Raw genomic sequence first — 57,232 nt, 5'->3', positions numbered from 1 at the left:
ATCCGCGAGGACTCCGGATCCTCGTCATTCACACCGGTGTTGCCCACATGCGGAGCCGTCATCACCACGACCTGCCGGTGATACGAGGGATCGGTCAGCGTCTCCTGGTAGCCGGTCATGCCGGTGGAGAACACCGCCTCGCCGAAGGTCTCCCCCACGGCGCCATAAGAACGGCCGCGGAAAACTCGCCCGTCCTCCAGGACGAGAACAGCAGTCGAACCACTCATCTCAGACCACCCCATTGACGAGCGTCATGTAGAGGGCCACGCCACCGCCGATGGAAAGCAGCGAGTTGTCCGTCTTCCAGTAAAGGACGGCCGCGACCACCAGGGAGACGAGTGTCGGCAGGCCATAGGGATAGACGGTGACGTTCAGGTCCTTGATGGTGTAGGCCACCAGGAGAACCATCACGCCGGTCGGCATCTTCTCGCCTATGTACCGGAGATAGCCGTTCACTTGGCCGTCCGAGTCCGGCTTTCCGAGGACGAAGAAGGGGGCCACGCGCAGGGCGATGGTCACCACGGAGATGACGGCGATGACGGCGAATGCGTGCAGGTCGGAAATCATGCCGACTTCACCTGGCCCTTCTCGTTCTTTTCCTTCTGGTACATACAGCTGATGGCCACCATGTAGAGGAGCAGGCTCACGACGAGGAAGGACTCCTCGATCACGTACTGGTCCACGAAGTAGCCGATGACTCCGGCGCCCAGCGCGAGGAAGACCAGGCGGGCGCTGCGGCTGGTGCGGACCGCGTTGACCGCGAGGGTCAGGAACATCGTGGTGAGCGCGAACTCGAAGCCCTTGACGCTCTCCGGGATCACCTGGCCGATCAGCGCACCGAGCAGTGCCCCGAGGACCCACCAGACGTGGCTGACCACTTGCAGAATGGTGATCTGGCGGCCGTTGAGGTGCATTCCGGGGCCGGCCGAAGTGATGCCGTACGTCTCATCGGTGAGGGCGAAGACGCCATACGTCTTCTGTGCCCGGCCGCGAAGGCGGTCGATCGGGAACGACAGCCCGTAGAAGATATGGCGGAAGTTCACGATCAGCGAGGTGAACGCGACCTGATAGAGCGGGAGTCCGGCCACCATGAATCCGACGGCGAGGAATTCGATGGAGCCCGCATAGATCAGGAGCGTGGATATCGGAGCCCAGTACCAGGAGATTCCGCTCGCGGTCAGCAGGACTCCGAACGCCACCCCCAGCGGGATGTAGGCCATGGCCACGGGAATGGTGAGCCGGACGGCTTCCGCCGTGCCTGACTCGTTCCGTCGGCCGGCCATCCGTTCTTGTGGGGGTGGCGTGGTGTGCATGCTGGCTCCTGCGTGACTCGTGATCGTGGTCGTGTCCCGGTCGGCCGGGGTGGGCACGGTAGTTGAGCGTTAGACGGTCCGGGGCGCGGATTTCACCCAGTAAGACGGGGCCTCGGCATCCCAACTGCGGGTCAGCGGGTCACGGGTGACCCTGGCCAGGAGGCCGACGGGGGTGACGACCAGGTAGTAGACGAGGGCCAGGAGTGCGGCGCGCATGGCTTTCAATTCCCTTCGATTGGTGGTGAGTTGATTTGGTGGTGAGTTGATTTCGTGGTGCGGCGGTGTCAGTCGAGCGGGATCTCGTCCCGCCAGTCCGTCTCCTCCTGCCACTCGGGCTGGTCCTCCTTGCGCAGCAGGAAGTTGCCGACGGCCAGGAGATCGATGTTGGTGCGCATGAAGCACGCGTACGCCTCGGCCGGGCTGGCCACGATCGGCTCTCCGCGGACGTTGAAGGAGGTGTTGACCAGGACCGGGCAGCCGGTCTGCTCCTTGAACTCGGTGAGCAGGCGGTGGTACGGGGCGTTGCGCTCGGCGGTGACGGTCTGCACCCGGGCCGAGTGGTCGACGTGCGTGACCGCCGGGATGGTGGAGCGCTGCACCTTCAGGAGGTCGAGACCGCTCGCGCCGCCGTCGCCGTCCTCGTGCTCGATCCGCTGGGCGGGCGCGACACCGGTGACCACCAGCATGTACGGGCTCTCCTGGTGGAGTTCGAAGTAGTCCTTCGCGTCCTCGGCGAGCACCGAGGGCGCGAACGGACGGAAGGACTCCCGGAACTTGATCTTGAGGTTCATCGTGGACTGCATCACCGGGTCACGCGGGTCACCGATGATCGAGCGGGCGCCCAGCGCACGCGGCCCGAACTCCATACGCCCCTGGAACCAGCCGGCGATCTTTCCCTGACCGAGCTCGGCGGCCACCTCGCGGGCGAGTTCCTCCTTCGTCAGACGCGTGTACGGGATGTTCTCGCCGTCCAGGTACGCGGCGATCTCCTCGTCGCTGAACTCCGGGCCGAGCAGCGAGCCGGACATGCCGTCGGTCCCGTTGCCCAGGTGGGTGCGCTGCGCCCCGCGGTCCGAGGCGACGGCGAGCGCCGCGCCGAGCGCACCGCCGGCGTCGCCGGCCGCGGGCTGGACCCACACCTCGTCGAAGATGCCGGCGTTGATGACCTTGCCGTTGGAGACGCAGTTGAGGGCGACACCGCCCGCCATCACGAGGTGGCGCTCGCCGGTGACCTTCCGGGCGTGCGCGGCGAGCAGCAGCACCACGTCCTCGGTGACCTTCTGTACGGAGGCCGCGAGGTCGAACTCCCGGTTGGTGAGCGGGCTTTCGGGCAGCCGGCGCGGGCCGTCGAAGAGCTCCTCGAAGCCGCGCCCGGTCATGACCTGGCCGCGCAGGTACTCGAAGTACTTCATGTCCAGGCGGAAGGAGCCGTCGGGCTTGACGTCGATCAGCTTCTCGCGGATCAGGTCGGCGTAGCGCGGCTTGCCGTAGGGCGCGAGGCCCATCAGCTTGTACTCGCCGGAGTCCACCTTGAAGCCGCAGAAGTACGTGAACGCCGAGTACAGCAGCCCGAGCGAGTGCGGGAAGCGGATCTCGGAGACGGCGTCGAGCTGCGTACCGCGACCGTGCCAGAGCGTGGTGGTGGCCCATTCGCCGACGCCGTCGATGCAGAGCACGGCGGCCGACTCGTACGGGCTCGGGTAGAAGGCCGAGGCGGCGTGCGTCTCGTGGTGGCGGCGGATGTGCAGCTCGGGGACGCGGCCCAGGCCCAGGTCCGCGAGCTCGCGGCGGACCACGTCGATGGTGTCGCGCTTCCACTTCAGCCACTCGGGCAGGGTGTCGCGGAAGGAGGCGAAACCGGCCGGGGCCGCACCCGCGAAGGTGGTCTTGACCCGCTCGTACTTGAGCTTCGGGTCCTCGTAGTACGCGACGGCGGAGACGTCGTCGAGCGTGATGCCGGCTTCTTCGAGGCAGTACTTGATGGCGAGCGCCGGGAAGGCCGAGTCGTGCCGGATACGGCTGAAGCGCTCCTCCTGGGCCGCGGCCACGGGGACGCCGTCGGCCACCAGGGCGGCCGCGCTGTCGTGGTAGTAGGCGGACAGGCCGAGGACGTAATCGGTCATGGGGGTCAACTCCAGGGTTCTGCAAGCTTTTTGGGGACGAGCGGGGACGAGCGGGGACGAGAAGGAGGCGGGGTCAGCGGCCCTTGGTCGCATTGCGCGCGGCCCGGCGGGCGGCCTGACGGGCGCGGAAGCCCGACGGCGGGTTGAGCGAGCGGTAGCCGGTGCGGACGCGCTGCCAGGCGGCGTCGAGTGCGCCGGCGCCCTGGGAGGCCGTGATCGAGGAGAGATACGTGTCGATGGCGTCGGCGGCCCAGGCCGAGTGGCCGGTCGCGACGTTGTCCACGGTGTTGTGGATATCGACGAAGCGGGTGCTGAACCCGTACTTCTTCAGGGCCAGGCGCGCCCTGCGGTAGGTGCCGCCCACGCCGGACAGCTCCATCGCCAGGTTCAGGCCGAGCACCTCCGGCATGAAGGTCTGCGGGAAGCGGCCGATGCTCAGCCAGTACACCGGCAGTTCGAAGGACCCGTCGCGGAAGCCGTCGTACGCGGCGAACGCGCGGGAGGCGGTCGGCGGCAGGTCGAAGCCCATCTCGAGGAGGACCTCGCGGTAGATGAGCGGGTGGTTGAGGTCCGCCTGGCCGTTGCCGAGCTCGTCCCAGTACGTGTCGAAGAGCGAGTGCCCGATCTCGGACGAGGCGTGCTCGTAGTCGGTGAAGCCCTTGATCCAGGCTCCGTCGATCAGGGTCAGCGGGGCGAGCTGGACGGTGGAGTCGATGAGCTCGTCGCGGCTGGGCAGCTCCTGCTCGGCGCCCTGCTCGAAGGCCTCGCTGTGCTGGTCGTGCATGTCCACGAGCCAGGGGCGCAGCCCCCGCGGGGTCCATTGCTCGGGCAGGGCCATGGAGGAGTCGTCGATGCCGTGGCGCGAGCGGCCGAGCCAGCTGTGCACATACTCCCGTGCGTACGCGCGCACCGCCGGGGTGTCCGTGCGGTTGAGGAGCAGGTGGTAGGCCTCGCGCACATCGGCGGGCGGCTTGCCGCCGTCTTCGGGACGCCAGGCGCTCAGGGCGAGCGGACGGGCGGGGGCGAGCGGGGCGCCGGCCTCGGGGGTGCCTTCGGCCGGTCCTGACAGGGAGCCGATCCAGCGGCGTACGACGCCGAGGTCCTCGGGCGAGAACACCCGGAACATCCGGCCCTTCTCGCCTACGAGTCCGGTCACCAGCATGCTCTGCTCGGGAGCGCCCGGGCGGACCAGGCGGCTGCGGGACAGGGCCGCGAGCATGGGCCGGGGATCGGTCTGGCACTCCTTGAGCCAGTCCGACAACTGCCGCCCCTCCAGGGCGTAGTCGTGGTGGTAGACCGAGCCCTCGCGGGCCCGCAGGCGCATCAGCTCGGCCATCTCGAAGACCGGGTCGCAGGCCTCGGTGAGCTCGGTGTGCAGCCGGGCGCTCCACTCCCGCAGGGTGGCGAGCGCCCAGCGGAAGCCGGTGGTGATCCGGGTCCGGGCTTCCTCGCCGTCGCGGGCGATGACGGCCTCAACGGCGCTCCCCGCGAGGTCGGTGCCGGTGCGGCCCTCGCCCCGGGCCGTCGCGGGGTCGACCACGTCCCAGCGGGTGGCGGTCGGCTTCTGAGCCCGTACGAGAGTGAGTGCGGGCAGCAGACCGACGGACCGCAGACACAGGTCGGCGCCCAGGATCTCCGGCAGGAAGTCGTCGGGGCGGCGGCTCATCGCGAGCAGCAGGGCCGGCAGGCGGAAGTGGCCGTCGTCGATGCGCTGGTCCGCGGTCAGCCGGCGGGCGGGCACCGCGTTCTCGGAGATGTCCAGCTGCCGCAGGACCGGCAGATAGGCGTCGCCGCGCGAGGCGCGCGGGGCGCCGACGCCCAGGTCGGAGGCGTACAGGGCGAGGACGGCGAGGACCGCCGGGTCGTCCCCGTTGCCGGGCGAGCTCAGCCACTGCAGCCAGGCCCCGGACATCAGGGACAGCGGCGCGCAGGCCAGCGCGGTGCGCCGGACGAGTACGTCCCGGGTCTCCTGCGGGAGCCCTTCGCGCAGCTCCTGGTACTGCAGCCTCTCCGCCGCCGACCAGTCGGCCGCCCGCCGCCGCAGCTCGTCGAGGCCCGCTTCGGGGTCCAGGGAGCCTTCGAGCTCGGTGCGTATCTCGGTCAGGAGCCGGCCCGACGGCAGAGCCGCTTCGGGGTCGACCACCCTTCCGTAGACGGTGCGCGCCGCTTCGGCGGCGGTGGACGGTGTACGGGTGGCGCGGGACGGTGCTGCAGCGACGGTGGGCGCTGACACTTCAAGCCTCTTTCCGGTTCTCCAGCGGGGGACGGGCGCTGGTGGTGGATGGGGGTGGGGAGACGGGGGTTGGGGAGACGGGGGATGGGGAGCGGGGTCCGCTCAGAACATCGGGTAGATGGAGGCGTCGTTCTTCGGCTTCGGCTTGCGGCCGAGCAGCTTGTTGATCAGGTTGCGCAGGACGGTCATCTGGCTGTGCCTTTCGAGGAGTTGAGGACGTCGATACGTGGGGGCCTTGAGCGGGTCAGGAGAGCTCGAGCTCCTTGGCGAGCAGTCCCGCGACCAGGTCGTGGCCCTCGTCGGTGAAGTGGATGCGGTCGACGAACAGCCAGTCGTCCTTGCCGATCGCGTCGGCGATGACCGGGTTGATGTCGAGGTAGCGCACGCCCATGCGCTCGCAGCCCGCCTGGAGTTCCTTGGAGTAGGTCTCGCGGGCCGACATGGACGAGATGTCGCCGTAGACCTCGCCGAAGTTGGAGATCTCGTCGAGCTCGTCGAAGATCAGCTTCTCCTGGGGGGCCGGCGTCTCACGGACCCAGGTGGCAAGGGGCTGCAGGACGAAGGTCAGCTTCGCGCCCATGCCCTCGGCGAGCAGCTTCCAGGAGTCGAGGTGGCGCAGGGTCAGCTCGGAGGCCAGGTCGATCTGCTCGGCGAGCTCGGGCACCCGCAGATCCACGGGCTCGGCGGCGGCTTCCTTCTTGCGGCCGCCGAACAGGCCGCGGCCCGCCGACGCCTTGCGGTTGCGGGCGCGCAGCTCCTCCATCTGCCCGGAGAAGTCATTGCAGTTGAAGAAGGCGCCGCTGTCGCCGCGCACGGAGGACGGCAGCCGGCTCAGGCCCAGGTTGTTGAAGCCGGAGAAGAGCACGATCTCGTCGACCTGGGGCAGCAGGTGGCGGTAGAGGGTGAAGAGCAGCAGTTCCTGGGTGGAGTTGTGGCTGCGGCCGCCGAAGTTCAGCCAGGGCAGCGACGGTGCGTGCTTCTTCCACAGGTACGAGGACAGCGTGTCGCCGTCGGTGCTCGCGCCGATGCCGAAGGCCGTGGAGCTGCCCGCGAGCAGCCGCACCGGGCCGTCGGGGAGCGGGCCGCCGACCGCGGCCTTCTGGCCGTCCGGACCCTCGGAGACGCGGAAGCCGAGCCGGTCGGTGTTGACCACGTCGGAGGTGTGGCCCGCGGCGTGGAAGTACATCAGATACGGCATCCAGCGGATGTCACCGCGGTCGTCGAACTTCTCGGCGTACTGCAGCATCTGCGGGGTGAGCGTGGCGCGGTGGGACATGGGTGGGTAACTCCTGCTGAGGAAAGGTGAGTTGGGAGAGAGGGAGGATGCTGATCAGCTGCCGAGTGCCTGGGCGAAGTCCGCCTTCAGGTCGTCGAGGTGCTCGAGGCCGACGGCGATACGGACCGTGCCCTCGGTGATGCCGATGGCCCTGAGCCCTGCGGCGTCCATGGAGCGGTGCGAAGTGGCGGACGGCTGCTGGACGAGCGTCTTGAAACCGCCGAGGGAGACGGCGCGGTCGACGAGCTGAAGGCGCCGGGTGAATTCGAGGGTCTCCTTGCGGCCCCCGGCCACGTCGATGGCGAGGACGCCGCCGTAGCCGTTCGGCAGCAGCCGTTTGGCCAGCTCGTACGCGGGGTGGTCGGGCAGTCCCGGCCAGTGCACCTTCTCGATGCCGGGGTGCTGGGACAGGAAGTGCGCGAGACCGTCGGCGTTCTCGTGGTGGCGCTGCATCCGCAGCCCCAACGTGGCCAGACCGCGCAGGGTCAGCCAGGCGGCGAACGGGTCGGCGATCGTGCCGGTCTCCAGGGAGCGCGACCAGACCTTGCGGTGGAGATCGGCGTCGGCGAAGGACGCGATGCCGCCGAGTACGTCGCAGTGCCCGGACAGGAACTTGGTGGAGGAGTGGACGACCACGTCCGCGCCCATCGACAGCGGGCGGCAACCGAGCGGCGAGGCGAAGGTGTTGTCCACGATGCCGACGAGACCGGCGGCCCGGCCCGCGGCGAAGAACGCCGGCAGATCGGTGACCTGCGCGGTCGGGTTCGAGAGCGTCTCCAGATAGAGCACCTTGGTCGTCGGGCGCAGGGCCTCGGTGACCTCGGCCGCGTCCCGGCCCTCGATGTAGGTGACCTCGACGCCGTAGCGGGCGGCGAGATCCTTCAGGAGGGCGAACGTGCCTCCGTAGAGGTGCTTCTGGACGATGATGTGGTCGCCGCTGCCGAGCAGCGTGTGCAGCACGGTGTGGATGGCGCCCATGCCGCTGGAGGTGGCGAGGCTGGCCGCCGCGCCCTCCAGGGCGGAGAGCGCGTCCTCCAGGGTCCGCACCGTGGGGTTGGAGTTGCGGAGGTAGGCGAACGACTCGGGGCGGTTGATGGCCTCGGCCAGTTCCTCCGGGTTGTCGTAGCCGAAGTTGGCGGTCTGGTAGAGCGGCGTGTTCAACGGGCGCGCTCCGCCGAGATCCGGGACCCCTACGTGGATCGCCCGGGTCTCCGGGTGCAGCTGGTTCGGCACGTCATTCCTCTCGCGGATCCGGCCCCGGACCAGGTGTCGGGGGCGGTGTGGTGGGTGGCGACGTGATCCAGACTCACCTGCCGTCAGCGGCTTGTCACCGGTAAACGGGTGCCATGAAACGGCCCGGCACGGGTGTGCCAGCGCGGGGTGCCGGATTCAAAGAAACGCCAGGTCACCTGGGGTTCTTGGCACCTGTGTGCCGGTGCACATCCATGCCGCCCGCCACGCGGGACAGCCCTCAGTCGCGCGGTGCAGGATGGCCGCCCGTCGCATCCGTATGCCGAGGAGGGCCGCAGGCCGATGAACAACCCCGTACCGCTGAACGATCAGGCTCCGATACGGCAGTTGGTGGTGGTCGACGCCCGCAGGGAGGCCGAGGGGGTCCTGGCGCTCACGCTGGCGGACCCGGCCGGCGCACCGCTGCCCGCGTGGGAGCCGGGTGCGCATGTCGATGTCGTCCTGCCGTCGGGCCTGGTCCGCTCGTACTCGCTGTGCGGCAGCCCGCAGGACCGCAGCACGTACCGCATCGCGGTCCTGCTGACCTCGGACAGCCGGGGCGGTTCGGCCGAGGTGCACCAAGTGGGCGTCGTGGGCCAGGACTTGAGCGTGCGCGCACCGCGCAACCACTTCCCGCTGGTGCCGGCCCCCGCGTACCTGTTCCTCGCGGGCGGTATCGGCATCACCCCGCTGCTCCCCATGCTGCGGCAGCTCGCCGCCGATCCCGCCGCGCCCCGCTGGTCGCTCCTGTACGGGGGCAGGACGCTGGAGAGCATGGCGTTCCGTGACGAACTCACCGCCCTGCCCGGGGGCGAGGTGACCCTGTGGCCGCAGGACACCCACGGGCTGCCCGATCCGGACCGGCTGCTGGCCGAGCTGCCCGCGTCGGCCGCCGTCTACTGCTGTGGTCCCGAAGGGCTGCTGCAGGCGGTGCAGACCTCCGCCGAGGGCCGGCTGCCGGCGGGGGCGCTGCATACGGAGCGGTTCAGGGCAGCCGTCGTCGAGGAAGCCCCGGTGACCGGCGGCGCGTTCGAGGTGGAGCTCCGGCGCACCGGCGTCAGCCTGCGCGTTCCCGCCGACCGCACCCTGCTCGACGTGGTGCGCGAGGCGGTGCCGGGTGTGCCGTTCTCCTGCGAGGAGGGCATGTGCGGCACCTGCGAGACCAAGGTGCTCGACGGAACGCCTGACCACCGGGACATGCTCCTGAGCGACGCCGAGCGTGCGGCGGGCAGCACGATGATGATCTGCGTGGGGCGCTCGGTGACGCCCCGTCTCGCGCTGGATCTGTAGGCGTTCAGGCGGTTTTGCGGGCGTTCACGAGGCGTACGGCCGCGGGCCCTCAGCCCTCTCAGGTTCCTCCCCCAGGTCCGGTAATGCCCGAGTAACAGGCGCTCCTTAGCGTCCGGGCTCCCCCGTACCGTCCCTGGAGGAGCGCCTCAAATGCACCTGCCAAGACCGTCCTGGCGCAGTCGTGCCACATGGACGGCGGTCTCGCTGTCGTCGGCGGCCGCCCTGTTGTTCAGCCCCCTGCCCGCCCTGGCCGACGACGCGAGGTCCGTGGACAGCGCCAAGGTCGACGCCGCGCTGGCGAGCGCCGTGCGGGAGGGCGGTGAGGCCGCCTTCTTCGTCGTACTCGAGGATCGGGCCGATCTGTCCGCCGCGCGCGGCAAGAAGGCGCACGGTGCGCGGGCGAAGGCCGCGTACGGCGCGCTGCGCGAGCACGCACGGGTCAACCAGCGGTCCCTGACCGCCTTCCTCGACGACGAGAAGGTGGGGCACCAGGACTTCTGGATCGCCGATGTCGTACGGGTCGAGGGCGACGCGGAGCTCGTGGCGAAGCTCGCCGCGCGATCCGATGTCGCCGAGCTCGTCAAGGAGCGGCAGTACGAGCTCGACGAGATCGAGCAGGCGGGACCCGCCGGCACCGTCGCGACGGCCGAGGACACCGCTCCCGAGTGGGGCATCGCGGACGTCAAGGCGGACCAGGTCTGGGAGCAGTACGACAACCGCGGCGAGGGCATCGTCATCGCGAACGTCGACTCCGGTGTGCAGTTCGACCACCCGGATCTGGTCTCCAACTACCGCGGCAACAAGGGTGACGGGACCTTCAGCCACGACTACAACTGGTTCGACGCGACCGGCGAGTGCCCCACGAGCGGTGTCCCCTGTGACAACAACGGGCACGGCACGCACACCATGGGCACCATGGCCGGCGCGAACGGGATCGGTGTCGCGCCGAAGGCGAAGTGGATCGCCGCCAAGGGGTGCGAGACGGACCAGTGCACCGACAGCTTCCTGCTCGCGGCCGGACAGTGGATCCTCGCGCCGACCGACGGCGACGGGCTGAACCCGAAGCCCGAGCTGGCGCCGAACATCGTCAACAACTCCTGGGGCGGCGGCCACACGACCTTCTACCAGGACATCGTCGAGGCCTGGAACGCCGCCGGGATCTTCGAGGCGTTCGCCGCGGGCAACAAGGGCAACGGCACGGCCTGCTCCACCAGTGAGGCCCCTGGCTCACAGGCGCCCTCCTACGGAGTGGGTGCCTACGACAGCAACGGGAAGATCGCGAACTTCTCCGGGTTCGGCCCGTCCCGGGTCGACGGCTCGATGAAGCCGAACATCGCCGCGCCCGGTGTCAGCATCCGTTCCACCTGGCCCGGTTCGGCGTACAACACCATCAACGGTACGTCGATGGCCACCCCGCACGTCGCCGGCGCCACCGCCCTGCTGTGGTCGGCGGCCCCGTCGCTGATCGGTGACATCGATGCCACCCGCGCGTTCCTGAACCAGGGCGCCCGCAACGTCGAGGACACCCGCTGCGGCGGCACCGCCGAGGCCAACAACATCTGGGGCGAGGGCAAGCTCGACATCCTCGCCTCCGTCGACAAGGCCCCGCACACCGCCGTCACCGTGTCCGGCAAGGTCACCGACAAGGCGACCGGCGCCGCGCTGCCCGGCATCAGCATCAAGGTCACCGGCGCCACGACCGGCACCCGTATCGTCAGCACCGGCTCCGACGGCTCGTACCGGGTGCCGATGGACCCGGGCACGTACGACTTCGCGCTCAGCGGTTACGGCTACGCGCCCGAGCAGCTCACCGGGGTCGAACTGGCCGCCGGGCAGCCGCTGGTGCAGGACATCGCCCTGGACGCCGTGGCGAGCCACCCCGTCACCGGCACCGTGCTCGACGTGACCGGCAAGCCCCTCGCGAAGGCGACCGTCGAGGTCACCGGGGTCCCCGTGGACGCGGTCCGCACGGGCACGGGCGGCACGTTCACGCTGCCGAAGGTCGCCGAGGGCGGCTACACGCTGACCGTGACGCCCACCGAGCCGGTGCTCTGCAACGGCATCTCGCGCACGTCCCTGACGGTCGACGGCACCGAGACCCGTACGGTCCGGCTGCCCGCGCGCACCGACCGGTACGGCAACAGCTGCACCCCGGCCACGTACTCCTGGATCAAGGGCGCCAACTCCGTCCCGCTGAGCGGGGACGAGGACGCGAAGACGGTCCAACTGCCCTTCCCCGTACGCCTGTACGGCGTCGCGTACTCCGGCGCGTCCGTCACCACCAACGGCCTGGTCAACTTCCTCCAACCGCGCCTCGGCGACTACACCAACACCGCGCTGCCGGCGGCCGGGCAGCCCAACGGCATCGTCGCCCCGTTCTGGGACGACCTGACCCTGGACCGCAGGTCGAGCGTGCAGACGGCCACGACCGGGAAGGCCGGCGGCCGCAAGTTCGCGATCGTCTGGAACCAGGCCGTGCTCGTGTCCGACAACAGCCGCGTCACCTTCGAGGCCGTCTTCGACGAGGCCACCGGTGACATGACCTTCCAGTACCAGTCCGTGCCGGGCAACGGTGCCTCGGCCACCGTCGGCATCGAGGACCAGAGCGGTTCCGACGCCCTCCAGTACTCGTTCGACGAGGCCGTACTCGGCAACGGTTCGGCGATCCGTATCGCGCAGGGAGCCAAGTGATGACCGGAACACCCACCTCACGGCGCGGTTTGCGCCTGGCCTCCGGGCTCATAGCGGCGGGCCTCACCCTCACCGCCGCGCCGTACGCCCTGGCCGCCGAGGCCGACGACACCTCGGTGATGAAGCTGACGAGCGCCGAGGCAGAGAAGCTCGCCGACCGCATCGGTGTCGATGTGTACGGCGACGCGTCGGCGGCCGCCGACTCCACCACCCCGGAAGACGCGGCCGCCGACTCCACCACCCCTGAGGAAGCGGCCGCCGACTCCACCATCCCTGAGGCGGGGACGGCCGCCGAAGCCGCGGCCGACGGCCCCGTCACCTTCAGCGCCAAGTCCGCTCTTGAAGGCGTACGCGGCATCGGCGCCACCGTGCCGGCCGCCGGCGGCCAGTACTTCACCGTCCACAGCCTGGGGAACGTCCAGCTGCACCGGGCCGACGGCTCCACCGCCTGGGCCCGCACCAACACCTCGCTGTATGCGGACTGGCAGGTCAAGCCGCTGCGGCCCTGGCAGCAGGAGCCGTATCCGGCGCGGATCATGATGGGCTACAACGCCGTCAGCCCGTTCGCGCCCTACTCCGACCAGGGTTACGACACCGGGGACCTGACCGGCGACGGCACGCCGGACCTCGTCTTCTCGGCGGCTGTCGGCGACTCGCCCTACCGGCCGTTCAGCTCGCCTGGCTCCTCGCTCTCCAGCGGCACGTTCGTGACGGTGCTCGACGGCCGGACCGGCAAGACGCTGTGGTCGAAGCTCTACGCGTACGCCTCGATGGTGAAGATCGTCGACGGGACCCTGCTCGTCGCCGACTCGCCGCGCCTGAACAACGGCGGCGCGCCGGCCACCGAGACCGCCAAGCTGCGCGGCATCCGATTCGGTTACACGGACGGCAAGTTGACCCCGTCGAAGACCTGGACGCACGACACCGGGGTGGCGGGGCCCGCCACCTGGGGCGCGCTGGCGGACCTGGGCGGCGGAAAGGCCGCCGTCTCCTGGAACCTGCGCAAGACCGAGGGCGTCGCCGCGCACGGCACCACGCTGGTGCTCGACACCGCCGACGGTTCGGTGCGGTGGTCCACGGGCAGCGACCTGTACGGCCGCCAACTCCACCTGGACGCCGCCCGGGACCGCGTGGTCGCCCTGGAGCAGGCCGACACCATGGACGCCATTACGTACGAGATCGTCGCCTACGACCTGACGGGCGGCGCGCGCACCACCCTGGACACCAGGGTCAACGCGCTGGCCACCGCCATGACGGTCGGCGACGTGAGCGACGGTGCGGGCACGGAGTACGCGGTCGCCGAGTCCGCGCTCAGCCCCTCGTACAACGTGAACGCCGCCACGATCCGTGTCCTGCGGGGCAAGGACGGTTCGACCGTCGAGTGGACGCACACGGTCAAGCGGGACGCGGAGAACCACGGGAACGGGCCCAGCTTCTGGGATCTGCACGCCGTGGACGGCCGGCTGGTGGCCACCGCACAGGACGATCGCGACAGCGCACGCGCCGAGAATCCGAGCGGCCAGCTCTACGGCGCGCTCACCGTGTTCACCGGCAACGGCAAAGTGGCCTGGCGTCAGCAGGGTCTGGCCGCCTCGCCGCTGCACCACGAGGTGTTCCGCGCGGGCGGTGACACCTTCGTGCGGGACATCGACCCGTCGCAGAACATTCGTACGTACAAGGTCGGCAGCGGCAAGGTGAAACAACTCACCGCGCTGCAAGGTGACTTGAACTACGCGCAGGCCGCCGACCTGGACGGCGACAAGAAGCAGGACGTCGTCGCGGGCGGCTCGTCGAACGGCGTGTGGGCCTGGTCCGGTCCCTCGCTGGTCAAGGGCGAGCCGAAGCAGCTGTGGAAGGCCCAGGTGCCGGGCACCGTACGGAACATCGCGACCGGTGATGTCGACGGAGACGGAGAGCCCGAGGTCGTCGTCGCCGCGGACACCGCGACCGTTGTACTCGACGGCGCCACCGGCAAGGTGCGGACCACGATCGACGGCGCGGGCGAGTACGTCCGTTCGGTGACCGTGGACGACGTGAACGGCGACGGCAAGGACGAGATCCTCGTCCCGACCGACGCGCTGCGGGTCCACGACGGCAGTGGTGCGGTCCTGTGGACGTACTCCGCGCCGACCGACCGTACCGACGTGGTCTTCTCCGACACGGTGGTCTCCGAAGGCCGGGTGCACACGCAGTACTCGACCGAGAACGCGCTCTTCGCGGGCGACGCAGTCGTGGGCGGCGCGGCCCTGGACGGCGCGACCGGCAAGGTGGTGTGGAACGCCGAACCCAAGGCGCCGGCCCGGGCCGCGGACGGCAAGCTGCACGGTGCGGTCCTCGACCACGGGGTCTTCGCCTCGCCGAAGATCCCGTACGCGGACGGGCATGCCGTCGTGCACACCTGGATCGTGCTGGCCGACCCGACCGTCGCCGGTGACCTGAGCACCGCGTCCCCGAAGGTCATCGTCGAGATCCGCGACGGCCGCACCGGTGAGCTGCTGCACCAGGACGCCACCGGCAGCCCGTGGTCGCACGGCAACTTCTTCATCGACGACGCGAGCGAGGCCGCACAGGAACCGCTGTACGCGCTCAGCTTCGGCACGTTCCGCGGTTACGGCGCCGGCGGCAACAACACCCGCAGCTCCGTGATCGCCAGCCTGCGCACGGCCGACTTCGCCGACGGGCCCGGCGGCCGCAGGATCGTGCTCGGCGGCACCGAGGCCGGCTTGGCCGCGTACGACCCGTCGCAGCTGAACAGCGGCGACTCCTTCCAGTCGAGCCGCGGTGGCGTCACCCTCATGGGTTCGCGCGCGTATCTCGCCGCCGATCTCGACGGCAACGGTGTCGACGACGTGGTCTCGCTCAACTTCGACCACTTCGGGGTCAACCGCGCGGCCGCGCTGCTCGGCGGCGGGGTGCTCTCCCCGAACAACGGCATCCACCAGATGACGACGTACACGCTGTCGTGATCTCTGCCTGACAGGACCCCCTGGGCTCGCCCCAGGGGGTCCTCGGCACGCTCGGTTAACCTGGCGCCCTCATGGACGCACGGCAGACAACGGGCAGCAGCGACACCGCTCCTGTGCTGCTTCTGCACCTCATGGGTGGCTTTCGCGCCATACGCGAAGAAGGTCCGGCCGCTCCCGAACGGTGGCCGCGGCCCAGCGCCCAGGCCCTGGTCAAACTGCTCGCCGTCACACCCGGACACCGCCTGCACCGCGAGCAGGCGATGGCGCTGTGCTGGCCCGAGGCCGACCAGCAGTCCGCGACCGGCAGCCTCCGGGTCGCGCTGCACGCCGCGCGGCACGCGCTCGAACCGGAACTCGCCCCGCGCGCGGCCTCCTCGTATCTGATCTCCGACGGCGTCTTCCTGCAGCTCGACCCGGCCACCGTGCAGATCGACGCCGACCGGATCGAGCACGCGGCGCGTTCCGCGCTCGGCTCCGGGCGGATCGGCGAACTCGGCGCGGTCCTCGAGGAGTTCACCGGCGAACTGCTCCCCGAGGACCGCTACGCGAACTGGGCCCGCGCCCGCCGTGACCAGCTGGCCGCCCTGCGCGAGGAGGTGCTGCTCGCGCTCGCCGCGGCGCACATGGCGCAGGGCTCCCCGGCCGAGGCGATCGGCGCGGCCGAGCAGGTGCTCGCCACCAGCCCGGCCGAGGAGCTGGCCCACCGGGTGCTCATCGACGCGTACGTACGTCAGGGTCTGCGCCGCCGGGCCGTGCACCAGTACCACATGTGCCGCGAGGCGCTGGACACGGAGCTGGGGGTGCGCCCCGGTCCTGAGACGGAGCGGCTGCACCGTGCGGCGCTCGCGTCGCCGCCCGCGCTTTCGCCCGCGATCCGGCCCACGCTGCCGGCCCCGCTGCGGGGTATCCGTACGACACCGCTGCACGGCCGCGGCGAAGAGCTGAGCCGGCTGCTCGCCGACGAAGGGCCGCCGGTGCGGCTGCTCACGGGCGAGGCGGGCGTCGGCAAGACCCGGCTCGCGGGCGAGGCGGCCCGCCGGGCGGTCGCTGCGGGCACCGTGGTGCTGTGGGGTGCCGGGCACGACGCGGAGGGGCACACGCCGTACGGGGTGTTCGCGGAGGCGCTCGACGGGTGGCTGGCCGAGCGAAGCGTGGCCGAGCGGGCGCGAGTCGGCGCGGAGTACCCCGAACTCGCGGCGTTTTTGCCGTCGTTGGGGCAGGTGCCTGCGGTCGGCGAGCGCAGCCCCGAGGAGGAGCGCGACCGGCTGTTCCGAGCGACGGCCGGGCTGCTCGGTGAACTGGCCGCCCAGCAGCCGGTGGTGCTCGTACTCGATGATCTGCACGCCGCCGACACCGGCTCGTACCAGCTGCTCAGCCATCTGGCGCGGCGCAGCGGTGGCGGCGATCCCGGGGCGCGGTTCCTCGTCACGTATCGCGAGGAGGAGCTGCCGGAGAGCGATCCGCGCCGCGCGGACCTGGCGGCCCTGGTGCGCCAGCGGCTGGCCGGCGTCGAGCCCGTACACCGTCTCGGCCGGGACGCCTGTCTCGCGGTGGCGCGCGATGCGGTGGCGCGTTTCGCGGGTGGGGAGGGTGCGGGTGGGGAGGGTGCGGGTGGCGCGGACCCCGGGCGGTTGCAGCGGGTGTGGGAGCTGTCGCTCGGGAATCCGCTGTTCGCGCTGGAGTTGGCGCGGGGGCCGGTGGGGGCCGGTGCGGTGCTGGATGGTGCGGTGCTGGGTGGTGCGGTGCTGGGTGGTGCGGTGCTGGGTGGTGCGGTGCTGGGTGGTGCGGTGTCTGGCGCGGCGGTGGGGGCCGGCGCGGTGGAGGGCGTGGCGACCCGGGCCGGCCAGGGGGGTGGCGGGCCGGCGGGTGGCGGGCCGGTGAGGGCTGACCTGGCGGGTGGTGGACCGGCGGATGGTGTGGCGATCGGGGTCGGGCCGGCGGATGGTGTGACGGTCGGGGGCGGACCGGCGGATGGCGTGGCGATCGGGGCCGGGCCGGCGGATGGCGTGGCGCCCGAAGGCGTACGGCAGTTGGTGGCCGAGCGGCTCGCGCGGCTCGACCTCGACACCCGGCGGATCGTGGAGGCGCTCTCCGCGGCGGGCGCCGAGACGGCCACGTCCGAACTGCTCGACGTCGCCGAGCACGGACTGCACCCGCCGGTACGGGGCGCCGCCGCGACCGAGGCGCTCGAGCGGGCCATCGGTGCCGCGCTGATCGAGGAGCGGCCCGTGGTGGTCTCGGGACGGCAGGAGCCCGGGCTCGCCTTCCGCCATCCGCTCGTCCGGCTCACCTGTTACGAGGGCCTCTCGGCGGTCCGCAGACGGCAGTTGCACGGTGCGTTCGCGCAGACCGTGCAGCGGCGCAGGCCCGACGCCGTGGACACCCTGGCCACCCACTTCGCCCGCGCCGACGACCCGCGCGCGGCCGACTATCTGCGCCGGGCGGCCGAACGGGCCGCCGCCCTCTACGCCAACGACACCGCCGACCGCTACTACCGCGACCTGGTCGCCCGCCTCGACGTGGACGCGGCCCGCGCCCGGCTCGCGCACGCCCATGTCCTGCGCAGAATGGGCCACTTCGAGCAGGCGGCCGAGGCGCTGCGCCTTGCCCTCGCGGAGTTCGAACACCGTCAGGCGCACGACGACGCGGTGCTGGCGGCGGCGGTACTCGCCGAGACCTTGGTCAAGACGAGCGGCACGGGGGCGGGGTCGGGCTCGAGCGCGGGGTCCGGGGCGGGCATGAGCTCGGGGTCCGGGGCGGGCATGAGCTCGGGGTCCGGGGCGGGCGCGGTGGTGGGATCCGGGTCGGCCATGGGATCGGGGCCTGACTCGGGCGCGGTGGCGGGGCCCGGGGCGGGCACAGACTCGGGCACGGTGGCGGGATCCGGGGCCGGCACAGGATCGGGGCCCGGCACGGGCACGGTAGTGGGGCCCGGCACGGACTCGGGCACGGGACCCGGCACGGGCACAGACTCGGGCGCGGAAACCGGCTCGGGCACCGACTCGGGCACGATGGCGGGATCCGGGTCCGGCACGGGATCGGGGCCCGGCACGGACTCGGGCGCGGGACCCGGCTCGGGCATGGGCACGGGCGCGGCATCCAGCTCGGGCATGGGCTCGGGCACGGCATCCAGCTCGGGCACGGAATCCGGCACCGGCACCGGCTCCGGCTCCGGCTCCGGCTCCGGCTCCGGCTCCGGCTCCGGCAAGTCGAGCGCCAGCGCCGTCGGCCGACGGCTGCTGCGCGACCACCCCGTGACCGCGGACACCGCGGCGGAACCGGCCGCGTGCCATTTCCTCGCCCTGTCCGTGATCCGCTGCGTCCAGGGCCGCTATACGGACGGCGCCGAGGCGGCCCGGCAGGCGCTCGCGGCCGCACGCAAGGTGCCGGGTGCGCCGGGTCAGGGCCTGGCCGCCCGGGCGTACGCCATGCAGGCCGTCAACCTGGGACTCAACGGCCGGTTCGACGAAGCGCGCGAGGCCGGCGACCAAGCGCTCGCCCCGGCCGAGGCGTACGGAGATCCGACGCTGCTCGGCTCCGTGCTCTCCACCCTGCGCGAGAACGCGCGGCGGGCCGGCCGCCTTCAGGAGGCGGTCGAGACCGGCACCCGCGCGCTCGGTCTCGCCGAGCGTTCCGGTGATCCGACCGCGGCCGCCTTCGAGCAGGCGAACCTCGCGGAGCTGCACCTGCTCCTCGAAGAACCGGAACCGGCCCGCGTCCTGGCCGAACAGGCGGTGGCCGGTGCGGAGGCCTACGACGCGGGCGCCCTCCCCTCCCCCCACGTGACGCTGGCCGTGGTACACGTGCGCCTGGCCGCGCCGGCACGGGCGGCCGCCCTCCTGGACCGCGCCGCTGCCGTGGCCACCACGCTCGGCGACCGGCAGGCCGAACACGAAGTGCGCACGGCACGCGCCGAACTCGCCCTGCGCACCCACCGCCCCGCCGACGCCCTGAGCGCCCTGGACGGACACACGGCCGACGCCCCCGTATCGACGGCATGGGCCGAACTCCTCGTGGGCCGGCCCGAGTCGGCGCGACGTCTCGCGCGCGCCGAGGTGTCCCGGGCCGAACGCACCGGGGAGAAACTGGCCGAGGTGGAGGCACGCATCGCACTGGGTGCGTCTCTCACGCTGCTGGCGCGGGAGGGCGCGGGGGCGCGTACCGACGCACCGGGACAGGACCGGGACCGCAACGGCGCCACCGAACCGGACCAGGACCGGAACCAGGACCAGTACGGTGCCGACGAGTTGGCCCGGGGCGCATCGCTGGCCGGGGCGCTGCCCTATCCGGCAGGGACGCGGCGGGTGGCGTGGGCTCGGGAGGTCCTCGGCGAAGGAGGCCAGGGGGAGTCCGGCCAAGAGGGCCGGAGGCAGCCCATACGGAGGAAGCCCGGCGGGACCGCCAAGTGATCACCAGGTGTCGGTGGCTCCCCCGCTGACGGCGATCACCTCACCCACGGTGAAGCCGGAGTCCGCCTCCGAGGCCGGATGGACGGACACGGCAGCGCCGAGCTCCCGAGGAGCCCGGCGCGGTGCGGACGGCGGCCTCCCGGCCTCCGCCCGGTTGTCAGTCGTCAGGCGTCACGGCCCGACTCAGGAGCGTCAGCCGTCCTGGCCGTCGCGGTCATCGGCGTCGTCGCGGTCATCCGTGTCGTTGCGGTCATCCGCGTCGTTGCGGTCGTCACGGTCGTCCGCGCGGTCATCGGCGTCATCCCGGTCGTCACGGTCGTCACGGTCCTCGGTGATACGGGAGGACTTCGTGTCCACGTTCCAGTCCCGCTCCTTGCCCTTGGCGTCCGTGGTCTCCACGTCCCAGGTGCGGGCGCCGCGGTCGTCGTCATCGTCGCCGTCCAGGTCGACCGAGGTGACGAAGCCCTTCGCGGAGGCGATCTCCGCGGCCTGCTTGGCGGAGACCGTGGAGCCCTTCAGGGCCGCGCGGGCCTCGCGGGCGTCGGCGGCGTCGTCATCGTCGCGCTCCGTCTCCTTGCCGAGGATCTTGCCGGTCTTCGCGTCGACCTTGACCTCGTACCAGGTGGAGCCCGAGCCGAGGATGTCGACCTGCCAGTCACGGTCGTCGTCGTCCTCGAGGTCCGCGGAGACCGCCGTACCCGGCTGGGCCTTCAGGGCCGCGTCGATCGCCTGGGCAGCGGTCAGGCGGGAGGCCTCGGATGCCGAGGAGTCCGAGGAGTCGGAGCCCTTCGAAACGGTCGACGTCCCGGAGCCGCGGCGGTCGTCGTCGCGGCTGTCGTTCCCGTCGGAGGAAGCGGCCGAGGACGAGGAGGCGCCGCCGGTGCTCGCTTCCGTACCCGTGGCGAAGGCGTAGGCGCTGCCGCCCGCGACCAGGGTGGCGACGGCGACGCCTGCGATGACGATGTTGCTGCGCTTCATGAGCTCGGATCCTCCGTGGCTGAGGGGCGGTGCTGCCTGTCGTGCGTTGCGATGACCCAAAGGTGCCTGGACGAGGCTGAAGAGAAGCTGAAACGACCTGAAAGGTTCTTCAGGGAGCGCTTCGCAACGGTTCCCTACGACACGCGCCCTATGGGCAGTTTTGCCGCACTCGCACCGCCAGGATGAGCGCCGTCGGAGATCTACTCGACGGCCAGGTCAGGAGTGTGGAATGCGGTTCACGATGCGCAGACGTCCAGGTCGGACGTACGGCGTGCTGGGTCTTGTCGCCGTGCTGGCGTTCGGGGCGCTCGGCCCCGCGGGCGCCCGCGCCGAGGAGCGGCGGGAGCGGCCGGCGCGGGCGGGGGATGTGGTGAGCGCCGAACCCGCGGGGTTCGGGCTGCTGCCCGGCCTGCTGACGCAGAAGACCGACGGCTGGCGGATCACCTACCGCTCGACCGGCGCCACCGGCAAGGCGAACGTGGTGTCCGGGGCGGTGATCGTCCCCAAGGACGGCCGCAAGGGTCCCCGCCCGCTCGTGGTCTTCGCACCGGGCACGGTGGGCCTCGCGGACAAGTGCGCCTCGTCGAAGGGGCGCCTGTCGGCCGTATCGCTGCTCTTCGACCGCGGGCTGCGGCGCGGCTGGGGCTTCGTGATGACGGATTACGAGGGTCTGGGGACGAAGGGCGACCACACCTATCTCGTCGGACGGTCCGCGGGCCAGTCCGTGCTCGATGCGGTACGGGCGGCCCAACGGCTGCCCCAGGCAAGGAAGTCGGGCCTGACCGAGCGCTCCGACGTGGGCATCGTCGGCTACTCCCAGGGCGGGCACGCCGCCGCCTGGGCCGCCGAGCTGCACCACACCTACGCGCCCGAACTGAAGGTCCGCGGCACGGCGGCCGGCGGGGTGCCGGCCGATCTGGAGAACGCCTTCGCGTTCAACGACGGCAAGGGCGGCGCGGGCTTCGCGATGATGGCCGCGGTCGGGCACGACGCCGCGTATCCCGGTCTCGGCCTGGAGCGCAGCCTCACCAAGGAGGGCCGTCGTCTGGCCGACCTGGCCCGCACCAGCTGCTCCGGCGACATCCTCGCCGCGATGAAGGGGCGGCGGATGCACACGCTGGTCGACCCGAAGGCCGCGCCGGGCGGCCGGCTCTTCGAGCGCGCCGACTGGCACGCCAAGCTGACCGCGTCCGATCTGGGCCGTGCGGTGCCGGATCACCCCGTGATGCTGTTCCAGGGCACGGCCGATGAACTGATCCCGTACGAGGACGTCGTACGACTGCATCGCACGTGGTCGCGGACGAACCCCGATGTGACCTTCAAGAAGGTGCCGTTCGGGACGCACGCGTCGACGGTGCTGTTCGCGGTCGGGCCGGTGATGAGGTGGAGGACCGGGCGCCGCGGCGGAGCAAAGGCCGGACCACCGCCTGAACACGGCGGAGGGGGCGGGGTGCGCGCGAGCACCCCGCCCCTTCCGCTGCCGTCTACCGCGTCAACTCGCGCAGCGCCACGTTGAGTTCGAGCACATTCACCCGCGGCTCCCCCATGAACCCCAGGGTCCGGCCCTCCGTGTGCTCCGCGACGAGCCGCTCGACCTTGCCGACCGGCAACCCGTTCTTCTCGGCGACCCGGTGCACCTGCAGCTGCGCGTACGCCGGGGAGATGTGCGGGTCGAGACCCGAGCCGGAGGAGGTGACGGCGTCGGCCGGTACGTCCTTGACCGTGTAGCCGGGAACGGAGTTGTCCTTGACGACGGCCGCCTTGGCGGCGAGGACCTGGGCGCAGAGGGTGCCCTCTTCGGGCTCGGCCGGGCAGTGGGCCCTGCCGGTCTCCGGGTCGTGCTCGGCCCCGTCCTCGCCGGAGCGGTTGGTCGCGCCGGAGAGGATCAGCTTGTACTGGGTGTTCACCGAGTTGGCGCCCAGACCGTTGGACGGGCGCGGCTGGAACCACTTGAGGTCCGGGGCGGGGGTCTCCTCGCCCTTCTTCAGCGGCAGGTTGTACGTCTGGCCGATCAACGAGGAGCCGACCACCTTGCCGGTGGAGTCCTTGAGCTCCGAGCCGTTCGCCTGGTGCGAGAAGAGTCCCTGGGCGACGCCCGTCACGGCGAGCGGGTAGAGCACGCCGGTGATGACGGTCAGGACGAGCAGGGCGCGGAGTGCGGCGCCCAGCAACCGGGCGGTGTTTCCAACGGAGTTGTTCATGACTAACGCCCGATTCCGGGGAGGAGGGAGAGCAGCAGGTCGATCAGCTTGATGCCGATGAAGGGCGCGATCAGACCGCCGAGCCCGTAGATCCCGAGGTTGCGGCGGAGCATCTTGTCGGCGCTGGTCGGCTTGTACTGAACGCCCTTCAGGGCGAGCGGCACGAGCGCGATGATGATCAGCGCGTTGAAGATGACGGCGGACAGGATCGCCGACTCCGGTGAGGTCAGCCGCATGATGTTGAGCGCGTCGAGCTGCGGATAGGCCACCGCGAACATCGCGGGGATGATCGCGAAGTACTTCGCCACGTCGTTGGCGATCGAGAAGGTCGTCAACGCACCCCGGGTGATGAGGAGTTGCTTGCCGATCTCCACGATCTCGATCAGCTTCGTCGGGTTGGAGTCGAGATCGACCATGTTCCCGGCTTCCTTGGCGGCGGACGTGCCGGTGTTCATGGCCACACCGACATCGGCCTGCGCGAGCGCGGGCGCGTCGTTCGTCCCGTCGCCCGTCATCGCGACCAGCTTGCCGCCGGCCTGCTCGCGCTTGATGAGCGCCATCTTGTCCTCGGGCGTCGCCTCCGCGAGGAAGTCGTCGACGCCCGCCTCCTCGGCGATGGCCTTGGCGGTCAGCGGGTTGTCACCCGTGATCATGACCGTCTTGATGCCCATCCTGCGCAGCTCGTCGAAGCGTTCGCGCATGCCCTCCTTGACGACGTCCTTGAGGTGGATGACGCCCACCACCCGGGCGCCTTCGGCGTCTTCGACCGCGACGAGGAGCGGCGTACCGCCGGATGCGGAGATCGTGTACGAGAGGTCGGAGGCGTCGTCCGCGACCGTGCCGCCGCGTTCGGCGACCCAGGCGAGGACCGAACCGGTCGCGCCCTTGCGGACCTTGCGGCCGTCCACGTCCACACCCGACATCCGGGTCTGTGCGGTGAAGGGCACCCACTCGGCGCTCGCCAGCTCGCCCTGGTGGCGCTCGCGCAGCCCGTACTTCTCCTCGGCGAGGACCACGATCGAACGGCCCTCGGGGGTCTCGTCCGCGAGGGACGAGAGCTGCGCGGCGTCGGCCACCTCGGCCGCCGTCGTACCGCGCACCGGCACGAACTCGGCGGCCTGGCGGTTGCCGAGCGTGATGGTGCCGGTCTTGTCCAGGAGCAGCGTCGACACGTCACCGGCGGCCTCGACCGCCCTGCCCGACATGGCGAGTACGTTGCGCTGCACCAGCCGGTCCATACCCGCGATACCGATCGCCGAGAGCAGCGCGCCGATCGTCGTCGGGATGAGGCAGACGAGGAGTGCGGTGAGCACGATCATCGAGGTCTGCCGGTCGGCGCCCGCGTAGATCGCGAAGGGCTTCAGGGTGACGACGGCGAGCAGGAAGACGACGGTCAGCGAGGCGAGCAGGATGTTGAGCGCGATCTCGTTGGGAGTCTTCTGCCGGGCCGCGCCCTCGACCAGGTTGATCATGCGGTCGATGAAGGTCTCGCCCGGCTTCGTCGTGATCTTGATGACGATGCGGTCGGAGAGCACCTTCGTACCGCCGGTGACCGCGCTGCGGTCGCCGCCGGACTCGCGGATCACGGGAGCGGACTCTCCGGTGATGGCGGACTCGTCCACGGAGGCCACCCCCTCGATGACGTCACCGTCGCCGGGGATGATGTCGCCGGCCTCGCAGACCACCAGGTCACCGATCTTCAGCTCGGTGCCCGGCACCAGCTCCTCGTCGGTGCCGGTGACGCGACGCGCGACCGTGTCCGTCTTGGCCTTGCGCAGGGTGTCCGCCTGCGCCTTGCCGCGGCCCTCGGCGACGGCCTCCGCGAGGTTGGCGAAGACGACGGTGAGCCAGAGCCAGGCCGTGATGACCCAGCCGAACCAGTCGCCGGGGTTCGTGACCGCGAGCGCGGTGGTGACCAGCGAGCCGATCAACACCACGAACATCACCGGGGACTTGACCATCACCCGCGGGTGCAGTTTGCGCGCCGCGTCCGGCAGCGACCTGAGCAGCTGCTTCGGGTCGAAAAGGCCCCCGCCGACCTTCCCCGCCGGCTCCTTGGGAGCGGGCGGCGGGGTGTGGGGTGCGCGGGTCGGGAGCGTGTGGTCGATCGTCATGACGCCAGTCCTTCGGCGAGCGGGCCAAGGGCCAGGGCCGGGAAGTAGGTGAGGCCGGTGATGATCAGGATCGTGCCGATCAACAGGCCGGTGAACAGCGGCTTTTCGGTACGCAGAGTGCCCGCGGAGGCCGGTACGGGCTTCTGCTCGGCGAGCGAGCCCGCCAGGGCCAGGACGAACACCATCGGCAGGAAGCGGCCGAGCAGCATCGCGAGACCGGTCGTGGTGTTGAACCACTGGGTGTCCGCGTTGAGGCCGGCGAAGGCCGAGCCGTTGTTGTTCCCGGCCGAGGTGAACGCGTACAGGATCTCGGAGAAGCCGTGCGCGCCCGAGTTGGTCATCGAGTGGCCGGGAGTGGACAGGGCCATCGAGGCGGCGGTGAAGCCGAGCACGAGCGCCGGGGTGACGAGGATGTAGCAGGCCGCGAACTTGATCTCGCGGGTGCCGATCTTCTTGCCCAGGTACTCCGGGGTGCGGCCGACCATCAGGCCCGCGATGAACACGGCGATGATCGCCATGATCAGCATGCCGTAGAGCCCGGAGCCCACACCGCCCGGTGCGATCTCGCCGAGCTGCATGCCCAGCATGTTGATGCCGCCGCCGAAGCCGGTGTTGGAGGAGTGGAAGGAGTCGACCGCGCCGGTCGAGGTGAGCGTGGTCGACACCGAGAAGAGCGCCGAGCCCGCGATGCCGAAGCGGGTCTCCTTGCCCTCCATCGCGCCGCCGGCGAGGTCGAAGGCCGGTCCGTGGCCCGCGTACTCGGTCCACATCATCAGGCCGATGAAGGCCAGCCAGATGGCGGCCATGGTGCCGAGGAGCGCGTAGCCCTGCTTGACCGAGCCGACCATGCGGCCGAAGGTGCGCGTCAGCGAGAACGGGATGAGGAGGATCAGGAAGATCTCGAAGAGGTTCGAGAAGGCACCCGGGTTCTCGAAGGGGTGGGCGGAGTTGGCGTTGAAGTAGCCGCCGCCGTTGGTGCCCAGCTCCTTGATCACCTCCTGGGAGGCGACCGCGCCGCCGTTGAACTGCTGGTGGCCGCCCATGAACTGACCCACCTCGTGGATCCCCGAGAAGTTCTGGATCGCACCGCACGCGACGAGAACGATCGCGCCGATCACGGAGAGCGGGATCAGGATGCGGACGGTGCCACGCACCAAGTCGGCCCAGAAGTTTCCGAGTTCACCGGTGCGGGAGCGGGCGAAGCCCCGTACGAGCGCCACCGCCACGGCGATCCCCACGGCCGCCGAGACGAAGTTCTGCACCGCGAGGCCGCCGGTCTGCACGACGTGGCCCATGGCCTGCTCGCCGTAGTACGACTGCCAGTTGGTGTTGGAGACGAAGGACGCGGCCGTGTTGAAGGCCTGGTCGGGGTCGATCGACTTGAACCCGAGGGAGCCGGGGAGGCCGCCCTGGAGCCGCTGCAGCAGGTACAGGAAGAGGACGCCGACCGCGGAGAAGGCGAGAACGCCGCGGAGGTACGCCATCCAGCGCATCTCCGTGTCGGGGTTGGCGCCGATGGCCTTGTAGATCCACTTCTCGACGCGCAGATGCTTGTCCGAGGAGTAGACCCTGGCCATGTAGTCGCCGAGGGGCCGGTAGGCGAGCGCCAGTGCCGCGATGAGCGCGAGCAGCTGGAGCAGGCCGGCGAGTGCGGGACTCATATCCGTACCTAGAACCTCTCCGGCTTGATGAGGGCGAGGATCAGGTATCCCAGGAGGGCGACGGCGACGATCAGGCCGACGATGTTCTCGGCGCTCACAGCTTTGCCACCCCCTTGGCTATGAGGGCCACCAGCGCGAAGACCGCGAGTGTGGTGACGACGAAGGCCACGTCGGCCATCGCAAGCTCCAGGTTCAGTAGTGATCGGACTCTTCGAGGAAAGCTCTGTTTCCGGCGGCCGCGTTCTTCGTTGACGGCTCTCATACGCGGCGGGGCGCGGCCTTGATGTGTCGTTGACAGGCCTTGACGCGGCACTGACGCGGCCGGGACTATTTCCCGTCCTGACCTGCGGAAAGCCGGAAACGCAGCCGGCAGACGACCGCATCGGTCTCTTTGCGTACGGCATGGGCGATGACCGCTCCGCGCTGGTTTTGGAGCATGCGCTGCCAGAGCCTGGCGGGCTCCACCTCGGGGATCAGCACGGTGACGCGCGTGCCCGGGTGGTACGCGTGGATCTTCCGTACGTACGAGGCGACCGGGCGGCCCACCGTGCGGTGCTCCGCCGTCAGCTCGACCAGTTCGACGCCCGGGTTCCACCGCTCCCAGTCGCGGCGCAGCCGTGCGGCCGCCTCGCGGTCCTCGGGTTCCAGGTGCGTGACGGTCACGGCGCGCACGTCGTCGCCGAGCGAGACGGCGGCGTTCAGGGCCTCGCCCGTGAGCTTCGACAGCCCGCCCACCGGCACGATCACCAGAGAGCGGTCGCGGTGCGGGGCCGCGGGGACCTGGCCGAGCCCGAGCCGCTCGCCGATCCTGCCGTACGCCCGCTGGACCGTCTCGAAGCCGAGCACGAGCAGCGGCAGGGCGAGGACGATCAGCCAGGCGCCGTCGTGGAACTTCATGGCGGTCACGACGAGCGCGGCGGCCCCGGTGAGCAGGGCGCCGAGCCCGTTGAGCAGAGCCTTCGCCCACTGCCCTGCCGCGCGCCAGTGCAGCACCATCCCGGTCTGGGCCAGGGTGAAGCCGACGAAGACGCCGATCGCGAAGAGCGGTACGAGCGTGTTGGTGTGCCCGCCGGAGAGGACGAGCAGCGCGGCCGCCACGAGAGCGAGCGCGAGCACACCGTGGCGGTGCACCTGGCGGTCGGCCTTCAGCGCGAACACATGCGGCAGATAGTTGTCCCGGGCCAGCAGCTTGAGGAGCACCGGCAGGCCGCCGAAGGAGGTGTTCGCGGAGAGCGCCAGAAGGATCATGGTCGCGAACTGGATCACATAGAAGGCCCCGTTGTGCCCGAACGAGGCGTCCGCGAGCTGCGCGAGGACGGTGACACCCTCGACCGGCTGCAGACCGAAGCGGGAGATCAGGACGGACAGGCCGATCAGCATGGTGCCCAGGAGCGCGCCCAGGGCGAACTCCGCGTACTGGGCGCGCTTGGCGCGGGGTTCACGGAACGAGGGCACGGCGTTCGCGATGGCTTCGACTCCGGTGAGGGCGGAGCAGCCGGAGGCGAAGGCCTTCAGGAGGAGCAGGGCGCCGACGGTGGTCGCGTCGTCCGCGAGCACGGCGGCGTGGCCCTCGGCGGTCGCGGTGGAGACGGGGCCCGCACGGAAGAGGCCGACGGCGATCAGCGTGAGGATCGCGAGGACGAAGACGGCCGTGGGCGCGATGAAGACGCGGGCGGACTCGACGATGCCGCGCAGGTTCACCGCGGTGATCAGGACGAGGACGCCCAGACCGATCGGGAGCCGCTGGTCGTACAGCCCCGGGAAGGCGGAGGTGAGGGCGGCCACTCCGGCCGTGACGGCGACGGCGACGTTGAGCACGTAGTCGAGGACGAGGGAGGCCGCGGCGACCAGGCCGGCGCGGCGCCCGAGATACCTCTCCGCGACGGCGTAGGACCCGCCGCCGTCCGGAAAGGCGGCGATCACCTGGCGGTACGAAGCCACGAGTACGGCGAGCAGACCGGCGATCGCGAGGGTCACGGGAAGCGTGAAGCCCAGCCCGTGGCCGCCGGCCGCGGCCAGCACGAGCACGATCGCCTCGGGGCCGTACGCCACGGAGGCCATCGCGTCGAGGGAGAGGGCGGCGAGTCCGGACAGCGCGGTGAGGCGGTGGCGTTCGCCGTGCGTATCCGGGGGTTCCTCGGCGGCCGGGCTCGCCTTGCTGGTCAGGACGGTCATCTGCGGAACTCCTGGCGGGTTCGGGGGTGTTCGGGCCCGCTCAGGTTCGGTCCGGCCGCGGCCTTCCCCGCGCGCTCCTTGCGCGGTCTTGTCGCCGTACGCGGAGGTGTTGACGTCCCTCTTACGGCGCGGGCGGGGTCGCCGCGTCTTCCGGATTCGGGGCTGCGGTAGTCAGACTGCGTCGCCCCTGCGCGTAGCACTCGAACCAGACCGTCTTGCCCCGGCCGCCTGGGTCCGGATCCGTTCCCCAGCGGTCCGTGACGGAGCCGACGAGGAGCAGGCCCCGGTTGCTCTCGGTGAGTTCGTCGTACGCGGGGGCGGGCCGCGGCAGGCGCGGGCAGTCGTCGGCGACCTCGACGCGGACGCCGTGCTCGCGGCGCAGGAGTCTGATCGTGCAGTGCGCACCGGGCGCGTGCCGCACCACGTTCGACACCAGCTCGGTGAGCGCGAGCTCCGCCGCGTCCGCGAGCCCCTCGAGCTGCCAGGCCTTCAGGTGCAGGCGCAGGATGTGACGCAGGGGGCGGGCGGAGTGGGCGCCGACGGTGAGGGTCATGCGGTAGGCGGGGCCAAGGGGCGCTGTTTGTGGGGGAGTTGCTTGATTCATGGCTCCAGGCTGGAGCGGAATGGTTACTCTGAGCTACGGATTGAAAGCAACGCCGTGCACCGTTGAGCCTGGGGGTGACCGTCCCATGGTCCGCATCAACGACCTCGATCCCGGCGCCTCGCCCCTGGACTACTACGGCTGGGAACTCCGCCGCCTGCGCGAGGCGGCCGAACTGAGTCAGAGCCAGCTCGGCGAGTGCATCTTCTGCACCGGCTCCCTCGTCGGCCAGATCGAGACGGCGAAGAAGGTGCCGACCCGGGACTTCTCGGAGCGTGTGGACGCGGCACTGGGGACCGACGGGGCATTCACGCGGCTGCTGGGGCTGGTGCTGCGGAGCCAGCTGCCGCACTGGTTCCAGGCGTATGCGGAGATGGAGGCGCAGGCCTCGTACATCTCCACGTATCAGTGCCAGTTGGTCCATGGGCTTCTGCAGACGGAGGCATACGCACGAGCACTCCTGACCGTCGACCATGAGCGCCGCGCGGACGAACTCGTGGCAGCGCGGCTGGAGCGGCAGCGCATCCTCGTCCGGGAGAATCCGCCGGTCCTGTGGGTGGTGCTGGCGGAGGGTGTGCTGCATCAAGAGGTGGGTGGGCGCGCCGTGATGGGAGACCAACTGCGCCACTTGTTGGATTTCCGGACGCACCCCTGGGTGCAGCTTCAGGTGATCCCGTTCTCCGTGGGTCAGCACACGGGGATGATGGGCTCCTTCACGCTCCTGCGCTTCGACGACGACCCGGATCTGTTCTACTCGGAGAGTTACGACATGGGTCACATGACCGCCAACTCGCAAGTGATCAAGGAGCGTTCGGTCGGCTACGCTCGACTGCAAGCCAACGCCCTCTCGCCAGAGGATTCGGCGGTACTGATCACGCGCGTGATGGAGGAACGCTATGGGCACCAGGCAGATCCCGACGAACGCACAGTGGCGTAAGTCCTCGTACAGCGGGACCAGCGGTGGCGAATGCGTCGAGGTAGCCGACCTCACCCCCCACATCGCCATCCGCGACAGCAAGACCCCCGACGGCCCCGTCCTCACCCTCCCCGCCGACAGCTTCGCGCGGTTCGTCGACGCTGCCGTGCGCGGAGAGATCTAGGCGGCCACGGAGGCATGCGCTTCCTGAGACGCGTACGCCAGGACCTGTCCAGTGGCCGGAACCTGGAGATCTACACCACCGCGCTGCTCTCCATAACCCTCGCCGTTCTGGGGGCACTTGACCTCGCGAGCGGCAAGGTGCTCGCCGCCGCGACCCTCGCCACGCTCGCCCTCCTTGCGGGCGGACTGCTCGGCAGCCGCAGGCAGGTGGACGATCTCGCCGAGCAGGTGCGTTCCCGTCTCGCGGGGGATCTGGGCGCGCAGGAGTTCTTCGCGCGCGACAAGCCCGAGCTGGTGGACCAACTCCGGCAGGCGCGGGACATCGCCATCGTGGGAGTCACGCTGTCGCGCACGCTGCGCAACACGGTGTCCGAGCTGCAGCGGCGGGCGGGCGCCGGGGCGCGGATCAGGATCGCGTTGATCGACCCGACGAGCTCGGCGCCGGCCGAAGCGACCCGGCGCAGCACCCTGACCGAGCGGCCCGAGGTGTTCGACAACCGGCTGCGCCCGTCCCTCGACCTGCTGCGCGAACTCGCCGACGACCGGACGCGGGCGGATGCCTCATCGGGCCGGGTCGACGTGCGGTTCGTGCCGTTCGTCCCGGCCTTCGGCCTGGTGATGATCGATACGCGGCAGCCGGGCGGCCTCATCCACGTCGACATCTACTCGCACAGCTCCGCCACCGGGGACGCCGTCTTCACCCTCCTCCCGGGCCGCGACGGGCCGTGGTTCGAGCACTTCGAGGCGGAGTTCGAACGGATCTGGGCCGTGGCCCGCCCGGCCGGCCCCTCGGACGGCTTCCCGGCGGCGCCGGCTTCGGGGGCCTAGCGGGCCGCGACCACGCGGACGTACACCGATCCGGGACAGTCCTCCCCGACGATCTGCCGCTCTGACCGTGCCGCGTCGGCCAGGTCGGACCGCGTCAACGTGTCGCGCCAAGCGGGGTTTCCGCTCTCGGCCGAGCCGGTCGCGTCCGTGGGGGAGCAGGCGGGACCATCAGCGGATGCAGCAGCTCTTCGTTCTCGTGCACAGTCCCGCCGTAGGACCGTCGACCTGGCGAGCCGTCGCCGAGGAGCTGACCGCGGCCGGACACCAGGCGGTGGTTCCGTCCCTGCTGCGCATCGGTGATGGTGCGCCGCCGTTCTGGCCCCGCGTCGTCGCCGCCGTACGTGACGGCCTCCGGCACGTGCCGGCCGGCCGGGCCGTGACGTTGGTGGCGCACAGCAACGCGGGGTTGTTCCTGCCGGCGATCAGCTCGGGCCTCGGCCGGCCGGTGACCGGCTCGGTCTTCGTCGATGCCGCACTGCCCGCACGGACCGGACCGACCCCGGTCGCCCCGCCCGAAGTGCTCGGGGCCCTGCGCCCGATGGCCGTCGGCGGGAGGCTGCCCCGCTGGACCGACTGGTGGGACGAAGCGGACCTGGCTCCCCTGTTCCCCGACCCACAGGTGCGCCAGACGGTCGTCGACGAACAGCCCGCCCTGCCGTTGGCGTACTACGAGCAGCACATCCCCGTCCCCGCCGACTGGGACGACCACCCTTGCTCCTACCTGCGGTTCAGCCCTGCGTACGACGACCTCGCCACCGAAGCACGCACACGCGGCTGGACCGTGGCACACCTGCCCGGCGCGCACCTGCACCAGACCGTCGACCCGGCCGGCACGGCCCGCCACCTCGTGGCCCTTGCCACGGCGACCTGACCCATTCCGCCTCGGTCGCAACTCCCGTACCACTGGCCCCGCCCGTCGAGTCGATCTCACCCGCACGAAGGAATGCGCGAAGGGTGACGGCGAAATTACCGTAGACGTATGGCTTTTCCGCGTCTGCCCGGTACGTCCGGTCTGTGCCGCCACCGTGGGCGGCGCGGCCGGCAGTTCGCCGTGCGGGCCGGGGTGTCGGTGTGGCTGGGCGTGCTGCTTGTGGTCGGCGGTACGCAGCCCGCCGAGGCCGTACGGGCGGACGTGCAGGCCGCCGACGGAAGCGGGCTGTCCGTTCCCGAGCCGACGGGGCGGGGCTGTGGACCGGCGGAGCGGACACCGGTCGAGGGGCCGGTGACACCTTCGATGCCCACGGTGCGGGGCGGGCGCGCGGAAACCCCTTGGGCAGTCGGGTGCGCGAGCACCGTTTCCGGCTCCCGTACCGCCGTGGCGGCGACGACCGAGGTCGCGGCTCCCTTACCAACACCCCTTTCCCACCCGGACCTTGCCGCCGAACGGGCCCGGCACACGGCGCTGCGCTGCTGAGGAGACGCATCCCCCGCGCCCCTCCCACCCCTTCACCCGCAGCAAAGGCGGCCTCGCCATGCCCATCGACCCCCATCGCGCCCTCTCGGCCTACCTCCGCGCCCAGTCGTACACCGTTCCCCCGCAGCGTCCCCGCCGTCCGGCCCCGGAGATCCGGGAGGACTATCCGGGCGCGGCGCCCGCAGCGCCTCCGCCCACCGCGGACCGGACGGAGCCGGCTCCGGTCCGCCGGGCCCCTGCCCCTGCCCCTGCCCCTGCCCCCACGCTGCCGCCCGCCCGTAATCCGGGCCTCGTCGTGCGCGTCCTGAGGCTGTGGCGAAGAGGGCTAGCTCCGCGGTGAGCCCGGGCTCCCCCGTATCCACCCCTGGTCCCGCCGCCGCGCCTGGGTAGGCTCGCAGGCATGTCGGGAGAGATGTCACCCACGGGGAAGCACACCGGCCCACCGCCCGAGGTGCGGGCCTCTCACGCGGACCGGGACCGGGTGGTGGATGTGCTGCGCATCGCCGCGGGCGACGGGCTGCTGACCTCGGACGAGCTGGACGAGCGCCTCGAAGCCGCCCTGTCCGCGCGCACCCTGGGCGAACTGGCCCCGCTCACCGCGGACTTGCCCGCACAGACCGGTGAGCGCGGGCCCGAAGCCAAGGACCTGGTGCGGATCGAGCAGATCCACAGCTCACCGATCGAGCGCGTGGGGCGCTGGGTCGTACCGCGCAGGATGGAGCTCGCGGTGATGTACTGCAAGGTCACGCTGGACTTCACCGACGCCGTGATCACCCACGACACCCTGAGCATCGATCTGGCCGGCGCGGGCAAGACCCTCACCCTCATCACCAGGCCGGGCGTGGTGGTCGACACCGACGGTCTGCAGCTGGTGCACTGCAAGCTCAAGCACCGTACGGATCCGGCGGATCCCGATACGCCGGTCGTCCTGCGGGTGGAACTGGCCGGCCAGAAGGCACACGGCCGCATCGTGGTGCGGCCGGCCCGCCGCACGTTCGGCCAGTGGCTGCTGCGCAGGCCCGCCACCTGAACAGCACGTGCGCCCGCTCTGTACGAGGAGTTGAAGGCCCCGCAGGCCCAACGCCTCAGGGCTTCGGCTCCCCGGGTGCCGGGCGCCCGGGATGCGTCTCTCCGGGATGCGCGTCCTGCCAAGCCGCCATCGACCGGTTCCAGTCCTCCCCCGAAAGCGCCGTGAGCGACGCCGGGAACAGGCCGTCCTCCTCCTTGGCGATGTGCTGGTGCAGTTCGTCGATCGCCTCGCGCAGCGTGCGCACATCGGCCGCGTCGGTCAGATCGAGCGACGGCAGCAGGGCGGCGAGCTCGCGGTGCTCCCGTACGAGGTCGTCGATGTAGTCCGCGTACTCGGGGTCGTCCCGCATCACCGCGAACAGCCCGTTCTCCTCACCCGCCCAGTGCGCGGCGAGCTCGCGCGCCATCACGGCGACCAGCTCGCGTGCCCGCTCCACGTCCCCCGCGTCCAGCGCGCGGGCCGCGTCGCCCGCCGCGTCCGTGACGCGCTCGTGCTCGGCGATGAACTCCTTGATCAGCGGGATGTCCCGGCATCCGCAGTAGTGGCACATGGTCACTGTGTACGCGGTGGAGGGCCCCGGAGCCGTCAGCGACAGGCGGTCCCCTCAAGGGTCCGGGTGGAAACGACAGGCCGGTTGTCAGTGGGTCGGCCTATCGTTCCAGGCATGACCCCCGCACTGATCGGGCGCGAGCACCCCGCACGCGTGCTGCGTACGGAGATCACGCGGACCGCCGAGAGCCATGGCGGTCTGCTCCTCGTCACGGGCGAACCCGGGATCGGCAAGACCACCCTCGTCACCGAGGCCGCGCAGGAGGCGCGCGAGCTCGGTGCCCTCGTGCTCACCGGAGCCTGCTGGGATTCGGGGAGCGCCCCGGGCTACTGGCCGTGGGTGCAGATCGTGCGCGCGCTGCGCCGCTGGGCCACGCCCGAGGAGGTCGCCCGGGCCGAGGAGGCCGCGGGCGGCGGGCTCGGGGTGCTGCTCGGCGAGGTGCGGGCGCGGGCCGGGGCGGGCCCTGGCGCGGGGGACGATCCGGACGCGTTCGCGCTGCACGACGCCGTGACCAGTGCGCTGGTCGCCGTATCGCAGGAGCGGCCCGTGCTGCTCGTGCTCGACGATCTGCACTGGGCCGATCCGGCCACCCTCAAGCTGCTCGAATTCGCCGCGGGGCACGCCTGGTTCGAGCGTCTGGTCCTGGTGGGTACCTACCGGGACGCCGAGGTGGAGACGGCCGGGCATCCGCTGCGGGAGCTGATGCTGCCGCTGGTCGCGAAGGCCACCACGGTCACCCTCACCGGGTTCGACCGGGCCGAGACCCGCGCGCTGATGACGCGTACCGCCGGACGCGAGCCGTCGGACGAACTGGTCACGGAGGTGCACCGGCGCACGGGCGGCAATCCGTTCTTCGTCGAGCAGACCGCGCGGCTGTGGGCGAGCGGCGCGTCCGTGGACGCCATCGCGCCCGGGGTGCGCGAGATGGTGCGACGGCGGCTCGGGCTGCTGCCGGACGCGGTGTCCGCGCTGCTCTCCACGGGCGCCGTGCTCGGGCGCGAGTTCCACCGGCAGGTGCTCGCGGCCGTGGCAGGGGCGCCGGCCGCGCATGTGGACCGGCTGCTCGACCAGGCGGTGACCGCACGGCTCGTCACCTCGCACGGCGGCGGACGCTTCGGGTTCGTGCACGATCTCGTCCGGGAGACGCTCCACGACGCCCTGGACGAGGGCGAGTTGAGGCAGCGGCATGCCGCGTTCGTACGGGCCTGGGAGCAGGTGCCCGCGGTCGCGGCGCAGGTGCTGCCGGGCGAGCTGGCCCAGCACGCGTATGCGGCGGGCGATGCCGTGCCCGCGCAGACGGTGGTGCGGCTGCTGCGGGATGCCGCACAGGACGCGGGGTCGCGGCTGGCCACCGAGGAAGGCCTGGGGCATCTGCGGCGGGCCGTCGAGCGCGCCGCGGAGGTGCCGGAGCCGGGGCTGCAGGTGATCACCCGGCTCGCGCTCGCCGACTCGCTGCGGCACGGCGCGGCGCCGCATGAGGCACGCCGTGAGTTCGAGGCGGCCGTGGACGAGGCCCGCGCGCTCGGCTCGGCGGAGCTGATGGCGCGGGTCGCGCTGTCGCTGCACGGGCACTTCCATCCGCTGCCGCCGCTGCGGCAGGGCACCGCCGAGGAGCTCCTTCGCGAGGCGCACTCCGCGCTCGGCGGCCGGCGTTCCGCCGAGCTCACGGCGGAGGAGCTCGCCCAGGAGCTGAGCATCCGCACCGCGGTGCTCGCGCGGCGGCACGGGGACGACGACGCGCTCGGCTTCAGCCTGTGGGCCCGCCATCACGCCATCTGGGGACCGGGCACCGCTGCCGAACGGGTCGCGCTGGTCGAGGAGTTGACCGCGCTGACCCGGCGGATGGGCGATGTGGAGGGCGAGCACTTCGCCCGCGCGCTGACCTGGGTGGGCCTTGTCGAGCTCGCCGATCCCCGCTATCTCACCGAGTTCCAGACGTATGTCTCCATGGCCGAGCAGGCGGATCTGCCGCGGCTCGACATCGGTGCCGCCGTCGACCAGGCGATCATCACGGCGCTCGCCGGGCGGTTCGCCGAGTCCGAGGCACACACCACGGAGGCGGCCGGGCTCGCGGAGCGCGACCGGCACGGCGGCGACTACATGATCCCGCTCCTCGACCACCACCGCTGGGCCCTCGCCATGCTGCAGGGCCGCCATGACGTGGCGCCGAAGCCGCTGCCGTGGATCGAGCGGATCGTCGCGGGGATCACGGCGGTGGAGCGGTCGGAGATGCGCGGGGGCGGGGCCGGGGCGGCTGACGGGCCCGGCGCCATGGGTGGGCCCGGTGCCTGGGATGGCCCCGGCGCCGTGGGTGGGCCCGGTACCGGGAACGGCCCTGGCACCACGGGTGGGCCCGAACTTCCCTCCGCCGGCCCCGGATTCGACCCCGAGCTGGCCGCGGCCATCGCCCTCACCCGCGACCTGCTCGACCGCGGCGCCGAGAGCGACCAGGGCTTTCTGCCGCTGCGGCTGCGCCTCCAGGCCCAGGCCGCCGCGGCCTCCGGCGAACCCGGACTGTGCGCACGCGCCCGCGAGGCGCTTCTCCCGTACGCCGACCATTGGCTGGTGTCGATGTTCGGCTGGGACACCAGCGGCCCCGCGATCCACTGGATCGCCCTGTGCGACCAGGCGCTCGGCCATCTCGAGGAGGCCGCCGAAGGCTCCACGGCGGCCGCCCGCTCGGCGGAGCTGCTGCAGTCGAGGCCCTGGGCGCTCGAGGCGAACTCCCGGCTCGCGCAGGTCATGGCGGCGCGCGGACTGCCGGCCGCGCCGGCGCTCGCGGAGCGGGTGAGCCAGGAGGCGGACGAGATCGGGATGCTTCAAGTGACCGCACGCGTCCGCCCGTTGCTGGCCGACCGGCATGAACCGGCTCCCGCCGCCTACGCGTTCCGTTTCGACGGAGCCGTCTGGCAGCTCACCTACGAGGGCCGGACCGTGGCGATGCCGGACGCCAAGGGCCTGCGCGATCTGCGGCTGCTGCTCAGCCGCCCGGGCGCGGACGTCCCCGCGGTCCATCTGCTCGCCCCCGAAGGCGGCGCCGAGGTGGTCGCGGCCGGGTCGATGGGCGGGGACGCGGTCCTCGACGACGAGGCCAAGCGCCGCTACAAGCGGCATCTGGCCCGCCTGGACGAGGAGATCGACCGCGCGCCGACGCCGGAGCGCGCGCAGAAGCTCGTCAGCGAACGGGCCGCGCTGCTCGACGAGTTGCGGCGGGCCGCGGGCCTCGGCGGCCGCACCCGCCGCCTCGGCGACGAGGCGGAACGGGCACGCAAGGCGGTGACGGCCCGCATCCGCGACACCTTGCGCCGCCTCGACGACCGCCATCCGGCCCTGGCGGCGCATTTGCGGGGTGCGGTGAGCACCGGCTCCACCTGCGCCTACCGCCCACCGAACCCGGCGCCGAGCTGGCGGCTGTAGGCCGGCACCTCCTCCCCCTGCCCGTTCCTTCCCGCTGTATCGAGCCCCGGACCTGCCTGCGGTAACCGCAATCGGGATCATGATCCAAGGGAGTCCGAGGTTCGCAGCGATCAGGATGCAGAGCTGGTCGGGCCCATGGGGTACTTCACCAAGCCCGAATGCAGGTGCCGGTCCAGGTCTCACCCTTGATGTTCCGCTTGGGCCACTTGAGGCTGCGCCGGGTGTCGAAGCCGTAGAGACCGTCGTCTTCGATCTTCTCGACTCGTTGGGCCGCCTCGAGCGCCAACTTCGTATTCCTGCCGAAGTTGCCGTCAACCACGATGTGCTGTCCGTAGCAGAGGACCAGTGTGTTCTGGAGCCTCGCGACGGCCGACCCGCTGTTGCCGGAAGCCAGGTTGCATATGGTGGTGTCCCCTCGCGCGGGGAGCCAGGTGAAGAAGCTGCTGCTGAACTTCCAGGCGTAGGATCCGGTGCAGGTGGATGCCGCGTGAGCAGGCCCTGCCGTGGCCACCACCCCCATTCCGGAGGCCGCAATCACACCGGCGATGAGTCCTGACGTGGTGCGTGCGGTGCGGCTCTTCATCATCGTCCCTATCCCTTGCACTTCGGTAGCTGAACGGTGGTGGTCCTGTTCCAGGGGGCACGTGCTGATCGGACTCAACACTAGGGATCCGGCCTCGCAACAATCTTGCACAGACCTTGAATTGGCAGGTGACGCGCACCCGGGGTTGGCCCGCAGCGCACATGCAAGAGCCCCGGAGCCGACGTGCGCTCCGGGGCCCCGACAAGTCGGGCGCGCCTACTTCTTCGAGTACAGCCGCATCGTGATCGGCCCGAACACGAGCAGCAGCAGACCGGCCCAGCCCAGCGTCCACGCCAGGTCGGCCGCCGGCCAGTTGCCGTCCATCAACTCGCGTACGGACGTGGCCAGATGCGTGATCGGGCTGTTGTTGACGAAGGCCTGCAGCCAGCCCGGCATCGTCACCGGGTCGACGAAGATATTGCTGAGGAAGGTCAGCGGGAACAGGAACATCATGCTGACGCCCATCACCGACTTCTCACTGCGCAGCATCAGACCGAACATCGTCCAGATCCACGAGAACGCGAACGAGAAGACGATCAGCAGCGCGATCCCGGCCACGACACCGACGACACCGCCGTGCGGACGGAAGCCCATGATCAGGCCGACGACCAGCATCACCAGGGACGCGATCGTGTAGCGCAGGGCGTCGCCGAGCAGGTAGCCGACCATCGGCGCGGGCCGCCAGATCGGCAGCGTACGGAAGCGGTCGAAGACGCCCTTCTCGATGTCCGTGTTGACCGCGACACCCGTGTACATCGTGATCATCACGACACTCATCACCATGATGCCGGGCAGCAGTTGCTGGATGTACGCGCTCGGCGAGCCCGCGATCGCACCGCCGAAGAGGTACGTGTACATCACGACCATCATGATCGGGAACGCGGTCACGTCGAAGAGCTGCTCGGGCACATGCTTGATCTTCAGGATCGCCCGCCACCCGAACGACAGGGAGGCGGACCACGCACTGGGCCGTGGCGGCCGCTCCTTGGCGATGAGCAACTCGGCGAGGGTCTCGGTGGAGACCGGGGCGAGTTCGGCCGATTCGGTGGTGGTGGTCGCGGTGCTCATGCTGCTGCCTCCTCGGCGAGCGCCGACTCCTGGCCGGTCGCGGGCTTCTTGTCGGTGAGGGCGAGGAAGACCTCGTCCAGGCTCGGCTGCCCGAGCGAGAAGTTGTCGACGGTGATGCCGGCGCGGGCCAGTTCGGCCAGGGCGCGCGAGGCCTGTTCGGCCGCGGCCTCACCGTTTCCTGCGCCGCCCACGCGCGCGGTCAGCGCCACCGGGTCGGGCTCCAGGGTCACGGCCGCGTCCAGCGTCAGCTTGAGCAGCTGCTCGGCGTCCGGGCGCTGGTGCGCGTCCCGCAGCCGTACGTGCACGGAGCCCGCGCCGACCGATGCCTTGAGCTCGCCCTTGGTGCCCTCCGCGATCACCTTGCCCTTGTCGATCACGGCGATACGGGACGCCAGCTGGTCGGCCTCGTCCAGGTACTGGGTGGTCAGCAGGACCGTCGTGCCCTGCGAGACGACCGCGCGGACGATGTCCCAGACCTGGTTGCGGCTGCGCGGGTCGAGACCGGTGGTGGGCTCGTCCAGGAAGAGCAGGTCGGGGGTGTTGAGGATGGACGCGGCGATATCGATACGGCGCCGCATACCGCCCGAGTAGTTCTTCACCTGGCGCCCCGCGGCCTCGGTCAGACCGAAGGCTTCGAGCAGCTGCGCGCTGCGTTCGTACGAGGCCTTCTTGTTGTGGCCGAGCAGGCGGGCGAGCAGCACCAGGTTCTCGGTGCCGGTCAGGTCCTCGTCCACCGACGCGTACTGGCCGGTCAGGCTGACCCGGCTGCGGACGGCGTCCGCTTCCCGTACGACATCGTGGCCGAACACATGCGCCTCGCCGCCGTCCGGACGCAGCAGGGTCGCGAGCATCTTGACGGCCGTGGTCTTGCCGGCGCCGTTGGGGCCGAGGACGCCGTAGACGGTGCCGGCCGGGACGGCGAGGTCGACGCCGTCGACGGCCCGGTTCTCACCGAAGGTCTTCACCAAGCCCGCGGTCTCGATCGCCAGGCCTCCTGACGATGCCGCTGTGTTCTTGCTCATCTTCCGTTCCTTCCACGGGAGTTGATCGGGTGTCGCTGTGTCCTTGTGCGCTGTCAGGAGGTGTACGGGCGCCGGGCCCGGGCTTCCCTGAGGGCGAGCCCCCACCACACGAGCTGGTCGAGCAGGGCGGTGACGGATCGGTCGTCCCGGTCGTCGGAAGGCCCCGGGCTTTCCCCGACGAGATGCAGACCGACCGAGTCGCGCAAACTCATCGCATGCAGCTCGGTGAACACGCACCGCAAGTGCTCGACCGCGTACAGTCCCCGGCTGTCGAAGCCGTAGGCGACATAGCCGACGGGCTTGGCGTGCCACTCGTCGTAGGCGTAGTCGATGGCCTGCTTGAGCGAGGCCGGGAAGCTGCGGTTGTACTCGGGCGTGACGATCACGAAGCCGTCGGCGCGGGCGATGCGTGACGTGAAGCGGGCCATCGCGTCCGTCGGGGTGGCCGGATAGCTGGCCGGGAAGTCCGGGTAGTCGGCCAGGTCGATCACGTCGAGCGCCAGGTCGTCGCGCTTGGCGGCCCGCTCGGTGAACCAGCGCGCCACGTCGGCGCCGATCCGGCCCTCGCGGGTGGACCCGACGATCACGGCAACGTCGAGGGGGCGCCCGGATCCTTCACGGTCCTGCATCGTGCCGCCTCCTCGTGCTCGTATTCGCTCTCGACCAGTAGGCCGCGTATTCGCTCTCGACCAATAGGCGCCAGACCGGCGCGCGCAGGTCGCCAGATGGGATCTAGCGCAGCCGGCGGACGGCCTGGCAGGCCCGTGACCTGGGGTTCGGGTGGCAGATCCGCCGAATGGGGGATTTCCTTGAGGAGGGGATCCCGGAGTCCCGGAGGGGATGAAGGAGGGCGAACATGCGCACGTCCCCGGCCCTGCGAACCCTGGCCGTCGCGGTTCTCGCGGCAGCGGCTCTGACCGTCCCGGCCGTCGGCCCGGTGAACGCCACCACGAACCCCGCCGCCGCTCCCGCGACCACGGCTCCCCTGAGCACGATTCGCCTGACCACGACTGCCCTGACCGCGGCCCCGCAGTGGGAGAACGGTCCGATCTGGGGCACGGTGGTCTCCGGCGGCAGCCTGAATCTGCGGGCCGAGCCCAACACCTGGTCCGCGGTGGTCGGCCGGCTCGCCAACGGCGCGAGCGACCGCATCCAGTGCGGGGTCTACGGCCAGAACGTGAACGGCAACTCGTCGTGGTTCTGGCTGACCGGCGAGCGCGCCTGGGCCAGCGGCGCGTACATCTCGACGAGCCGGGGCGTCCCCGACTGCGGCAACTGGCGCCCCTCCGCCAACAATTCGGGCAACCAGCAGCACCACCGGCACGACCACAACAACCCGTGCTGGAAGGACGATCCGTGCAATGCCTGCCGCCAGGAGTGGCGCCACCACCGCTGACCCGGCACACCACCGACCTCGGCACACGAAGGGACAAGTCCCATGGCTCATGCTGCACCCCGGCCCACCGGCACCCGTCTCGGCTCCGGTGAACTCGGCGGCTGGGCCGTCAAGCTCACCCCGGCCCTCGCCCTCGTCTACGGCTACTGGGCCGCGGCGATCCAGCGCTCGGGCGGACCCATCACGGCGGGCAACGTCTGGCTCGGCATCATCGCCACCGTCGCCTTCGCCGTGGTCCTCCTCGCCGTGATCAAGCTGGCCCCGAGGCTGCCGCGCGAGGCCCGCGCCCTCGCCTGGGGCGCCTTCGCGGGCATCGCGTTCGGCTACCTCTACAGCCTCACCGGCGAGAGCGTGCTGCGGTCCGCCGGCAACGCGGGCTTGTTCGGAGCGGCCGTGGCATGCGCCGCGTTCTACCGCTTCTACACCAGCGAGGACTGAGCACGGCGGGCTACGCCTGGTCGCGTACCGCCACCGCGTCGATCTCGAACAGCATGTCCGGCAGGGCGAGCGCCGCCACCCCGATCAAGGTCTGGGCGGGCAGGCGCTCGCCCCATGCCGCGCGCAGGTGCTTCAGCAGGACGTGCAGCTTCTCCTGGTCGTGGTCGACGATGTACGTGCCGATGCGGACGACGTCCGCGAAGTCGAGCCCCGCGGCCCCAAGTGCCGTACGGAGGTTGGCCATCGACCGGGCGACCTGCGCGTCGAACTCGTCCGAGACGACCGCGCCGGTCTCGTCGGAGGCGTACTGACCGGCGATGAAGACCTGCCGGCCGGCCGCGGCGGCCACGTGGGTGTACCCGTAACCGGTCGGGTCGTGCAGGGCCGACGGGTTGAGCAGGGTGCGGCGGTCGGCGCGGGCCTCGGTGCGGTGGTCCGTGCGGGCCTCGGTGCTGCGGTCGGCGCGGGCCTCGGTGCTGCGGTCCGTGCGGTGGTCGTGCGTCATGAGCGGGTTTCCTTCCGGTGGGCCACCAGTGCGGCGGCGAGAACGAGTGCGGCCGCGGCGGCGGGCGCCGCGGTCACGGGCAGGGAGTCGACCAGGCGGCCGCCGAGCAGCGCGCCGAGGGCGATGGAGAGGCAGAAGACGGCGACGTTGAGCGAGGTCGCGCCCTCGATGTCGTCGGGTGCGGCGGTCAGGAACCAGGTCTGCAGGGCCACGGACACCCCGCCGTACGCCAGTCCCCACGCGAGCAGCAGCAGAGCGCCGGTCAGGCTTGTGCCCGGCAGCAGGGCGAGTGCGGTCAGGGCGGTGGTGAGCGCCGCCGAGATGAACAGGATGCGCCGCGGACCCAGCGCCCCCGCGAGGAAGTTGCCGGCGAGGCCGAGCACTCCGTACCCGAGCAGCAGCCAGCCGACGGCTGCGCCGGAGATGCCGTACCGCTCGGCCAGGACCGGGCGTACGAAGGTGTACGCGAGGAAGTGGCCGGTGACGAGCAGGGCGGTGAGCGTCAGTCCGGTACAGACGCGGGGGTTGCGCCGCAGCAGTGCGGTCAAGTCGCCGGCGGTCAGACCCCGCCCGGGCGGCAGCGGGGGCAGCAGCAGGAGCAGCGCCGCCAGGACCAGCAGCGAGAGCCCGGCCACGGCGGCGAACGGGAGCCGCCAGCCGCCGAGTTCACCGGCGAGGGTGCCGGCGGGCACCCCGAGCACGGAGGCCGCGGCGACACCCCCGAAGATCACGGCGGTGGCCCGCCCCACCTGATGCGCGGGCACCAGGCGCGGTGCGAGGCCGCCCGCGAAGGCCCAGAAACCGCCGATGCCGACACCGAGCAGCACCCGCGCCCCGAGCACGTAGGCGAAGTCCCCGGCCAGCGCGGAGACCACGTGCGCCACGGTGACCAGGGCCATGAGGGCGGCGAGGACGAGCCGGCGGTCCAGCCGTCCGGACACCACGGTCAGCAGCGGCGCACAGACCGCGGCGACCAGGCCGGGCACGGTGACCAGGAGTCCCGTCGTACCGTCCGAGACCTCGAGCGAGCCGCCGATCGGGGTGAGCAGACCGACCGGCAGCAGCTCGGCGGTGATCACCGTGAAGATGCCGAGGGCGACCGCGGCCACCGCGAGCCATCCCCGTACGTCCGCGGCCTTCTCTCTCACCTGGATATTCGACATCCAGAATTACCCCCTTGGTGAGCCCCCATCGCAGGGGGCGAGTCCCCCAGCTGTCCCCGACCCGGCGCCGCAGCGCCCCCCGCGCCGCCGGCGCCCGCCGCTGGGCCCGCTCGCGTACGTCGGCGAGCGTGCACGCGGCGAGTTCCTTGCGCCAGGCCAGCTCGGCCCTGGCCATCGACTCGGCGAAGGCGCACGGCAGTTCATGTCCGGTGTGCGGCGTCTCGCCGGGTCCTTGCTGACGGATCTCCGCGCAGCGGAAGGCCTCGTCCGGCCCCTCGATCGCCACGACCACGTCCATCAGCGTGATCCGCTCCAGCGGGCGCGCGAGGCGGAAGCCGCCCTTCGGGCCGGGCGTGGACGTGACGATCCCGGCCCGGGCGAGGGCCTGGAGCTGCTTGTTGAGGTACGCGGTGGGCAGCGCGTGGTACGCCGCGAGCCGCGCGGCCGTGACCGCACGGCCCTCGCCGATCCAGTCGAGGTTGAGGCAGCTGTGCAGCGCCCACTCCACGCCCTCGTTCATCTTCATAATCTGGATGTTAGATGTCCAGGATTAACGGTGCAAGCGGATAGGGGCGCGGGCGTAGCCCACCCGTACCACCCCCGCTCGCGCCCCGTACCCGGCTCACCGAGCGTGGGAGGCGTGCACAGGACCCGGGGTCTCATGGCAGCGCTGCTGCTCGTGCTCGCCTGTGTCCTGACGCCGCTCGGCGCGCTCTCCACCTGGGCGAAGTACCAGATCGGCGACACCGAGAACTACGTGGCCGCGATGGCCCCGCTCGCCAAGGACCCGGACGTGCAGGAGGCGGTCGCGGACGCCGTGGCCGGTGAGATCGGCAAGCACATCGACGCCGGGCCGCTGCAGGGGACGCTGACCGCCTTCGTGCACGAGGCGGTGGAGTCCTTCACCGGCACCGAGGCGTACCGGACCGCCTGGAACGCGGCGATCCGGGCCGCGCACGAGGCGGTGCAGCAGGCCCTGAAGTCCGGGGACGACGGCAGTGTCGTGATCGACCTCGCGCCGATCACGCAGGAGGTCAAGGACCAGCTGGTGGCCGACGGGGTGCCGTTCGCGCGGCGGATCCCGGTGCAGCACACCGAGGTCGAGGTCATGAAGTCGAAGGATCTCGTGCAGCTCAGGAAAGGGCTCCACATGTTGCAGGTCGCGGGGATCTGGCTGCCCGTCGCCGCCGTGCTCTGCGCGGTCGCGGGCATCGCTGTGGCGGTACGCAGGCGCAAGGCCGTGATCGCCACGGCCCTCGGGATGGCGCTGGCCTCCGCGCTGCTCGGGCTCGGACTGTGGATCTCGCGGCGTCTGACGCTCTCGGACCTGCCGCCGGACGTGTCCAAGGGGGCGGCGGGCGCGGTCTTCGACGCCCTCACGTCGAGCCTGCGGACGGCGGTGTGGGTGATCGCCGCGGTGGGGCTCGTGGTGGCCCTCGCCGTGTATCTCAGCCGCCGCGTTCCGGGGCTGCGGCGACGCGCCTGAGCGGCCCCGCACGAAGCCCCCACAGACTCCGTGCGGCGCTCGGCCCGGTGGCCCCGGGCCGACCGGGCCATGTACACGTCCTACGTCTCGTCTAGTGGTCCGGACAACGATTCGGGCTGGCCCATTGCGGTCCCTGGCACACACAGGCCACCATCCCCGCATGCCCCACGAGTCACTCGACACCGCCCGCCGGCAGCTGACCGCGGCCGGAGTCGACCCCTTCGACGAGCGCGTCTACCGCGAGATGCTGGTCCGCCACACCGCCGCGCCCGCCGAACTCGCCGCGCCCCTCGACTGCTCCACGGACCGCGCCGCCCGTTCGCTGGACCGGCTGCGCGAACTCGGCCTGGTGGGGCGGCTTTCGGGCGCGCGCCGCCGGTATGCCGCGATCGAGCCGGTTGCCGCGATCGAGGCACTTGTCCGCTCCCGTACCGCCGAACTCGACACGGTCCGGGAAGCGGCGGGCGAATTGTCCCGGCTCTTCGACGCGGCCCAGTCCGGCGGGACGGAGGAGGTCGAAGTCGTCGTCGGGAGCGAGGCGTTGGGGCGCTGGTTCGTGCGGCTCCAGCAGGAGGCGCGCGAGGAGGTCATCACCCTCGACCGGCCCCCGTACGCCCTGACGACGTCCAACCCCGTGGAGGCGACGGCCCTGACACGGGGTGTCCGCTATCGGGCGGTCTACGCACCGGAAGCCCTGGAGTGGCCCGGAGTCCTCGGCGACATCCGTGAGTTGATCTCGCGCGGCGAGGAGGCCCGCGTCCTGCCGGGCCTGCGCGTGAAGCTGGCGATCGCCGACCGGCGCCTGGCCCTGCTGCCCCTCTCCCTGGACTTCACGGGAGAGGTGCGCGCCGCGGTGCTGCGGCCCTCGGCGCTCCTGGACGGTCTGGTGGACTACTGGGAGCTGTGCTGGCGTACGGCGACTCCCCTGGACGCCCCCGCCGATGACCCCCTCGCGGAGGACGACCGCCGGATGCTGACGCTGCTCGTCGCCGGTCTGAAGGACGAGGCGATCGCGCGCCAGCTGGGCTGGTCGGTACGCACGATGCGCCGCCGCATCAGCGCGCTCAACGACAAGCTGGGCGCGGCGAACCGTTTCCAGGCCGGGGTGATCGCAACCCGTCGGGGCTGGATATGAGGCGTGGGGCCGGACGGCAGAAGAGGCGTGGGGCCGGACAGCAGATAAGGCATGGGACCGGACGGCGTCCTCACCTAGCCTCGTCCCCATGGCGAACGCAGAGCTCGACGGCGCACGGATCGGCTACGACGACGAGGGCAACGGTCCCGCCCTCGTCCTGGTGCACGGTCACCCCTTCGACCGCTCGATGTGGGCACCCCAAGTGGCGGAGTTCCGCAGGGACTTCCGTGTCATCACCGCCGACCTGCGCGGCTACGGCGCGTCGACGGTCGTCCCCGGCAGGACCACCCTCGATGTCTTCGCCGCCGACGTACGCGCCCTCGTCGACCACCTCGGCATCGGCCGGTTCGTCCTCGGCGGGCTCTCCATGGGCGGCCAGATCGTCATGGACTGCTACCGGCAGTTCGGCCCGCGGATCCGGGGCCTGATCCTCGCCGACACCTTTCCCGAGGCGGAGACCGAGGAGGGCAGGGCGCACCGCAGGGAGATGGCCGACCGTCTCGTACGGGAGGGCATGAAGCCGTACGCGGAGGAGGTCCTGTACAAGATGGTCGCGCCGCACGCGGACCCGTCCGTCGCCGAGCACGTCCTGCGGATGATGACGGCGACGCCCCCGGAGGGCGCGGCGGCGGCGCTGCGCGGACGGGCCGAACGCCCGGACTACCAGGACCTGTTGACCCGGGTCACCTGCCCCGCCCTGGTCGTGGTCGGCCGGGACGACGCGTACACCCCGGTCGCGGACGCGCAGGCGATGCACGCGGCGCTCCCGCACTCGACGCTGTGCGTGGTGGAGGGCGCGGCCCATATGCCGAACCTGGAGCGGCCCGAGGAGTTCAACTCGGCTCTGCGGGCGTTCCTTTCACGGCTGACCTAGGGATCACGGCTGACCTATGGTCACGGCTGACCTGGGGATCACGGGCGAGACGGACCCCGGACGCCGAACCACTGCTCGGCGCCGTACTCCTCGAACCGCGCCACCTCGGTGAACCCCAGCTTCCGCGCCAGCCGCAGGGAACGGTCGTTGGCGGTCTGCGTGCAGAGCACGACGGGCTCACCCGGCAGCACCCCGGCGCACCAGCCGAGTGCGGCCGCACAGGCCTCGGCCGCGTACCCGTGTCCCCAGGCCGCCGGCAGGAACAGGTAGCCGAGCTCGGCCTCCTGGGCGCCGGGCCGCACATGCCCGGGACGCTCCGCTTCGCGCCGGTCGAGGACGACCGACCCGATCATGGACCCGTCGAGCTCGACCACGAAGACGCCGGGGCGCCGCCCGGGCGTCTGCGGGATCGCCCGCAGAAGCTCCGCGCGCGGCCGGGGCCCACCGAGGTAGGCGTGCACCTCGGCCGAGGTGTACAGGTCGACGAATGCCGTACGGTCCCGTGCCTCGGACTCACGCAGCACGAGCCGTTCGGTCCTGATCGGGGCGGGGGGCCAGGGCACGGGTCCGAGTTCAGCCATGCCCCGGGGCCAAGACCCCGGCCCGGGCCGTCCTGCCGGCCGCCCGGGTCGGGCCACCTCGTCGGCCGCCCGGGTCAGGCCGTCTTGTCGGCCGTCTGAGGTGAGGCGATCGCGCGGGTCGCCTGGATCTCGCGGCGGAGAGGAGCCAGGACGCTGTCCTCGTCACCCTCCGGGAGCGGGACGCAGACGGCCTCCAGGGTGTCGGTGTCCCGCAGGCCCTCGGCCAACTCCTCCAGGTGGCGGCAGAGTTCGGCCGATTCCTCGGGCGCGGGGCGGGGTGCGCCGTGCCGGATCCGTACGCGTGCGGCGGTGGTCGCGTCGACCACCCGCTCGACCGCGACGACGAGCGGCCACCATGCGGCGGCCCGGGGCCCGGTGGGCGGCGGTTCGGTGAGGGCGCGCTGGAACTCCGAGCGTACGGAGGACAGATCCCGGTACAGCCGGCGCCGCATCCGTGCGCGGGCCGCGGGGTCCGGGACACCGGGGGTGGCGGGGTCGAGAAAGGCCGTCTCGACATAGCGGGCGGTGTCGGCGACGGCGTCCGCGAGCCGGTCGCCGATCCGGGTCGACCAGCTCTCCGGCCACAGCAGATAGCCGGCGACGAGCGCGATCCCGCACCCGATCAGACTGTCGTAGAGCCGGGGCATGACCAGGCCGAACCCCTGCTGGTTCATGGTGTCGGACAGCAGCAGGATGACGGGCGTGATGGCGGCGGTCTGGTACCCGTATCCGCGCGGGGTCAGGGCCGGGATGAGCGGGGCGAGGACGAGCAGCACCGGCACGTCCCACCAGCCGCGCGGCACCTCGGCGAGGACCGCGGCGGCGACCACGAGCCCGGCGGCGGTGCCGACCGCACGCATCACCGCCCGCGAGAACACCGACCCGAAGTCCGGCTTCATCACGAAGGTGATGGTGAGCGCGACCCAGTACGAGCGCTCGAACTCGACCAGCGAGACGAGCGCCTGCGCGATGCCGATGCACAGCGCGAGGCGCACTCCGTAGCGCCAGGACTCGGCGGAGACGAAGACGTTCCGCGCGGCGCGGCGGGCGCGCTGGGTGAGGGCGGCCGGGGTGCCGAGACGGTCGTCGACATTGTGCGGGTCCTCGCCGGCGATCACGTCGGCCGCATGCCGTACGGCGTGCTCGACGGCGCGCCCCGCGGTGGACTCGGCCTCCGGCAGCTCGAGTTCGACCCGCTCGGGGTCCCCGCCCTGTACGCCGTCGGCGAGGCGGCGCACCGTGTCGGCCACCTCGGGCGGAAGCGGGCGGCCGCTCAAGTGGGCGGCGGGGGCGGCCTCGACGATCAGGGTGAGGGCGTTGAGCTGTGTGACGAGCCGGACCAGGTCCTGGTTGCGGCCGTGGTCGCGGGTGCGGCGGGCGAGCACGAGGTCGTAACTCTGGTTGAGCGACTGCGTGACGGCCTGCCGCGCGTCCTCGTACGCGCCCGCGTCCCCGCCCGCCGCCTCGAGCAGCGCGGCGGCCTGCCGGTAGGCCCCGGCGACCTCGGTCCGCTCGGCCTTCCCCTGCCGCAGCGGCCACGCGAGCAGCGCGAGCAGGAGGACGAGCAGTCCGCCGCCGGTCATGAGCAGCGGCGCGAGCCACCACTCGCCCGGCATGGGCAGGCCCGCCCCGATGATCGAATTGAGCAGCAGAAGCAGCCCCGATACGGAGGCCACGGCGCCGATCGTCGAGATCATCCCCGAGACGAGCGCGATCAGCGTGAGCACCCCGACGGCCAGCCAGCCCTGCCCGTAGACGAGCGTGCCGAGCAACACCCCTACGGCGCCGAAGAGTTGGGGGATCGCGATGTTGATGACCCGCATCCGGTACGCGGACGCAGTGTCACCGATGACCCCGGACAGCGCCCCCATGGAGGCCAGCGCCCCGTACGCGACGTGATCGGTGGCCAGACCGATCACGAGGGGCAACGTCATCGCGACGGCGGCCCGGAACACGGCGGGCCAGGGAATGGGCGCGGGACTGGGCCTGAGCGTCCCCAACGTCCTGACGAGCCACTCGGGTGGGGTGAAGGCGGGGGCGGCTTCGCGGGAGTGGGACGGTTGGGGCATACGGCCATTATGTGCGGGAGCGGCGGAGGGCCGGGGTGCGGGAGGGGCCGAGGGGCGGGGTGCGGGAGTGGTCGAGGGCCGGGGGTCCAGGGGGCGGGTAGGGGAAATCAGCCCGCCGCAGGCGCCCCCCAGCCGCGCCCGGCAACGCAGCCGCTCCCGGTCCCACCCGCACCCCCACCCGCACCCGCACCCGCACCCGACAGCCACCCGCACCCGCACCCGCACGCCCCATACAGCCCTCTCACCCCCCGACCAGCGAAAGCTCCACCACCAACGCCCGGTGATCCGTCCCCGCCAGCTCAAGGAACCGCGCCGAGCGCGGGACGAAGGCGGGCGACGCCAGGACGTGGTCGATCTGGGTGCCGAGGGGCGCCGAAACCGACGTCGGCCAGGACGGCGTACGCGCACGGCCCGTGACCGCCGCCGCATCCCGCAGCCCCGCGTCCAGGAGCGCACGGAACGCGGCGTGGTCCTGGGACGCGTTGAAGTCCCCGGCCACCACGAGCGGGGCCGAGGACCGGTGCCGTACGACCCAGTCCCGCATCGCCCCCAGCTCCCGCCGCCACACCCCCACACCGCCCGGCACGGGAGGCACCGGATGCGCGAGCTGCAACCGCACCTTGCGCCCGGCGATCGTCGCCAGCGCCCCCGGCATCTCCAGACGCGAGGCGATCCCCGCCTCCCGCACCAGCGGATACCGGCTGAGAATCGCCGACCCGTGCGAGCCCGGCGAGGGCACGGCGGACTCGTACGGATAAGCGAGCCCCGTCCGCAGCGCCCCCAGACAGCCCGCATCGCATTCCTGCACGAAGACGAGATCCGGCCGCTCCCGCCGTACCGCCTCGATCAGCTCCGAAGTCGCCTTGCCGAACAGCACGTTGGAGGTGAGGACGGTGATCCGGGCCGCCTCACGGCCCCCACCCGCACGCGCCGAAGGCGCCGACGAACCGGCCGGATCGTACGGCTGCAGGAACCAGGCCGTGACCACGAGCACCGCCGCCGCCCACACCGCCCCGGCCCGCCAGCGCGCCAGCGCCGCGGCGCCGAGGGCCAGCGCGCCGGGCACGAGGAGCCACGGCAGGAACGCGAGCAGCTGCGGTACGGGAGTCGTCGCGTCGACGTCGAGCGCACGGCAGCCGACGATCACCGTCAGGCCGGCGAGGACGAGCCCCGCGCCCCAGGCCGCGACCCGCCGCCGAAGGGGCGGCCGGTCGGGCAGTGGCTCGGCGCGTGGCGCCGCTTGCGCGTCCAACTCCCGCCCCTTTCGGCCGCGTTGTCCTCTTCAGTATGAAGACGCGAGCGGCCCGGGGACCGTTGCGGGCCCTCCGCTCACGAACCCGCTCTCACGCGGACGAGGACGAATCCGTGGCCAGCGCCCAGATCACGAACACACCCATCGCGATGGCGATCACGGACCAGACGGGCGCGTACGGCAGGAAGAGGAAGTACTCGACGATGTACAGCGCCGCCAGGCCGATGCCCGCACCGCGCGCCCAGTCCTGCCCCTTGATGATGCCGAACCCGGCGACCGCGATGACGATGCCGAGCAGCAGGTGGATCCAGCCCCACGTGGTGAGGTCGAAGGAGAAGACGTAGTCGCCGATCCGGGTGTAGACGTCGTCATCGGCGATGGCCGCGATGCCCTGCAGCGCGCCGACGATGCCGGCGACACCCATCAGGACCCCGGCGAACATCGTGCCGCCCGCGGCCCAGAGGGAACGGGAACCGGGGTCCTTGCCGCCGGCGGGCGCGGCGGACGGCCCCGTGGAGGCGGAGGCCCACCCCGGGTGGGTGTCGGAGGGGCCGGGTCCCGTGGGACCGCCCTGGGGTTCGGTGGGCTGGGTCATGGCTCTCTCCTTGCGCCGCACGCCTCGCGCACCGCCCACGCCGCTCGCGAACGGTGCATTTCGGGCACCTCTCCCGTCAGCATCACCCCGGATCCCCCGGCCCGCACCCGTACCCGCACCGGATCCCCCCGGCCCGCACCCGTACTCGCACCCCGCCCCGCACCACGCACCCGTACGGGCGCCACCACCGGGTCCCGCGCCCGTCCATTGCCGAGGATGGGCCCATGAGCCCCCTCGGCAAGGTCACCCGCATCCTGGCGCTCGGCGCCTTGCTGCTGACCGCGGCGTGCACCGACGCCGAGGGGCTGCACTCCGAGGAGAGCGCCGCACCCGCCACCACCCCGCTCGCCCTGTGGGAGAGCACCCACCCCAGCCCGCCCACGCCGGGCCAGAGCGCGGGCCAGCCGACGCGAGTACCGGGCGTGCCCAAGATCCCCTCGGGGGACATGGGCAAGGCCGTACCCCTGGACGTGGTCAAGGCCGATATCGCCGAGGACGCCCGCAAGGACCGCGGGACCGCGCGGCTCGTCCACCCGGTCGCCGCCAAGAAGATGGCCGACTGCTCCGGCGCCGCCTGTCCCGTACGCGCCCCTGTCCTGCACGACCTCACCGGCGACGGGAAGAACGAGCTGATCACAGCAGTGGACATCGACGGCCGGATGAGTGAGCTGCGGGTCTACACCGTCGAGGACCAGCAGGTGAAACGGGTGCTCTCCCGGCGCGCGGTCCTGGAGGGCGTGGAGGTCGCGGCCGGGCATCTGGCGGTCCGCGAGCCGACCACCAACCCCACCTATGTCTCCGTATCGGACTATGTCTGGGACCCGGACCGCCGCGGGATGTTCCTGCAGCAGCTGAGCCTGGACACCTGCCGGGCGCCCGAGCGCCAGGGCAAGCCGTGCCCGACGGAGGGCACATGACCGGCCCCCGGGGACCGCGCCCGGCCGCTGCCCGCACGGCGGGCGGCCGCTGATGGGGCTTCGCTGGCGGATCGCCCTCACGATCACCGCGGTGAGCTGCACCGTCGCGGCGGTGCTCGGCGTCCTCGTGCACAACGTGGTCACCCGCCAGGTCGTCGGCGAGGTCCGCAAGGAGGTCCGCGACGAACTGGACTACGCACTCAGCGCGTACGAGTACGGCACGACCATGCCCGAACACGCCGGCATCGACCCGCCCGGCCTCCCGCGGCGCCTGCACGAACTGGCCGCCGACGGCCGGCGCGGCACGATGGTGGGCGAGCGCGCGGGCGAACCGGTGATGTGGAGCGCCGCGCCCGCGGACGGGAAGGCGCTGGCGGTGTGGCAGCCGTTCGGGGCGACCCGTTCCCGCCTGGACACCATCGACACCGCGATCCTCGGCTCGGCGCTGCTTGCCGCCGGCACCGTCACGCTCGCCGGGCTCTTCCTCGCCGCCCGGATCAGCCGCCGCCTCAGCGCCACGGCCGCGGTCGCGCGGCGGATCACGGACGGCGACCTGGACGCGCGGGTGGGGATGAGCGCGGGGAGCGGCAGGGGCCATGACGAGGTGCGGGATGTGGCGGCCGCCCTGGACAGCATGGCCGAGTCGCTGCAGCGCCGGCTCGAATCGGAGAAGCGCTTCACGGCCGATGTGGCCCATGAGCTGCGCACTCCGCTGACGGGCATGGTGGCGGCGGCCGGGCTGCTGCCCGAGGGCCGCCCCAAGGAGATGATCAACGACCGGCTGGGGGCCCTGCGCGGACTGACCGAGGACCTCCTGGAGATCTCGCGCCTGGACGCCGGGGCGGAACAGGCCGAGCTCTGCGAACACCGCCTCGGCGCGCTGGTCGAGCACGCCGTCCGCGGCACCGGTCTGGAGGCCGAGATCGAGGTCGTACGGGATGTGACGGTGCAGACGGACCGGCGCCGCCTCGACCGCATCCTGAGCAATCTGATCGTCAACTCCCACAAGCACGGCCGGCCGCCGGTCACCCTCACCGTGGACGGTCCGGTGATCGAGGTACGGGACCAAGGGGACGGCTATCCACGGGAGTTGGTGGAACAGGGACCCCAGCGCTTCCGTACCGGCGATCCCGGGCGCGGCAGGGGGCACGGTCTCGGCCTGACGATCGTGATGGGGCAGGCCGGGGTGCTCGGGATCGAGGTCGAGTTCGGTACGGCACCGGGCGGGGGCGCACGGACCGTACTGCGACTTCCGGGGCATTAGCGCAGGTCAGAGGGCCTTCATGGAGATGTGTCCTGGTTTGGCGTAAACCGTTACATTGCTTACGCATTACCCAAACATGACCTCCGTAGCTTCATATCTGTCGCCACCGCAAAGGGGCACAGACCGGGACACCACAGCTACGAGAGAGTCACCACTATGCGCGCCACCCGCCGTACCGTCCGTACCGCCGCCATCGCCACCGGCGTCATCGCCGCCCTCGCCGTTCCGACCTCGGCCGCCTTCGCCGACTCGCCGACCGCGCCGGGCACCGGCCAGGAGCAGGTCCTGCCGGGGAACGAGACGAAGCCCGGCAACGAGACGAAGCCGACGGACGAGACCAAGCCGCCGACCGACGAGACCAAGCCGGAGACGCCCAAGCCGGGCGGTGACGAGTGGAAGTCCCTCGGCAAGAAGCAGCTGGCGGGCGGCTTCTCGGCCGACGTACGCGTCAAGGTTTCGGCGAACTCCGCCTCGGCCGCGATCTACAAGGGCGGCGCCCAGGTCGGCACCCTCGACGCTTCCGGCAGCACCGCGTCCCAGGTCATCGACGGGTACACCATCAGCCTGACCCCGGCCGGCCAGGCCTCGGCCAAGAAGAACGGCGGGGACGAGACCCCCAAGCCGGGGAGCTGGGTGTCCAAGCCCAAGCAGCAGCTCGGTGACGGCTACTCCGCGATCGTCTCGGTGAACGCCTCCGCGCGCATGGCCAAGGCCGACATCTACCAGGGCAGCGGCGGCGTGGTCCGCGCGCTGTCCGCCTCGGACGGCAAGCCCGCCACGTACAAGACCGGCACCGGTGTCATCACGCTGAACCCGGACGGTTCGATCTCGTACAAGAAGGGTGAGAACCCCAAGCCGAAGCCGGACACCCGCACCTTCGTGCGCGAGTACAAGAACCTCGGCGGCTCCGGCTTCGACGCCAAGGTCTACAAGACCAAGGCGGGTTACGAGGCCGACATGATCGGCAAGGCCACGGACTCCGACAAGAAGATCGTCTGGGACACCCTCAAGCAGTCCGGCAACAAGGCCGCGTACGGCCGGCACAACGGCGCCCACTTCGTGCTCAACCCCGACGGCACCATGAAGGGCTGGACCGAGGGCAAGTCCAACGGCGGCGACAAGAAGGACCAGAAGAAGAACAACGTCGTGCCCAAGGGCGGCGTCAAGGCCGGTGCCGAGGGCGCCGCGTCCGGCGAGGACACCGCGCTGCTCGCCGCCGGTGGCGGCATGGCGGCGGCCGGTGCCGCGGGTCTGGGCTTCGCGTTGCTGCGCCGTCGCGGCGGCCAGGAGAGCTGAGCTCCCGTACGACAGGAGAGCCGACGCTCCCGTACGGCAGGAGAGCCGGCACTCCCGTAAAGGCCGAGAACGGGGCACCCCTGGCAGGAGGGGTGCCCCGTTCCCGTATGCCCAAGTGGGCCGCGTACGAAGGGGACTCAGACCCCGATGTCGCTGCCGTCCTTGCGCCACACGGCCACGACCGACGGCCGGACGTACTTGCCCGGTCCGTCGGGCCAGGCGGAGAGCGGGTTGTCGACCGTCGCGCCGTCGAGCTCGCCCGGGTGCTGGACCGCGACGAGCACCCGGCGGTCCTGGACCAGCGGGCCGCAGGTCTCCGCGCCCTTCGGGACGGTCAGGAACTGCTTGAGCTCACCGCGCCGCTCCCCGGCCGTCGCGACACCGAACAGGCCGTCGTGGGAGCCGAGTTGGGCACCGTCGGTGGAGATCCACAGGTTTCCGTGGTCGTCGAAGGCCACGTTGTCCGGGCAGGAGATCGGGGAGACCTTGTCCTTGGGGAAGCCCGCGAAGTACGTCGCCGGATCGTTCGGGTCGCCCGCCACCAGGAACAGCGACCAGGCGAACTTCGTCTGCGTCGGGTCGTTCCAGCGCTCGGTGAGCTCGAGGACCTGGCCGTGCTTGTTGAGGTTGCGCGGGTTGGCCTCGTCCGCGCCCGCCTTGCCGGCCTTGCCCCGGTCGGTGTTGTTGGTGAGCGCGATGTAGACCTTGCCGGTACGCGGCGAGGGCTCGACGTCCTCGGGACGGTCCATCTTGGTGGCGCCCGCCTTGTCACCGGCCAGGCGCGTGAAGACGAAGACCTCTTCGGCGCTCATGCCCTCGACATGGCTGACGGCACCCTTCGCGGTGGCCGTGGCCAGCGGAATCCACTCGCCGCTGCCGTCGAACTCACCGTCCGACGGCAGCTTCCCGGTGCCGTCGATCTCGATCGCCGGGGAGTCGCCGGTGAGCTTCGCGACGTAGAGCGTGCCCTCGTCGAGCAGCGTCATGTTGTACGCGCGGTCGGAGCGGGAGTTGCCGCGCCGCATCCGCTTCGAGGAGACGAACTTGTAGAAGTAGTCGAAACGCTCGTCGTCACCGCTGTAGACCACGGGACGGCCGTCACGCGTGAGCCGCACGGTCGCGCCCTCGTGCTTGAAGCGGCCGATCGCGGTGTGCTTGACGGGGGTCGAGTCCGGGTCGTACGGGTCGAGTTCGACGATGTAGCCGAAACGGTGCACCTCGTTGGGCTCCTGGGCGACGTCGAAGCGCTTGTCGAAACGCTCCCACTTGCGCTCGGAGGCCGTCGTGCCGATGCCGTAGCGCTTGTCGGTCGCGCGCGAGGAGTTGGCGAAGTACTGGTTGAAGTTCTCCTCGCCGTGCAGCGTCGTACCCCAGGGGGTCTGACCGCCCGCGCAGTTGTTGAGCGTGCCGAGCACCTTGCGGCCGGTCGGGTCCGCCGAGGTCTTGAGCAGATCGCTGCCGGCCGCCGGGCCCTGCACGCGGAACTCCGTCGTGGCGGTGATCCGGCGGTTGAGGTGATGCCGCGGAACGTACGTCAGCTTGCCGGTCCTGCGGTCCTCCTCGACCACGACGACCCCGAGACCGTGCGCGGCCCAGGCGATCTCCACCTGCTCGCGGGTCGGGTTCGCCGCGTCGTAGTCGCGGAACATCAGGACCTCGTCGGTGTACTCGTGGTTCGCGACGAGGATCTGGCGGCCGCGGCCGTACGGCAGCAGGGCGAGGTAGTCGTTGTTGTAACCGAACTGCCCGGCCTGGGCCTTGGCGCTCTGGTGCTCCGGGTCGAAGTCGGGGGCGCCGCGCAGGATGGGGTCGCCCCACTTGATGACGATGTTCTGGGCGTAGCCCTCAGGGATCGTGACCTGGTCGGCGGTGTTGGGCGCCACGGGCGTGAAGCGCAGGCCGCGGGCGGCCTTGTCGCGGCCGTGGCCCCGGCCGGCCGTGGCCGTCTCCGCGCCGGCGGCCGTGGCCCGCGGGGCCTGGCCGACGACC

General features: G+C 71.3%; 47 protein-coding genes and 1 pseudogene (1 of these 48 cut by a window edge). 19 read left to right on the top strand and 29 right to left on the bottom strand.

Features of this window, described 5'->3' with window-relative positions; all coding sequences use genetic code 11:
* The 8 genes from carA to JAO81_RS28875 form a co-directional block, all read right to left on the bottom strand.
* Positions 1–227: the 5' portion of a glutamine-hydrolyzing carbamoyl-phosphate synthase small subunit gene (carA, locus tag JAO81_RS28910; protein ID WP_233416060.1), read on the bottom strand. Its footprint begins 895 nt before the window's first position; only the first 227 of its 1,122 coding nucleotides appear in the window; its start codon is at positions 225–227; its stop codon lies off the left edge, out of view.
* A gap of 1 nt (position 228) precedes the next feature.
* On the bottom strand, positions 229–567 hold the full coding sequence (locus JAO81_RS28905; RefSeq protein WP_199550898.1) for a branched-chain amino acid transporter permease: 339 nt from the start codon (positions 565–567) through the stop codon (positions 229–231).
* Complete coding sequence (locus tag JAO81_RS28900; RefSeq protein WP_199550897.1) at positions 564–1,313, bottom strand: AzlC family ABC transporter permease; 750 nt, start codon at positions 1,311–1,313, stop codon at positions 564–566. Before JAO81_RS28900 ends, JAO81_RS28905 begins: the two co-directional genes overlap by 4 nt.
* A gap of 69 nt (positions 1,314–1,382) precedes the next feature.
* Positions 1,383–1,529: a hypothetical protein gene (locus tag JAO81_RS28895; RefSeq protein WP_199550896.1), complete on the bottom strand. Its 147-nt coding sequence runs from the start codon at positions 1,527–1,529 to the stop codon at positions 1,383–1,385.
* Between the two features lie 68 nt (positions 1,530–1,597).
* Positions 1,598–3,436 carry a carbamoyltransferase gene (locus JAO81_RS28890; protein WP_199550895.1) on the bottom strand — a complete coding sequence of 613 codons (1,839 nt, stop codon included), beginning with the start codon at positions 3,434–3,436 and terminating at the stop codon, positions 1,598–1,600.
* A gap of 73 nt (positions 3,437–3,509) precedes the next feature.
* Positions 3,510–5,669: an iron-containing redox enzyme family protein gene (locus tag JAO81_RS43750; protein ID WP_199550894.1), complete on the bottom strand. Its 2,160-nt coding sequence runs from the start codon at positions 5,667–5,669 to the stop codon at positions 3,510–3,512.
* 244 nt (positions 5,670–5,913) lie between these two features.
* Positions 5,914–6,945: an SGNH/GDSL hydrolase family protein gene (locus JAO81_RS28880; protein WP_233416059.1), complete on the bottom strand. Its 1,032-nt coding sequence runs from the start codon at positions 6,943–6,945 to the stop codon at positions 5,914–5,916.
* 54 nt (positions 6,946–6,999) lie between these two features.
* The gene (locus JAO81_RS28875; RefSeq protein ID WP_199550893.1) at positions 7,000–8,178 is read right to left on the bottom strand and encodes a PLP-dependent aspartate aminotransferase family protein; all 1,179 of its coding nucleotides are present in this window, start codon (positions 8,176–8,178) and stop codon (positions 7,000–7,002) included.
* A gap of 300 nt (positions 8,179–8,478) precedes the next feature.
* Between JAO81_RS28875 and JAO81_RS28870 the strand changes: the two genes are divergently transcribed.
* From JAO81_RS28870 to JAO81_RS42835, 4 genes are all read left to right on the top strand, one after another.
* Positions 8,479–9,465, top strand: a complete 987-nt coding sequence (locus tag JAO81_RS28870) for a PDR/VanB family oxidoreductase (protein WP_199550892.1) — start codon at positions 8,479–8,481, stop codon at positions 9,463–9,465.
* A gap of 150 nt (positions 9,466–9,615) precedes the next feature.
* Positions 9,616–12,156 (top strand): S8 family serine peptidase, encoded by a 2,541-nt coding sequence (locus JAO81_RS28865; RefSeq protein ID WP_199550891.1) that lies wholly within the window; start codon positions 9,616–9,618, stop codon positions 12,154–12,156.
* The gene (locus JAO81_RS43465; protein WP_199550890.1) at positions 12,156–15,122 is read left to right on the top strand and encodes an FG-GAP-like repeat-containing protein; all 2,967 of its coding nucleotides are present in this window, start codon (positions 12,156–12,158) and stop codon (positions 15,120–15,122) included. The genes JAO81_RS28865 and JAO81_RS43465 overlap by 1 nt, the downstream gene beginning before the upstream one ends.
* 71 nt (positions 15,123–15,193) lie before the next feature.
* A complete protein-coding gene (locus tag JAO81_RS42835; protein ID WP_233416058.1) occupies positions 15,194–19,531 on the top strand; it encodes an AAA family ATPase in 4,338 nt (1,445 codons plus the stop codon).
* A 192-nt stretch (positions 19,532–19,723) separates the two neighbouring features.
* On the opposite strand, the gene JAO81_RS28845 is transcribed toward JAO81_RS42835, so the two are convergent.
* Positions 19,724–20,509, bottom strand: coding sequence for a PepSY domain-containing protein (locus tag JAO81_RS28845; protein ID WP_199550889.1), 786 nt, complete (start codon positions 20,507–20,509; stop codon positions 19,724–19,726).
* Positions 20,510–20,738: 229 nt separating this feature from the next.
* Here JAO81_RS28845 and JAO81_RS28840 point away from each other — a divergent pair, with 229 nt between their 5' ends.
* Complete coding sequence (locus JAO81_RS28840) at positions 20,739–22,025, top strand: lipase family protein (RefSeq protein WP_199550888.1); 1,287 nt, start codon at positions 20,739–20,741, stop codon at positions 22,023–22,025.
* On the opposite strand, the gene JAO81_RS28835 is transcribed toward JAO81_RS28840, so the two are convergent.
* From JAO81_RS28835 to JAO81_RS28810, 7 genes are all read right to left on the bottom strand, one after another.
* Entirely contained in the window at positions 21,994–22,710 is a 717-nt protein-coding gene (locus JAO81_RS28835) for a potassium-transporting ATPase subunit C (protein ID WP_199550887.1), read from the bottom strand. The two genes, JAO81_RS28840 and JAO81_RS28835, sit on opposite strands and share 32 nt — an antisense overlap.
* 2 nt (positions 22,711–22,712) lie before the next feature.
* Complete coding sequence (kdpB, locus tag JAO81_RS28830) at positions 22,713–24,824, bottom strand: potassium-transporting ATPase subunit KdpB (RefSeq protein WP_199550886.1); 2,112 nt, start codon at positions 24,822–24,824, stop codon at positions 22,713–22,715.
* Positions 24,821–26,485 carry a potassium-transporting ATPase subunit KdpA gene (gene kdpA / locus JAO81_RS28825; RefSeq protein ID WP_199550885.1) on the bottom strand — a complete coding sequence of 555 codons (1,665 nt, stop codon included), beginning with the start codon at positions 26,483–26,485 and terminating at the stop codon, positions 24,821–24,823. Before kdpA ends, kdpB begins: the two co-directional genes overlap by 4 nt.
* 8 nt (positions 26,486–26,493) lie before the next feature.
* Positions 26,494–26,583 (bottom strand): K(+)-transporting ATPase subunit F, encoded by a 90-nt coding sequence (gene kdpF / locus JAO81_RS28820; RefSeq protein WP_165333271.1) that lies wholly within the window; start codon positions 26,581–26,583, stop codon positions 26,494–26,496.
* Positions 26,580–26,747 (bottom strand): hypothetical protein, encoded by a 168-nt coding sequence (locus JAO81_RS42830; protein ID WP_233416057.1) that lies wholly within the window; start codon positions 26,745–26,747, stop codon positions 26,580–26,582. The genes kdpF and JAO81_RS42830 overlap by 4 nt, the downstream gene beginning before the upstream one ends.
* A gap of 65 nt (positions 26,748–26,812) precedes the next feature.
* Positions 26,813–28,660 (bottom strand): APC family permease, encoded by a 1,848-nt coding sequence (locus JAO81_RS28815; RefSeq protein ID WP_199550884.1) that lies wholly within the window; start codon positions 28,658–28,660, stop codon positions 26,813–26,815.
* Between the two features lie 121 nt (positions 28,661–28,781).
* On the bottom strand, positions 28,782–29,264 hold the full coding sequence (locus JAO81_RS28810) for an ATP-binding protein (RefSeq protein ID WP_199550883.1): 483 nt from the start codon (positions 29,262–29,264) through the stop codon (positions 28,782–28,784).
* Positions 29,265–29,349: 85 nt separating this feature from the next.
* Between JAO81_RS28810 and JAO81_RS28805 the strand changes: the two genes are divergently transcribed.
* The 5 genes from JAO81_RS28805 (at position 29,350) to JAO81_RS28785 (ending at position 33,632) form a co-directional block, all read left to right on the top strand.
* Entirely contained in the window at positions 29,350–30,198 is an 849-nt protein-coding gene (locus JAO81_RS28805) for a helix-turn-helix transcriptional regulator (RefSeq protein WP_199550882.1), read from the top strand.
* A complete protein-coding gene (locus JAO81_RS28800; RefSeq protein WP_199550881.1) occupies positions 30,158–30,361 on the top strand; it encodes a DUF397 domain-containing protein in 204 nt (67 codons plus the stop codon). Before JAO81_RS28805 ends, JAO81_RS28800 begins: the two co-directional genes overlap by 41 nt.
* Positions 30,362–30,375: 14 nt before the next feature.
* Complete coding sequence (locus tag JAO81_RS28795) at positions 30,376–31,188, top strand: hypothetical protein (RefSeq protein WP_199550880.1); 813 nt, start codon at positions 30,376–30,378, stop codon at positions 31,186–31,188.
* 175 nt (positions 31,189–31,363) lie between these two features.
* On the top strand, positions 31,364–32,059 hold the full coding sequence (locus tag JAO81_RS28790; protein ID WP_199550879.1) for an alpha/beta hydrolase: 696 nt from the start codon (positions 31,364–31,366) through the stop codon (positions 32,057–32,059).
* Between the two features lie 943 nt (positions 32,060–33,002).
* On the top strand, positions 33,003–33,632 hold the full coding sequence (locus tag JAO81_RS28785; protein ID WP_199550878.1) for a DUF1707 domain-containing protein: 630 nt from the start codon (positions 33,003–33,005) through the stop codon (positions 33,630–33,632).
* A 55-nt stretch (positions 33,633–33,687) separates the two neighbouring features.
* On the opposite strand, the gene JAO81_RS28780 is transcribed toward JAO81_RS28785, so the two are convergent.
* Entirely contained in the window at positions 33,688–34,182 is a 495-nt protein-coding gene (locus tag JAO81_RS28780; protein WP_199550877.1) for a hemerythrin domain-containing protein, read from the bottom strand.
* Positions 34,183–34,296: 114 nt separating this feature from the next.
* Between JAO81_RS28780 and JAO81_RS42825 the strand changes: the two genes are divergently transcribed.
* Positions 34,297–37,599: an AAA family ATPase gene (locus JAO81_RS42825; RefSeq protein WP_233416056.1), complete on the top strand. Its 3,303-nt coding sequence runs from the start codon at positions 34,297–34,299 to the stop codon at positions 37,597–37,599.
* 145 nt (positions 37,600–37,744) lie between these two features.
* Here JAO81_RS42825 and JAO81_RS28770 read toward each other — a convergent pair whose 3' ends face one another.
* The 4 genes from JAO81_RS28770 to JAO81_RS28755 form a co-directional block, all read right to left on the bottom strand.
* Positions 37,745–38,185 (bottom strand): peptidoglycan-binding domain-containing protein, encoded by a 441-nt coding sequence (locus tag JAO81_RS28770; RefSeq protein WP_199550876.1) that lies wholly within the window; start codon positions 38,183–38,185, stop codon positions 37,745–37,747.
* Between the two features lie 213 nt (positions 38,186–38,398).
* Positions 38,399–39,250 carry an ABC transporter permease gene (locus tag JAO81_RS28765; RefSeq protein ID WP_199550875.1) on the bottom strand — a complete coding sequence of 284 codons (852 nt, stop codon included), beginning with the start codon at positions 39,248–39,250 and terminating at the stop codon, positions 38,399–38,401.
* Complete coding sequence (locus JAO81_RS28760) at positions 39,247–40,272, bottom strand: ATP-binding cassette domain-containing protein (RefSeq protein WP_199550874.1); 1,026 nt, start codon at positions 40,270–40,272, stop codon at positions 39,247–39,249. Before JAO81_RS28760 ends, JAO81_RS28765 begins: the two co-directional genes overlap by 4 nt.
* Positions 40,273–40,325: 53 nt before the next feature.
* Positions 40,326–40,901 (bottom strand): NADPH-dependent FMN reductase, encoded by a 576-nt coding sequence (locus JAO81_RS28755; RefSeq protein ID WP_199550873.1) that lies wholly within the window; start codon positions 40,899–40,901, stop codon positions 40,326–40,328.
* Positions 40,902–41,128: 227 nt separating this feature from the next.
* Between JAO81_RS28755 and JAO81_RS28750 the strand changes: the two genes are divergently transcribed.
* Together JAO81_RS28750 and JAO81_RS28745 are read left to right on the top strand one after the other, a co-directional pair.
* A complete protein-coding gene (locus JAO81_RS28750; protein WP_199550872.1) occupies positions 41,129–41,668 on the top strand; it encodes an SH3 domain-containing protein in 540 nt (179 codons plus the stop codon).
* A 42-nt stretch (positions 41,669–41,710) separates the two neighbouring features.
* The gene (locus JAO81_RS28745) at positions 41,711–42,106 is read left to right on the top strand and encodes a hypothetical protein (RefSeq protein ID WP_233416055.1); all 396 of its coding nucleotides are present in this window, start codon (positions 41,711–41,713) and stop codon (positions 42,104–42,106) included.
* A gap of 10 nt (positions 42,107–42,116) precedes the next feature.
* On the opposite strand, the gene JAO81_RS28740 is transcribed toward JAO81_RS28745, so the two are convergent.
* The 3 genes and pseudogenes from JAO81_RS28740 to JAO81_RS28730 form a co-directional block, all read right to left on the bottom strand.
* Positions 42,117–42,611, bottom strand: a complete 495-nt coding sequence (locus tag JAO81_RS28740) for a RidA family protein (RefSeq protein ID WP_199550871.1) — start codon at positions 42,609–42,611, stop codon at positions 42,117–42,119.
* Positions 42,608–43,774, bottom strand: coding sequence for an MFS transporter (locus JAO81_RS28735; RefSeq protein ID WP_199550870.1), 1,167 nt, complete (start codon positions 43,772–43,774; stop codon positions 42,608–42,610). The genes JAO81_RS28740 and JAO81_RS28735 overlap by 4 nt, the downstream gene beginning before the upstream one ends.
* A gap of 64 nt (positions 43,775–43,838) precedes the next feature.
* A pseudogene (locus tag JAO81_RS28730) lies at positions 43,839–44,294 on the bottom strand (Rrf2 family transcriptional regulator); the annotation flags it as partial.
* Positions 44,295–44,435: 141 nt separating this feature from the next.
* Between JAO81_RS28730 and JAO81_RS28725 the strand changes: the two are divergent.
* The 3 genes from JAO81_RS28725 to JAO81_RS28715 all read left to right on the top strand — a co-directional run bounded on the left by JAO81_RS28725 (position 44,436) and on the right by JAO81_RS28715 (position 47,269).
* Positions 44,436–45,260: a hypothetical protein gene (locus tag JAO81_RS28725; protein ID WP_199550869.1), complete on the top strand. Its 825-nt coding sequence runs from the start codon at positions 44,436–44,438 to the stop codon at positions 45,258–45,260.
* A gap of 160 nt (positions 45,261–45,420) precedes the next feature.
* Positions 45,421–46,395, top strand: a complete 975-nt coding sequence (locus JAO81_RS28720; RefSeq protein WP_199550868.1) for a LuxR C-terminal-related transcriptional regulator — start codon at positions 45,421–45,423, stop codon at positions 46,393–46,395.
* 88 nt (positions 46,396–46,483) lie between these two features.
* A complete protein-coding gene (locus tag JAO81_RS28715) occupies positions 46,484–47,269 on the top strand; it encodes an alpha/beta fold hydrolase (RefSeq protein WP_199550867.1) in 786 nt (261 codons plus the stop codon).
* A 38-nt stretch (positions 47,270–47,307) separates the two neighbouring features.
* On the opposite strand, the gene JAO81_RS28710 is transcribed toward JAO81_RS28715, so the two are convergent.
* The 4 genes from JAO81_RS28710 to JAO81_RS28695 all read right to left on the bottom strand — a co-directional run bounded on the left by JAO81_RS28710 (position 47,308) and on the right by JAO81_RS28695 (position 51,766).
* Positions 47,308–47,850, bottom strand: coding sequence for a GNAT family N-acetyltransferase (locus tag JAO81_RS28710; RefSeq protein WP_199550866.1), 543 nt, complete (start codon positions 47,848–47,850; stop codon positions 47,308–47,310).
* 74 nt (positions 47,851–47,924) lie between these two features.
* Entirely contained in the window at positions 47,925–49,919 is a 1,995-nt protein-coding gene (locus JAO81_RS28705) for an FUSC family protein (protein ID WP_199550865.1), read from the bottom strand.
* Positions 49,920–50,160: 241 nt separating this feature from the next.
* The gene (locus JAO81_RS28700) at positions 50,161–51,171 is read right to left on the bottom strand and encodes an endonuclease/exonuclease/phosphatase family protein (protein WP_199550864.1); all 1,011 of its coding nucleotides are present in this window, start codon (positions 51,169–51,171) and stop codon (positions 50,161–50,163) included.
* A 91-nt stretch (positions 51,172–51,262) separates the two neighbouring features.
* Positions 51,263–51,766 (bottom strand): hypothetical protein, encoded by a 504-nt coding sequence (locus JAO81_RS28695; protein WP_374194362.1) that lies wholly within the window; start codon positions 51,764–51,766, stop codon positions 51,263–51,265.
* A 224-nt stretch (positions 51,767–51,990) separates the two neighbouring features.
* Between JAO81_RS28695 and JAO81_RS28690 the strand changes: the two genes are divergently transcribed.
* The 3 genes from JAO81_RS28690 to JAO81_RS28680 all read left to right on the top strand — a co-directional run bounded on the left by JAO81_RS28690 (position 51,991) and on the right by JAO81_RS28680 (position 55,243).
* Entirely contained in the window at positions 51,991–52,683 is a 693-nt protein-coding gene (locus JAO81_RS28690; RefSeq protein WP_199550863.1) for a hypothetical protein, read from the top strand.
* 52 nt (positions 52,684–52,735) lie between these two features.
* Positions 52,736–53,947: a HAMP domain-containing sensor histidine kinase gene (locus JAO81_RS28685; RefSeq protein ID WP_199550862.1), complete on the top strand. Its 1,212-nt coding sequence runs from the start codon at positions 52,736–52,738 to the stop codon at positions 53,945–53,947.
* Positions 53,948–54,103: 156 nt separating this feature from the next.
* Entirely contained in the window at positions 54,104–55,243 is a 1,140-nt protein-coding gene (locus tag JAO81_RS28680; protein WP_199550861.1) for a hypothetical protein, read from the top strand.
* Positions 55,244–55,380: 137 nt separating this feature from the next.
* Here JAO81_RS28680 and JAO81_RS28675 read toward each other — a convergent pair.
* On the bottom strand, positions 55,381–57,232 hold a 1,852-nt coding region (locus tag JAO81_RS28675; RefSeq protein WP_199550860.1), incomplete at its 5' end, for a PhoX family phosphatase.

Origin of the sequence: Streptomyces sp. N35, assembly GCF_016464295.1 — a bacterium.
Classification (GTDB): Bacteria; Actinomycetota; Actinomycetes; order Streptomycetales; family Streptomycetaceae; genus Streptomyces.
This window is presented reverse-complemented; position numbering and strand designations above follow the sequence as displayed.

Bases quoted from the DNA above. Each gene is read 5' to 3' on its own strand.
- JAO81_RS28845 (WP_199550889.1), bottom strand. From the start codon at position 20,509: ATGAAGCGCAGCAACATCGTCATCGCAGGCGTCGCCGTCGCCACCCTG.
- JAO81_RS28805 (WP_199550882.1), top strand. From the start codon at position 29,350: ATGGTCCGCATCAACGACCTCGATCCCGGCGCCTCGCCCCTGGACTAC.
- JAO81_RS42825 (WP_233416056.1), top strand. From the start codon at position 34,297: ATGACCCCCGCACTGATCGGGCGCGAGCACCCCGCACGCGTGCTGCGT.
- JAO81_RS28835 (WP_199550887.1), bottom strand. From the start codon at position 22,710: ATGAACAACTCCGTTGGAAACACCGCCCGGTTGCTGGGCGCCGCACTC.
- JAO81_RS42835 (WP_233416058.1), top strand. From the start codon at position 15,194: ATGGACGCACGGCAGACAACGGGCAGCAGCGACACCGCTCCTGTGCTG.
- JAO81_RS28880 (WP_233416059.1), bottom strand. From the start codon at position 6,945: ATGTCCCACCGCGCCACGCTCACCCCGCAGATGCTGCAGTACGCCGAG.
- JAO81_RS28740 (WP_199550871.1), bottom strand. From the start codon at position 42,611: ATGACGCACGACCACCGCACGGACCGCAGCACCGAGGCCCGCGCCGAC.
- JAO81_RS28705 (WP_199550865.1), bottom strand. From the start codon at position 49,919: ATGCCCCAACCGTCCCACTCCCGCGAAGCCGCCCCCGCCTTCACCCCA.
- JAO81_RS28680 (WP_199550861.1), top strand. From the start codon at position 54,104: ATGCGCGCCACCCGCCGTACCGTCCGTACCGCCGCCATCGCCACCGGC.
- JAO81_RS28790 (WP_199550879.1), top strand. From the start codon at position 31,364: ATGCAGCAGCTCTTCGTTCTCGTGCACAGTCCCGCCGTAGGACCGTCG.
- JAO81_RS28900 (WP_199550897.1), bottom strand. From the start codon at position 1,313: ATGCACACCACGCCACCCCCACAAGAACGGATGGCCGGCCGACGGAAC.
- kdpA (WP_199550885.1), bottom strand. From the start codon at position 26,485: ATGAGTCCCGCACTCGCCGGCCTGCTCCAGCTGCTCGCGCTCATCGCG.
- JAO81_RS28755 (WP_199550873.1), bottom strand. From the start codon at position 40,901: ATGCAGGACCGTGAAGGATCCGGGCGCCCCCTCGACGTTGCCGTGATC.
- JAO81_RS28725 (WP_199550869.1), top strand. From the start codon at position 44,436: ATGGCAGCGCTGCTGCTCGTGCTCGCCTGTGTCCTGACGCCGCTCGGC.
- JAO81_RS28780 (WP_199550877.1), bottom strand. From the start codon at position 34,182: ATGTGCCACTACTGCGGATGCCGGGACATCCCGCTGATCAAGGAGTTC.
- JAO81_RS28690 (WP_199550863.1), top strand. From the start codon at position 51,991: ATGAGCCCCCTCGGCAAGGTCACCCGCATCCTGGCGCTCGGCGCCTTG.
- JAO81_RS28890 (WP_199550895.1), bottom strand. From the start codon at position 3,436: ATGACCGATTACGTCCTCGGCCTGTCCGCCTACTACCACGACAGCGCG.
- JAO81_RS28735 (WP_199550870.1), bottom strand. From the start codon at position 43,774: ATGTCGAATATCCAGGTGAGAGAGAAGGCCGCGGACGTACGGGGATGG.
- JAO81_RS42830 (WP_233416057.1), bottom strand. From the start codon at position 26,747: ATGAGAGCCGTCAACGAAGAACGCGGCCGCCGGAAACAGAGCTTTCCT.
- JAO81_RS28770 (WP_199550876.1), bottom strand. From the start codon at position 38,185: ATGATGAAGAGCCGCACCGCACGCACCACGTCAGGACTCATCGCCGGT.
- JAO81_RS28895 (WP_199550896.1), bottom strand. From the start codon at position 1,529: ATGCGCGCCGCACTCCTGGCCCTCGTCTACTACCTGGTCGTCACCCCC.
- JAO81_RS28810 (WP_199550883.1), bottom strand. From the start codon at position 29,264: ATGAATCAAGCAACTCCCCCACAAACAGCGCCCCTTGGCCCCGCCTAC.
- JAO81_RS28745 (WP_233416055.1), top strand. From the start codon at position 41,711: ATGGCTCATGCTGCACCCCGGCCCACCGGCACCCGTCTCGGCTCCGGT.
- JAO81_RS28695 (WP_374194362.1), bottom strand. From the start codon at position 51,766: ATGACCCAGCCCACCGAACCCCAGGGCGGTCCCACGGGACCCGGCCCC.
- JAO81_RS28710 (WP_199550866.1), bottom strand. From the start codon at position 47,850: ATGGCTGAACTCGGACCCGTGCCCTGGCCCCCCGCCCCGATCAGGACC.
- JAO81_RS28715 (WP_199550867.1), top strand. From the start codon at position 46,484: ATGGCGAACGCAGAGCTCGACGGCGCACGGATCGGCTACGACGACGAG.
- JAO81_RS28800 (WP_199550881.1), top strand. From the start codon at position 30,158: ATGGGCACCAGGCAGATCCCGACGAACGCACAGTGGCGTAAGTCCTCG.
- JAO81_RS28750 (WP_199550872.1), top strand. From the start codon at position 41,129: ATGCGCACGTCCCCGGCCCTGCGAACCCTGGCCGTCGCGGTTCTCGCG.
- JAO81_RS28815 (WP_199550884.1), bottom strand. From the start codon at position 28,660: ATGACCGTCCTGACCAGCAAGGCGAGCCCGGCCGCCGAGGAACCCCCG.
- JAO81_RS28765 (WP_199550875.1), bottom strand. From the start codon at position 39,250: ATGAGCACCGCGACCACCACCACCGAATCGGCCGAACTCGCCCCGGTC.
- JAO81_RS28760 (WP_199550874.1), bottom strand. From the start codon at position 40,272: ATGAGCAAGAACACAGCGGCATCGTCAGGAGGCCTGGCGATCGAGACC.
- JAO81_RS28870 (WP_199550892.1), top strand. From the start codon at position 8,479: ATGAACAACCCCGTACCGCTGAACGATCAGGCTCCGATACGGCAGTTG.
- JAO81_RS28865 (WP_199550891.1), top strand. From the start codon at position 9,616: ATGCACCTGCCAAGACCGTCCTGGCGCAGTCGTGCCACATGGACGGCG.
- JAO81_RS28685 (WP_199550862.1), top strand. From the start codon at position 52,736: ATGGGGCTTCGCTGGCGGATCGCCCTCACGATCACCGCGGTGAGCTGC.
- JAO81_RS28785 (WP_199550878.1), top strand. From the start codon at position 33,003: ATGTCGGGAGAGATGTCACCCACGGGGAAGCACACCGGCCCACCGCCC.
- JAO81_RS28905 (WP_199550898.1), bottom strand. From the start codon at position 567: ATGATTTCCGACCTGCACGCATTCGCCGTCATCGCCGTCATCTCCGTG.
- JAO81_RS28840 (WP_199550888.1), top strand. From the start codon at position 20,739: ATGCGGTTCACGATGCGCAGACGTCCAGGTCGGACGTACGGCGTGCTG.
- kdpB (WP_199550886.1), bottom strand. From the start codon at position 24,824: ATGACGATCGACCACACGCTCCCGACCCGCGCACCCCACACCCCGCCG.
- JAO81_RS43465 (WP_199550890.1), top strand. From the start codon at position 12,156: ATGACCGGAACACCCACCTCACGGCGCGGTTTGCGCCTGGCCTCCGGG.
- JAO81_RS28720 (WP_199550868.1), top strand. From the start codon at position 45,421: ATGCCCCACGAGTCACTCGACACCGCCCGCCGGCAGCTGACCGCGGCC.
- JAO81_RS28795 (WP_199550880.1), top strand. From the start codon at position 30,376: ATGCGCTTCCTGAGACGCGTACGCCAGGACCTGTCCAGTGGCCGGAAC.